Source organism: Streptomyces sp. NPDC058637 (assembly GCF_042717325.1).
GTDB lineage: Bacteria > Actinomycetota > Actinomycetes > Streptomycetales > Streptomycetaceae > Streptomyces.
Genome location: NZ_JBHXRD010000035.1, coordinates 32,794 through 76,868, shown reverse-complemented (window position 1 = coordinate 76,868; position 44,075 = coordinate 32,794). Strand labels below are relative to the sequence as shown.

Sequence of the window (44,075 nt, the reverse complement as noted above, 5' to 3'; positions counted from 1 at the left end):
GCCCCGCCGTGTGCCGGCCGGGGGTCCGTGCCCTCGCGATTTCTTGGGTGCAGCTGTTGGGGGGGGGGGGCCGCCCGTCCCCCCCCCCCCACACGCATGTCCGCCCCGAACCCCTCCGGAACCCGTCCCGAAGAGGGGCAGGGGCAGGCCCACCCGGATGGAGCAGGCCACCACGAGAGCCTGACCACCGGGAACGGTTACGGTGCCGGGGGGAGCGGCCGCGGTACCGGCGCCGATGCGCGCGCCGTGACGAACGGGCCACCGGGCCCGGCCCGTGTGTGGTCCCGCCCCCGGACCGGTCCCGGGGCACCCCGCGACGAACCGGCCGCCCCGGAACCGGCCCCTCGCGGGGCGGGCCACCAAGTGCGGGCCACCGACCGGGCCGCCGACCGGGCCGCCGACCGGGCCGCCACCGGGCACGGTCCCACGCACGCGGACGGCCTGCCCGAAATCGGCGCCGCGACGGGCGGCTGCCCGACCGGGCCCCTGTGCCACGGCGCCGGCCGCCCCGAAACCGGTCCCTGACGGCGGGCCGACGAAGCCGCCCCGCCCCGCGCGGCAGGCGCGGGACAGAGACGGGACGGGGCGGGGCGGGCGTGGTGTCAGCCCTCCTGGCGGGACGGGCGGCGCAGGCGGACGGGCAGGCGGTCGCGGATCGGACGGCCGGCCCACCGCGCGGTGAGCGCCGCGCGGCGCTCCGAGACCGCCCAGACCACCCGAACGGCCGAACGCGGCGCGATCGTCGCCCGCAGCCGTCCCGTGCGACCGGTGGCGGCGCGCAGCCCCGCCCGTACGGTCAGCACATCCTCGGACAGGCCCGTGGCAGCGCGGGGCTCGGGCGCGTACAGCACCTGCTCCACCGCCCCCGCCACCCGATGCGCCGCGGCCGCCGCCGCGCCGTCGAGCTTCCCCAGCCGGACGACCCGCGCCGCCGCCTTCCGCGGGGTCTGCGACTCGTCCGGCCCGATGCCGTGGTCCCAGGCCGTATCGGTGATCTCCCGCCACGCCGCCAGGACCCGGGCCGTGGCATCGGCGGGCGTCCGGCCCCCCGAGTGGCCCAGTCGCCGGGAACCCGCCCGCAGCCGCCAGAACATCGGCAGCAGCGGGAGCGACAGCACCGCCAGGGCACCGAGCCCGACCAGGAACACCGTTCTCACCGTGGTCCACGGACCGCCGGAGCCCACCGGCACGGGAGCCGCCGACGCACCGCACTCACCCTGGCGCCGCATCTGCTCCGGGCAGGACTCCGAGACGGAGGGCGCGGCCGTGGGCGCCGCGGAGATGCCCTCCGACGGCTGCGCCGGACTGCTCGGCCCCTCCGAGGGAGCCTCCGGCCGCGTGTACGACGGGGTCGTGCCCCGGGACGGGGTCGGCTCGAAACGGGTCCAGCCCACACCCTCGAAGTACAGCTCGGGCCAGGCGTGCGCATCCCGCAGCCCGACCGACAGCGAACCGTCCGCCTGGACCGTGCCCGGGGTGAAGCCCACAGCCACCCGGGCCGGTATGCCCAGCGTCCTGGCCATCGCGGCCATCGTGAACGAGAAGTGGACGCAGAAGCCCTCCTTGTCCCGGAGGAAGCGCTCGATCGCCGCGGTGCCGGTCCCCGACGTCACCGTCGTGTCGTAACGGAAACCGCCCTCGGAGGCGAACCAGTCCTGCAGCCTGACCGCTCGCTCGTAGTCGTCGGTGGCCCCCTCCGTCACGCTCTCGGCGGTCTCCGGGACCACGTCGGGCAGCGAATCCGGGACCCGTGTGTACTCACGTGCCAGTTCCGAGCGCGGTGCCATCGCGTTCGCGAGCTGCCCGGAGGTCGGCTCCACCACCAGGCTGCTGACCTCGTACCGGGCGCCACGCGTCGTCTGGCCGTCGTCGCCGACGAGCGTGCGCCCCTCGGGCTCGAACCGCCAGCGGCCCTCGACGTCCACCTCGCTCGCCGGGTACGGGAGCGGCAGATACGTCTGCTGGTACGAGGGCGACGCGGAGATGTTCGTCCTGATCTCGGTGACGGAGACATCCGTACTCAGGCCGGCCGGCTGCGGAAGCCTGTCCGGCACATCCCTCAGCCGGCGGGTCGACGGCCGCCACTCGCTCCCGTCGAACCGGTCCAGGGCCAGGATCCGCAGATACATGTCCTGCGGGTTCGTGGCGTTGGTGCGGAACGACATCACCTCCCGGTTCTCCGGCTGGTTCAGATTGTTCTGGAGCGACACCAGCGGGTTCACCGCGGAGATCGTGCCCCCGCCGCCACCCCTGCCGCCGCCGCCCGTGCCGCTCAGCAGCCCGCCGTCCAGGGCCGGCAGCGCGGCGGGAACCACCAGCGCTATGCCCAGCGCCACCGCACCGATACGCCGGCCGGTACGGACCGGGGCGAGAGCGTGCCCGGACGGTCCTTCGAAGCCGGACGCCAGACCACCCGAGGAACGCGAGACACCGCCGAAGACCCGCCCCCACCGCGACAGCCGGTCCCTGCCCTCGGCCAGCAGCAGGAGCAGATAGCCGCACGCCGCGAGGAGGAACCAGAGCCGGCCCGCCCCTCCGTCGGAGAGCCCGGCCGCGACCGAGTAGAGCGCGAGCAGCGGCAGACCCGCGGGCGCCGCCGTACGGAACGTCACCGCGAGGACGTCCACCGCGAGTCCTATCAGCAGCACCCCGCCGATCAGCATCAGCTGGATGCCGTCCGTCGCCGGCGCCGGAGTGTCGTACCTGCTGACGTCGTCGGCACCCGAGGTGAGCAGCTCCGCGAGCCGCTGGACCGCCTGCGGGCCGGGCAGCACGCCGAACAGCGCGTGTTCCCTGGCGAACGACACGGTCAGCAGCAGCAGGGTGACCAGCAGCTGGAGGGAGACCGTCAGGGTCCGGGCCAGCGGAACCCGGCGGGCGAGAGCCCCCACCCCGCCCTGGATCGCCAGCAGGAAAGCCGCCCGCAGGATCCACTTCGACGGCTCGACCAGGGGCAGCAGGGCCCCCGACGCCATCATCGTCGCCGCGAAGGCGCACAGCGCCAGCCGAGTACGCCCGCTCATGACCATCCCCCGGAGAAACCTGTCGTCGCACCGGCCGTGCCGGGCTGTCCCACGGAGCGCTCCTGGCCCGCCTGCTGCCACAGCTGGGAGAGGGCGGCCCCCGGCGGAACCGCCATGGCCGTCCAGCCGGCCTCGCGCAGCAGCCGCAACCGGTCGGCGGCCGGCGCCGGAGAAACGCCGTCCCCGCCGCGCGCCCAGTCGGCACCGTCCAGCACGAACGCGACCGCCGCGCCGCTGCGCTGCCGCATCCGGGCCGCCACCGCCGTCTGCTCCTCGTCGAGATCACCGAAGAACGCGACCAGCAGCCCCTCGCTGTTCCCGCGCAGCACCTCGTACGCGCGGGAGAGACCACCCCCGTCGGAATGGTCGACGACCGCCAGGGTGTCCATCATCAGGCCCGCAGCCTCCGCCGACTCCTGCGTCGACCCGGCGAAGCCGTCGGCGCTCTCGCCCGGCACGGAACCACCGTCGTCCGTCAGCAGCCGTACGGCGAAGCCCCGCTCCAGCATGTGCACCAGCGCGGAAGCCGCACCCGACACCGCCCACTCGAACGCCGAATCCGGCCCGGCCCCCTGGTACGCCACCCGCCGGGTGTCCAGCAGCACCGTGCACCTGGCCCGCTGCGGCTGCTCCTCACGGCGCACCATCAGCTCGCCGTGGCGCGCGGTGGAACGCCAGTGCACCCGGCGCAGGTCGTCCCCGTGCCGGTAGCCGCGCGGAATGATGTCGTCCTCGCCGGCCAGGGCGAGCGAACGCTGCCTGCCGTCGCCGTACCCGGACGCCTCGCCCGCCAGCCGCAGCGTCGGAAGCGTCTCGGTGCGGGGGATGACGACCAGGGTGTCGTAAGCGCTGAAGGAACGGGTCAGCTCACACATCCCGAACGGATCGCTCAGCCGCAGCTGCAACGGCCCCAGCGGGTAACGCCCACGCAGGTCCGACCGGACCCGGTAGGACACCTCACGCCGGCCGCCCGCCTCCACCCGGTCCAGCACGAACCGGGGCCGCGGGCCCAGCACGTACGGCACCCGGTCCTGCAGCATCAGCAGACCCGTGGGCAGCCGGGACACGTTGTCCATCCGCAGATGGACCCGCGCCTCCGACCCCGCGGGCACCCGCGACGGCGACAGCCGCCGGCTGCCCGCGACCCGGTAGCGGGTGCGGTAGAGCACCGTCACACAGACGAGGGGAAGCACCGCCAGGAGCAGCCCGACCCGCAGCAGGTCGCCCTGGCCCAGCGCATAGGCGCAGACCGCGGCGGCGACGCCGGCGGCGAGGAAGGACCGCCCCCGTGTCGTCAGACCGCTCAGCGCGGCCCGCAGGCCGCCCTTGTCGTCGCCGTTGTCCACGGGGCCGGGCGCTCCGGCCGCCATCACAGCCGCCGTGCGCCGGGCTGCCGGCCGTGGACCGGGCGGCCGGCCTGGTGCTGCGGCTGCGCGGGGGCGGCCCCGTCGCCCGTGGTGGGCACGGGCGTGCGCTGCAGGATCTCCAGCACGACCTGCTCGGCGGTACGGCGGTTGAGCTGTGCCTGCGCCGTGGGCAGCAGCCGGTGCGCGAGCACCGCCACCGCGAGTGCCTGGACGTCGTCCGGCAGCGCGTAGTCACGCCCGCCGAGGGCTGCCGACGCCTTGGCCGCACGCAGCAGATGCAGCGTCGCACGCGGCGAGGCACCGAGTCTGAGGTCCGGGTGATGACGGGTCGCCCCCACCAGGTCCACCGCGTACCGCCGTACGGATTCGGCCACATGGACCATGCGCACCGCGTCGATCAGCTTCACGATGTCGTGGGCGTGCGCCACCGGCTGCAGGTCGTCCAGCGGCGAGACCCCGCCGTGCACGTCGAGCATCTGGAGCTCGGCCTCCGCACTGGGATAGCCGATCGACACACGGGCCATGAACCGGTCCCGCTGAGCTTCGGGCAACGGATACGTGCCCTCCATCTCCACCGGGTTCTGCGTGGCGACGACCATGAACGGACTGGGCAGTCGGTAGGTCTCGCCGTCGATCGTGACCTGGCGCTCCTCCATCGACTCCAGCAGTGCCGACTGGGTCTTCGGCGACGCGCGGTTGATCTCGTCGCCGATCACGATCTGGGCGAAGATCGCCCCGGGCTTGAACTCGAAGTCCCGGCGCTGCTGATCGAAGATCGAAACCCCGGTGATGTCCGAGGGCAGCAGGTCGGGCGTGAACTGGATGCGCCGCACCGAACAGTCGATGGACCGCGCCAGCGCCTTGGCCAGCATCGTCTTGCCTACCCCGGGCACATCCTCGATCAGCAGATGCCCCTCGGCGAGCAGTACGGTCAGCGAAAGCCGTACGACCTCAGGCTTGCCCTCGATCACACCCTCCACCGACCTGCGCACCCGCTCCGCTGTGGTGGTCAGATCTGTGAGGCTCGCTCGATCGTCATAGGTCGTCACCCGGCCCTCCTCGGCCCTTTTGCGCACGGGCCGACGCACAGAAATGCCCGGTCCGCCCCGAAATACGGACGCTCTCCGGAGGACCCGGAGACCGTCACACCCACATTCTTGTTGCCGTTACCGCTTCGTGTCACTCGCCTGTGGACAACCAAGAGCGAAATGCCGGGTGTGGGCCGTATGTCGATCGAAAGCCGAGAGGGCGGAGCTACGGGAAGGTACTTCAGGACACGGGAAGGATCTCGCGCAGCCGTCCGGTCGTCACGTCGAAGACGAAGCCGCGGATGTCATCCGTGTGCAGGAGGAACGGCGAGGTGCGCACGCGCTGCATCGACTGGCGTACGTCCTGGTCGGCGTCCTTGTACGCCTCCACCGCCCAGACCGGACGCTGTCCGACCTCGTGCTCCAGCTCCTGCCGGAACTCCTCGGTGATGCTTTCGAGGCCGCAGTTCGTGTGGTGGATGAGAATGACGCTGCGGGTGCCGAGCGCCCGCTGGCTGATGGTCAGCGAACGGATGACGTCGTCGGTGACCACGCCGCCCGCGTTGCGGATGGTGTGGCAGTCGCCCAGCTCCAGGCCGAGCGCGTCGTGGAGGTCGAGACGGGCGTCCATGCAGGCGACCACGGCGACACGGAGCACCGGACGCGCGTCCATGCCGGGGTCGCGGAACTCGCCCGCGTAGGCGGCGTTCGCCTCGACGAGCCGGTCGGTGACCGTCCCGCCGGATCGGGCCGCACCTGCGACGGGAGTGGTTTCGGCGGAGGACTGCGCGGAAGTCGACATGGCTAAGACGTTAGCTCTCACCGCGGCTCCTGGCGCCCTGTGGAGGGGGACAAAGAACATCAACAAGACTTGTTGTGAGGTACTCCACAAGCCTCACGGTCCTGCGTCCGGCCGGGTGAGGGTCCCTGCCCGTGCGAGTGGTGCGACGCGCTGCCCGGTTCGTTGATCAGGAATCGATCGAATGGCAGGGTGGACTAAAGTGACGCGAAGTTACCGACACGCCTGCACATTGTGCACAGTTTGCATGTTTTCGAATTCCCCGTGATGTGCGGCGTACATGCGGCCCGGCCCTCTCCCGCTCGTCGGTCGGCCGACGCCCCTTCCCCGGCGTCGGCGGACCTCCCCTTCCGAGCGGGCGGGGACCAGACCGCACGTGCGGCCACGCGGGACAGAGCCTGAGAGGGCGCATTGAGCCAGACCCGACATGTCCCGGTGATGCTCCAGCGATGCCTGGACCTGCTGGCCCCGGCTCTGGAGGCGACAGGACCGCAGCCACCGGTGGTCGTGGACTGCACCCTCGGTCTCGGCGGCCACAGCGAGGCCCTGCTGACCTCCTTCCCCGACGTCCGGCTGATCGCGCTGGACCGCGACAAGGAGGCGCTGCGGCTGTCCGGCGAGCGCCTCGCCCCGTACGGCGACCGGGCCACCCTGGTGCACGCCGTCTACGACGAACTGCCCGAGGTACTCGACCGGCTGGGCGTCCCCAAGGTCCAGGGGATCCTGTTCGACCTGGGTGTCTCCTCCATGCAGCTGGACGAGGCCGACAGGGGGTTCGCGTACGCCCAGGACGCACCGCTCGACATGCGCATGGACCAGACGACCGGCATCGGCGCGGCCGAGGTGCTCAACACCTACCCGCCGGGCGAGCTCGTGCGGATCCTGCGCGCGTACGGCGAGGAGAAGCAGGCCAAGCGGATCGTCTCCGCCGTCGTACGCGAACGCGAGAAGGAACCCTTCAGCAACAGCGCCCGTCTGGTCGAGCTGATCCGCGACTCCCTGCCGCAGGCGGCCAAGCGCACCGGCGGCAATCCGGCCAAGCGGACCTTCCAGGCCCTGCGCATCGAGGTCAACGGCGAACTCGCCGTCCTGGAGCGGGCCGTCCCGGCCGCCGTGCGGACCCTCGCCGTCGGCGGCCGGATCGCCGTCCTCTCGTACCACTCGCTGGAGGACCGGCTGGTCAAGCAGGTCTTCGCGGCCGGTGCGGCCAACACGGCGCCGCCCGGACTGCCCGTCGTCCCCGAGCGCTACCAGCCCCGTCTGAAGCTGCTGACCCGCGGCGCCGAACTGCCCACCGAGGAGGAGGTCGCCGAGAACCGGCGGGCCGCCCCCGCCCGGCTGCGCGGCGCACAGCGGATCCGCGAGGAGGAGCGGTGAGCGCGCCCCGCCGGGCGGCCGGCCGGGGGCCGGGAAGGGCGGGGGAGCAGCGGTGACCGGGACGGCCGAGCAGATGAAGGGGCGGGCCGGCCGGCTCGCGCGGCTGATGCCCTCGGGGCCGAACACCGCCGCCCGCACCCCCTTCGTCCTGCTGGTCGTGCTGCTCCTCGCCGGTGGCCTGATCTCGCTGCTGCTGCTGAACTCGGCGCTCAACGAGGGGTCCTTCAGGCTGAGCAAGCTGAAGAGGGAGACCACCGAACTCACCGACGAGCAACAGGCCCTGCAGCGCGACGTCGACAGCTACTCCCAGCCGGACGCGCTGGAGCGACGCGCCCGCCGGCTCGGCATGGTGCCCGGCGGCAACCCCGCCTTCCTGAACCCGGACGGCAGCGTCCGCGGGGTGCCCGAGCGGGCCGCCGCCGAGCCGTCCCCGGTGCCCGCCCCCGAGCCTGCGGCGAGCACCACCCCCGACCCGGCCTCCTCCGCGCCGCCCACGACCTCCACCACCCCGCCCCCGACGAGCCCCGGCAGGTGACGCAGTGCCGTCCAAGGAACCGCCGCGCCGCCGTGCCCCCGGCCCCGCGCGCCCCCGGAACGGCGCGAGCGGTTCCGGGCGGCCACGGCCCTCCGCACGCCGGGAGTCCGGGAGACCCCGGTCCTCGCCGGGCCGGCCGCGCAAGGGGTCCTCGCGCGGCGGCCCCCCGCAGTCCATCCGGCTCGGCAACCCGCGCCCGCGACTCCGCCTGATCAGCCTCTGCCTGACGCTCGTCATGCTGGCCTTCGTCGTCCGCCTCCTCCAGGTCCAGGCGGTCGACGCCAGCGCGTACTCGGCGAAGGCCGAGAAGAACCGCTACCTCGAGTACACGATCGCCGCCGAACGCGGCGAGATCACCGACCGTGGCGGGATCGCCCTGGCCACCAGCGTCGACGCGCACGACATCACGGCCGACCCGAAGATGTTCACCCCCGAGGACAGCAAGGCCCCGGACGCGCCGCAGCAGGCGGCGGCGCTGCTGGCCCCGATCCTCGGCAAGGACGTGGCGGAGCTGACGAAGAAGCTCTCGACGCCCGACAGCCGCTACACCGTGCTGGCCCGGCGGCAGACCCCGCAGGTCTGGAAGCAGATCAAGGACCTCAAGTCCGTCTTCGCCGAGAAGGCCGCCGAGGACAGGGCGGCCGGCGGCCCGGGCGCCGACGTGCTGGCCGGTGTGCTCCAGGAGACCACCACCAAGCGGGTCTACCCCAACGGTGATCTCGCCGCCGGGATACTGGGCTTCGTCAACGCCGAGGGCAAGGGCGGCGGCGGCCTGGAAGCACAGCTGAACGGGCAGCTCCAGGGCGAGGACGGCAAGATCAGGTACGCCCAGGCCGGCGGCCGTCCGGTACCGACCGCCGGATCCAAGGAGATCCCGGCCGTCGAGGGCACCGACATCGAGCTGACCATCGACCGCGACATCCAGTGGGCGGCCCAGCGGGCCATCGCCGACCAGGTCGAGGAGTCGGAGGCGGACCGCGGTTACGTGATCGTCCAGAACACGAGGACCGGCGAGGTGCTGGCCATGGCCAACTCCCCCGGCTACGACCCGAACGACCTCTCGCAGGTCAATTCGGCCGCCCTGGGCAACGCGGCGCTCCAGGACGTGTACGAGCCGGGCTCCACCAGCAAGGTCATGTCCATGGCCGCGGTGCTGGAGGAGGGGGTCGCGACCCCCGGCACGCACGTCACCGTCCCCAACCGGCTGCACCGCGGGGACCGGGCGTTCAGGGACGACATCGACCACCCCACCTGGTACCTCACGCTCAACGGGGTCCTCGCCAAGTCGAGCAACATCGGCACCATCCTGGCCACCGGGCAGCTCGGGAAGACGCAGTCGGAGGCCAACGAGGTCCTGTACTCCTACCTCCGCAAGTTCGGCCTCGGCAGCACCACCGGGCTCGACTACCCCGGCGAGTCGCCGGGCATCCTCGCCAAGCCCCAGGACTGGTCGACCTCCCAGCAGTACACGATCCCGTTCGGCCAGGGACTCTCGCTCAACGCCATGCAGGCCGCGTCGGTCTACCAGACCATCGCCAACGGCGGCGTCCGGATCGAGCCGACCCTCGTCCGCGGCACCAAGGGCGCCGACGGCCGGTACACGGCGTCCGAAGCCCCCGAACGCACCCGTGTGGTCAGCGAGAAGACCGCCACGACGCTGGCGAAGATGCTGGAGTCCGTGGTCGACGACCGGGAGGGCACCGGGACCAAGGCCCACATCCAGGGCTACCGGGTCGCGGGCAAGACCGGGACGGCCAACCGCGTCGATCCCGTACGGGGCATCTACAAGGGCTACACGGCGTCCTTCGCGGGCTTCGCCCCGGCCGACGATCCGCAGGTCGCCGTCTACTGTGCGATCCAGAACCCCACCAAGGGCAGCTACTTCGGCGGACAGATCTGCGGCCCGATCTACAAGAAGGTCATGGAGTTCGCCCTGAAGACCCTCCAGACCGCGCCCTCCGGCAGCGACCCCGCCCGGCTGCCGGTGTCCTTCGACCCCGGCGAGTGACCCGGAAAGCGCGCAGTGACCACCATCACCCCTGATCCCGGGAACCGGAACGAGAAGTACCGCAACCCCAACCCCTCGCTTCGCGAGAGGCCGGGTCGGCCCGGTACGCTCACCGCCGTGCCCCACGCTGATCAGTTCCAAACCACTCAGAAGGACGCGCTTGTGACCTATCCGGGAGCGCCCCGACCGGACCGGCTGCGGCCGACCTCCCTCGGAGAGCTGGCAGCCAGGCTCGGTGCCGGACCGCAGGATTCCGGTGAGGTCACCGGAATCACCCACGACTCCCGGGCCGTGCGCCCCGGAGACGTGTACGCGGCCCTGCCCGGCGCCCGCTTCCACGGTGCCGACTTCGCCGCCCAGGCCGCCGGCCTGGGCGCCGCCGCGATCCTCACCGACCCGGCGGGCGCCGGACGCGCCGCCGCCACCGGCCTTCCGGTCCTGGTCACCGAGGACCCGCGCGGCCGGATGGGCGGCATCGCCGCCGAGATCTACGGGCGGCCCGGCATCGGCCTCCTGCAGATCGGCATCACCGGAACCTCGGGCAAGACCACCACGGCCTACCTGGTCGAGGGCGGCCTGCGCGGCGCCGGACGCAGCACCGGGCTGATCGGCACCGTCGAGACGCGGATCGGCGACGAGCGCATCAAGTCGGAGCGCACGACGCCGGAAGCTACCGACCTCCAGGCCCTGTTCGCCGTCATGCGTGAACGCGGCGTCGAGGCGGTCGCCATGGAGGTCTCCAGCCACGCCCTGGTGCTCGGCCGCGTCGACGGCTGCGTCTTCGACGTCGCCGTGTTCAACAACCTCAGCCCGGAACACATGGAGTTCCACTCCGGGATGGAGGACTACTTCCAGGCGAAGGCACAGCTGTTCACCCCGCAGCGCAGCAAGCTCGGGGTCGTCAACTTCGACGACGAGTACGGCCGCAGGCTGGTCGACGAGGCGTCCGTCCCGGTCGTCACCTTCTCCGCCGAGGGCCACCCGGACGCCGACTGGCGGGCCGAGGGCGTCGAAGTCGGCCCCCGGGACAGCGGTTTCACCGTGATCGGCCCCAAGGGTGAGCGGATCGCCGCCACGGCCCCGCTGCCCGGCCCGTTCAACGTCGCCAACACCCTCGCCGCGATCGTCACCCTGGCCGTCGCCGGGGTCGACCCGCAGACCGCCGCCGACGGCGTCGCGTCCGTCCCCGGTGTGCCGGGACGGCTGGAACGCGTCGACGCCGGACAGCCGTACCTCGCGGTCGTCGACTACGCGCACAAGACCGACGCCGTCGAATCCGTCCTGCGCTCCCTGCAGAAGGTCACCGAGGGCCGGGTGCACGTCGTGCTCGGCTGCGGCGGCGACCGTGACACGACCAAGCGCGGCCCGATGGGCGCCGCCGCGGCCCGGCTCGCCGACACCGCCGTACTGACCTCGGACAACCCCCGCTCCGAGGACCCCCTGGCGATCCTCGCCGCCATGCTCGCGGGCGCCGCCGAGGTGCCCGTCCACGAGCGCGGCGACGTGCTCGTCGACGCGGACCGGGCCGCGGCCGTCGCCGCTGCCGTCGCCCGCGCCCAGCCCGGCGACACCGTGCTGGTGGCCGGAAAGGGACACGAACAGGGACAGGACATCCACGGGGTGGTACGCCCCTTCGACGACCGCGAGGTCCTGCGCGGGGCCATCGAGCGCTCCCTGGGGCGCACGAGCGCCGTGCACGCCCCCGAGGACCGCGCACACACCCACGAGAACAACAGTCAGGGATGACCAAGTGATCGCCCTTTCCCTCGCCGAGATCGCCGAAATCGTCGGCGGGCAGCCGCACGACATACCGGACCGGTCCGTCACCGTCACCGGCCCCGTCGTCATCGACTCCCGAGAAGTGCGGCAGGGCTCGCTGTTCGCCGCGTTCGCCGGCGAGCGCGTCGACGGCCACGACTACGCGCGCCGCGCCGTCGAGGCGGGAGCGGCAGCCGTGCTCGCCGCCCGCCCCGTCGGTGTCCCGGCGATCGTCGTCGACGACGTCGTGGGGGCACTCGGCGCCCTCGCCCGCGCCGTCGTCGAACGCCTCGGCACCACCGTCGTCGCGCTCACCGGCTCGGCGGGCAAGACGTCCACCAAGGACCTCATCGCCCAACTGCTGGAGCGCAAGGCGCCCACCGTCTGGACACCGGGGTCCCTCAACAACGAGATCGGCCTGCCGCTCACCGCGCTGCGCGCCACCGCCGAGACCCGTCACCTCGTGCTGGAGATGGGCGCGCGGGGGGTCGGCCACATCCACTACCTCGCCGAGCTGACCCCGCCGAGGATCGGCCTGGTCCTCAACGTCGGCAGCGCCCACCTCGGTGAGTTCGGCAGCCGCGAGGCGATCGCCCAGGCCAAGGGCGAGCTCGTGGAGGTCCTTCCCGAGGACGGCCTCGCCGTGCTCAACGCCGACGATCCGCTCGTCCGGGCCATGGCGTCCCGCACAGAAGCCCGGGTGCTCCTCTTCGGAGAGGCCCCGGATGCGGACGTACGGGGAGAGAACGTCCGGCTCACCGACGACGGCCGCCCCGCTTTCGCGCTCCACACACCTACCGGGTGCAGCGACGTGACCTTGCGCCTGTACGGTGAGCACCACGTGTCGAACGCGCTCGCCGCGGCCGCCGTCGCCCATGAGTTGGGCATGTCCGTGACTGAGATCGCCGAGGCGCTCTCCGAGGCGGGCACCCTCTCCCGCTGGCGCATGGAGGTCACCGAGCGTCCGGACGGTGTGACGGTCGTCAATGACGCCTACAACGCGAACCCCGAATCCATGAGAGCCGCACTCCGTGCGCTGGCTGCCATGGGCAAGGCCTCACGGGCGGGAGGGGGACGTACGTGGGCGGTGCTCGGTCAGATGGCCGAGCTCGGCGACGCGTCGCTCGCCGAGCACGACGCTGTCGGACGGCTCGCCGTCCGGCTCAACGTCAGCAAGCTCGTCGCTGTCGGAGGAAGAGAAGCCTCCTGGCTGCAACTGGGCGCATATAACGAGGGTTCGTGGGGTGAGGAGTCGGTGCACGTGTCCGACGCACAGGCGGCCGTCGACCTGTTGCGCAGTGAACTGCGCCCGGGAGACGTCGTGCTGGTGAAGGCGTCCCGGTCGGTCGGCCTGGAGAGGGTCGCCCTGGCACTGCTGGGGAACGCGACCGAGGGCGAGGTCACCGTCCGATGAGGCAGATCCTCTTCGCGGGAGCCATAGGGCTCTTCCTGACCCTGGTCGGCACTCCGCTGCTGATCAAACTTCTGGCCCGCAAGGGCTACGGGCAGTTCATCCGGGACGACGGCCCGCGTACCCACGGCAGCAAGCAGGGCACGCCCACCATGGGTGGTATCGCCTTCATCCTGGCGACGATCATCGCGTACCTGCTCGCGCACCTGATCACCGGCGAGGACATCCGGTTCTCCGGCGTCCTCGTCCTGTTCCTCATGGCCGGGATGGGCCTCGTCGGCTTCCTCGACGACTACATCAAGATCGTCAAGCAGCGCTCGCTCGGTCTGCGCGCCAAGGCGAAGATGGCCGGGCAGCTGATCGTCGGCATCGCGTTCGCCGTGCTCTCGCTCCAGTTCGCCGACCTCCGGGGCAACACCCCGGCGTCCACCCGGCTCTCCTTCGTGGAGGACTTCGGCTGGTCCATCGGACCGGTGCTGTTCGTCGTCTGGGCGCTGTTCATGATCCTCGCCATGTCCAACGGCGTGAACCTGACGGACGGTCTGGACGGCCTGGCCACCGGCGCCTCGGTGATGGTCTTCGGCGCGTACACCTTCATCGGGCTGTGGCAGTTCCAGGAGTCCTGCGCCAACGCGACCACGCTGACCAACCCCCAGGCGTGTTTCGAGGTACGCGATCCACTCGACCTCGCGGTCGTCGCCTCCGCGCTGATGGGCTCCTGCTTCGGCTTCCTGTGGTGGAACACCTCGCCCGCGAAGATCTTCATGGGCGACACCGGTTCGCTGGCCCTCGGCGGCGCCCTCGCCGGCCTCGCGATCTGCTCCCGCACCGAGTTCCTGATGGCCATCCTCGGCGGCCTCTTCGTGATGATCACCATGTCCGTGGTCATCCAGGTCGGTTCGTTCAAGATGACCGGCAAACGGGTCTTCCGCATGGCGCCGCTCCAGCACCACTTCGAACTCAAGGGGTGGTCCGAAGTCCTTGTCGTGGTCCGCTTCTGGATCATCCAGGGCATGTGCGTGATCGTCGGACTCGGTCTCTTCTACGCGGGATGGGCAGCCAGGAAGTGAGCAACGTGGACTGGCGGGGCAAGCACGTCACGGTCGCCGGGCTCGGCGTCAGCGGTATCCCCGCGGCCCGCGCCCTGCACGAGCGGGGGGCCCTCGTCACCGTCGTCAACGACGGCGACGACGAGCGCTCCCGCGCCCAGGCCGCCGAACTGGAGGCGCACGGCATCACCGTGCGCCTCGGCGACGGGGCCACCCTGCCCGGGTCCACCGAGCTCGTCGTCACGGCTCCCGGCTGGAAGCCCGACAAGCCGCTCTTCCTGGCAGCCGCCGAGGCGGGCGTCCCCGTCTGGGGCGACGTCGAACTCGCATGGCGGCTGCGGGGGCAGGACGGCAGGGAACCAGCACCCTGGCTCGCGGTCACCGGAACCAACGGCAAGACCACGACCGTACGGATGCTCGCCTCGATCCTCTCGGCGGCCGGCCTGCGCACCGCGGCGGTCGGCAACATCGGGGTGTCCCTGCTGGACGCGGTGCTCGGCGACGAGACCTACGACGTACTCGCCGTCGAGCTGTCCAGCTACCAGCTGCACTGGGCGCCCTCGCTGCGCGCCCACTCCGCGGCCGTCCTCAACCTGGCCCCGGACCACCTCGACTGGCACGGCTCCATGGCCGGTTACGCGGCCGACAAGGGCCGGATCTACGAGGGCAACAGCGTCGCCTGCGTCTACAACGCGCAGGACGGTGCGACCGAGGACCTGGTGCGCGGGGCCGACGTCGAGGAGGGCTGCCGGGCGATCGGGTTCACCCTCGGTACGCCGGGTCCCTCTCAGCTCGGAGTGGTCGACGGCATCCTCGTCGACCGGGCCTTCGTGACCAACCGGCAGAAGCAGGCCCAGGAGCTCGCCGAGGTCGGCGACGTCGATCCGCCGGCCCCGCACAACATCGCCAACGCCCTGGCCGCGGCGGCGCTCGCCCGCGCCTACGGCGTACCGCCGACGGCCGTACGCGACGGGCTGCGGGCCTTCCGCCCCGACGCCCACCGCATCGAACACGTCGCGGACGTCGCCGGGGTCACGTACATCGACGACTCCAAGGCCACCAACACCCACGCCGCCGAGGCATCCCTCGCGTCCTACGACCCGATCGTCTGGATCGCCGGCGGCCTCGCCAAGGGCGCCACCTTCGACGAGCTGGTGACCGGGGCCGCGAAGCGGCTCAGGGGCGTCGTGCTGATCGGCGCCGACCGCGCGCTGATCCGCGAAGCCCTGGCGCGACACGCCCCCGAGGTACCGGTGGTCGACCTCGACCGGACCGACACTGGGGCGATGTCCGCGGCGGTCGGGGAGGCGGCACGGCTCGCCCGGCCGGGCGACACCGTACTGCTGGCACCGGCCTGCGCCTCGATGGACATGTTCGTCAACTACAACAAGCGGGGCGAGGCGTTCGCGGACGCGGTCCGCCAACTCGCCGACGACAGCGCCTGACGGGCCGGGCCTCCGCGCCGTACCGTCCCGGAGTACCGGGACACCGACGGCACCGCCGAGGTCCTGCGGGCCCCGGCGACAGTCCCGGGCACGAGCAGTGGAGGGGACAGCGACAATGCCGGCCGACGAGAGCCCAGCCGCGCGCGGAGCGGATCGCTCACGGGCGGGAGCGGCGATCAGCCGGGCGTTCACCCCGCCCCTGCTCGCAGGCCCGCTCCCGGCAGGCCCCGCGGGCAGCCCCGGGCCCCCGGGGCTCGTCCTGCGGAGCCGCCCGGCCACCGGCTCCCGAAGGCCCCCCTCGCCCCGCGGCGGTGGCGGCCGGAGCTCCGCACCCAGGCCGCCCCGCGGCGCCGGGGTGCGCAGGGTGTACGAGCGGGCACGAAGGGCCTGGGACCGGCCTCTGACCGCCTACTACCTGATCCTCGGGTCCAGCCTCCTGATCACCGTGCTCGGGCTCGTGATGGTCTACTCCGCCTCGATGATCAAGGCCCTGGAGCTCGCGAAGCCCGGCACCTACTTCTTCCGCAAGCAGTTCCTCGCCGCGGTGATCGGCGCAGGGCTGATGCTGCTCGCCTCCAGGATGCCGGTCAAGCTCCACCGGGCGCTCGCCTACCCGCTGCTCACGGGCACGGTCTTCCTGATGGTGCTGGTCCAGGTCCCCGGGATAGGGATGTCGGTCAACGGCAACCAGAACTGGATCTACCTGGGCGGCCCCTTCCAGCTCCAGCCGAGCGAATTCGGCAAGCTCGCCCTCGTCCTGTGGGGCGCCGACCTGATCGCCCGCAAACAGGACAAACGGCTGCTCGCGCAGTGGAAGCACATGCTGGTGCCTCTCGTGCCGGTCGCCTTCATGCTGCTCGGGCTGATCATGCTCGGCGGCGACATGGGAACGGCGATCATCCTCACCGCGATCCTGTTCGGCCTGCTCTGGCTGGCCGGCGCTCCCACCAGGCTCTTCGCCGGGGTTCTCGCCTTCGCGGGCCTCATCGGCTTCCTGCTCATCAAGACCAGCCCCAACCGGATGTCGCGGCTCGGCTGCATCGGCGCGTCCGAACCCGGCCCGGGCGACTCGTGCTGGCAGGCCGTGCACGGAATCTACGCCCTGGCGTCCGGTGGATGGTTCGGTTCCGGTCTGGGCGCGAGTGTGGAAAAATGGGGGCAACTGCCTGAACCCCACACCGACTTCATCTTCGCCATCACCGGGGAGGAGCTGGGTCTGGCGGGGACGCTGTCGGTGCTCGCCCTGTTCGCGGCTCTAGGCTATGCGGGTATCCGCGTGGCCGGACGCACGGAGGACCCCTTCGTCAGGTACGCAGCGGGAGGCGTGACCACCTGGATCACGGCGCAGGCCGTGATCAACATCGGTGCGGTGCTCGGCCTGTTGCCGATCGCCGGTGTCCCGCTCCCGCTGTTCTCCTACGGAGGATCGGCCCTGCTGCCGACCATGTTCGCGGTCGGGCTCATGATCGCCTTCGCGCGAGAGGATCCCGCCGCGAAAGCGGCCCTGGCCATGCGGAGGCCCGGGGTCAGATGGAAGACGATGAGACGGCGCGTCACGAAGCGTCCGTCCGGAGAGCGGTGAATTTCGGTGCATGTCGTACTCGCCGGCGGGGGGACCGCCGGCCACATCGAGCCCGCGCTTGCCCTCGCAGACGCCCTGCGCAGGCAGGACCCGACCGTGGGAATCACTGCCCTCGGCACGGAACGCGGACTCGAGACCAGGCTCGTACCCGAGCGGGGGTACGAACTGGCGCTGATCCCCGCCGTACCGCTGCCCCGTAAGCCCACACCCGAGCTGATCACCGTCCCGGGCCGGCTGCGCGGCACCATCAAGGCGGCCGAGCAGATCCTGGAGCGCACCAAGGCGGACTGCGTGGTCGGCTTCGGCGGCTACGTCGCCCTGCCCGGTTACCTCGCCGCCAAGCGCGCCGGGGTCCCGATCGTCGTCCACGAGGCCAACGCCCGGCCGGGCCTGGCCAACAAGATCGGTTCGCGGTACGCCCACGGGGTCGCCGTCTCCACCCCCGACAGCAAGCTGCGAGGTGCCCGCTACATCGGTATCCCGCTGCGCCGCACCATCGCCACCCTCGACCGGGCCCGGGTCCGCCCGGAGGCGCGTGCCGCCTTCGGCCTCGACCCCAACCTGCCGACGCTGCTGGTCTCCGGCGGCTCGCAGGGCGCCCGCCACCTCAACGAGGTGGTCCAGCGGGTCGCACCGCTGCTGCAGCGGTCCGGTATCCAGATCCTGCACGTGGTCGGACCGAAGAACGAATTGCCGCGCATCGACAACATGCCCGGGATGCCGCCCTACATCCCGGTACCGTACGTGGACCGGATGGATCTCGCGTACGCCGCGGCCGACATGATGCTCTGCCGCGCGGGCGCGATGACCGTCGCGGAGCTCACCGCCGTCGGGCTGCCGGCCGCCTTCGTCCCGCTGCCCATCGGCAACGGTGAACAGCGGCTCAACGCCCAGCCGGTGATCAACGCCGGCGGCGGCCTGCTGGTGGACGACGCGGCGCTCACCCCCGAGTGGGTGCAGGGCAACGTCCTTCCGGTGCTGGCGGATCCGCACCGGCTGTACGAGATGTCCCGGGCAGCCGCGGAGTTCGGGCGACGGGACGCCGACGACCTGCTCGTCGGCATGGTGTACGAGGCGATTGCCGCACGCCGCCAGGCGTGAGGCGGTGCGGACCCGGGGCGAGCGCCCCGGGTCCGGCGAAGGAGCGAGCGTGGCCGGACCGACGACCGCCCAGCGCGGCGCAGCCAAGCAGGCCGACACCCCGGCCCGCCCGCCGCACATCGGCCCCGAGGGGCGTCGGCTGACCGGCCGTGTGCGCATGGTCCTGGTCGCGGTCGCCGTGGCCCTGATCGCCGCGGCGACGGTCTGGGTGTTCTACGGATCCTCCTGGCTGCGGGTCGAGCAGGTGACGACCAGCGGCACCGACGTCCTGACCCGGGCGGAGGTGGAGGCCGCCGCGGCGGTTCCGGTCGGTTCTCCGCTGGTCTCCGTGGACATCGAGGCCATGGAGGACAGGTTGCGCCAGAAGCTGCCCCGTATCGACTCCGTGGATGTCGTACGGTCATGGCCACACGGTATCGGCCTTAAAGTGACCGAACGACGGCCGGTCCTGTTGGTGGAAAAGGGTGCGAAGTTCATCGAAGTGGACGCGAAGGGCGTGCGCTTCGCCACGGTGGACAAAGCGCCCCGGCACGTACCTCTTCTCGAGTTGGACTCCGACCGGTCGGCGAGTCTGCGACGCTTCGGCAGTGACCGTCTGTTGCGGGAGGCGGTCGACGTGGCGGGCGACCTCCCCGAGAAGCTGTCCCGGCAGACCGAGACCGTGCGGATCACCTCGTACGACTCCGTCGTCCTGGAACTGACCGGGGAGCGGACCGTTATGTGGGGCAGTGGTGAAGAAGGGCCCGTGAAGGCGCGGGTCCTGACCGCTCTCATGAAAGCCTCGCCCAAAGCGGGGCACTTCGACGTGAGCGCACCCACCGCCCCGGCGGCATCGAAGAGTTGACGCGTATTCGGCCTGGCCAGCACCCTGGTTGGTCAGCGCTACGGGTGATCACATAGGGTGAAAAGAAAAACGGGAGGTTCGGCGTGTTCGTTGAACGTGCGCCACTTGTCGACTTAGTGTCCTGTTCGGAAGAGTCCAAGAAGCGGACACACTGGTAACCCTGAACTTGAACGTTAGGGTTTGGGTCGGCGTTCGGACCGTCCCAATCGGCATCCGTCGTCGCGGCGGGACTACCGCGAAGCGACGACACGTAACTCGAGGCGAGAGGCCTTCGACGTGGCAGCACCGCAGAACTACCTCGCAGTCATCAAGGTCATCGGTGTCGGCGGCGGTGGTGTCAATGCCATCAACCGAATGATCGAGGTCGGCCTCAAGGGCGTCGAGTTCATCGCGATCAACACCGATGCGCAGGCACTGCTGATGAGCGACGCCGACGTCAAGCTCGACGTCGGCCGTGAACTCACCCGTGGCCTCGGCGCCGGGGCGAACCCCGCCGTCGGCCGCAAGGCCGCCGAGGACCACCGTGAGGAGATCGAGGAGGTCCTCAAGGGGGCCGACATGGTCTTCGTCACCGCCGGAGAGGGCGGCGGCACCGGCACCGGCGGCGCACCCGTCGTCGCCAACATCGCCCGCTCGCTCGGCGCCCTGACGATCGGTGTGGTCACCCGCCCGTTCACCTTCGAGGGCCGGCGACGCGCGAACCAGGCGGAGGACGGCATCGCCGAGCTCCGCGAAGAGGTCGACACCCTCATCGTCATTCCCAACGACCGGCTGCTGTCCATCTCGGACCGCCAGGTCAGCGTGCTCGACGCGTTCAAGTCGGCCGACCAGGTGCTGCTCTCGGGTGTCCAGGGCATCACCGACCTCATCACGACCCCGGGCCTGATCAACCTCGACTTCGCCGACGTCAAGTCGGTCATGTCCGAGGCCGGATCGGCGCTCATGGGCATCGGATCGGCCCGCGGCGACGACCGCGCGGTGGCCGCCGCGGAGATGGCGATCTCCTCGCCGCTCCTGGAGGCGTCCATCGACGGCGCCCGCGGGGTGCTGCTCTCCATCTCCGGCGGCAGCGACCTCGGTCTCTTCGAGATCAACGAGGCCGCGCAGCTGGTGAGCGAGGCCGCCCACCCGGAGGCCAACATCATCTTCGGCGCGGTCATCGACGACGCGCTGGGCGACGAGGTGCGGGTCACCGTGATCGCGGCGGGCTTCGACGGCGGACAGCCGCCGGCCCGTCGGGAGACCGTCCTCGGGGCGGGCGCCAAGCGCGAGGAGCCGGCTCCGTCGGCCCGGGCCGCCGAGCCGGCGCGCCAGACCAGCACGCTGGGCTCCGTGCCCCCGCGTGAGGAGACGCACGCGCCGGCCGAGCCGGTGCCGGCGGCGAACGAGAGCTCGCTGCCTCCGGTCTCCCCTCCGCACGTCCCGACGGCACGTCCCTACCAGGACTCCCAGGCCGAAGAGCTGGACGTACCGGACTTCTTGAAGTGATAGGTCCGCAGCACGCGGTGAAGACCGCGGGGTCTTCGGCGGGCGGCGCCCATTTCGCCTTCACCGACAGGTGGGGCGGAGTGAGCGCCGCTCCGTACGAGGAGCTCAACCTCGGCGGCGCGGTCGGCGACGACCCCGCCGCCGTCCGCGCGAACCGCGAACGCGCCGCGACCGGGCTCGGCCTGGACCCGGCGCGGGTCGTCTGGATGAACCAGGTCCACGGGCGCGAGGTGGCCGTCGTCGACGGCCCCTGGGGCGACGCGGGTGAAATCCCCGCCGTGGACGCGGTGGTGACCACCCGGCGCGGACTCCCGCTCGCGGTGCTCACCGCCGACTGCACCCCCGTACTGCTCGCCGACCCGGCGGCCGGAGTCGTCGCTGCCGCCCACGCGGGCCGGCCGGGACTCGTCGCGGGGGTCGTACCGGCCGCAGTCGAGGCCATGATCGCTCTGGGCGCCGAACCGTCCCGGATCGTCGCGCACACCGGGCCGGCCGTCTGCGGACGGTGCTACGAGGTGCCGGAGCGGATGCGCGCCGAGGTCTCCCGTACGGTCCCGGCCTCGTGGTCGGAGACCAGCTGGGGGACTCCGGCGGTGGACGTCACCGCCGGAGTGCACGCCCAGCTCGACGCCCTCGGGGTCGGCGACCGGCACAGCTCGTCGTTCTGCACCCTGGAATCGGGCGACCACTTCTCGTACCGCCGCGACCGCACCACGGGTCGGCTCGCCGGATATGTCTGGTTGGACTGATAGGGCATGACGGAACGTAGGGCGCAGCTCGCCGCGAACCTGGCACAGGTGGAGGAACGCATCGCGTCCGCCTGCGCGGCGGCGGGCCGCGAACGGGAGGAAGTGACCCTCATCGTGGTCACCAAGACGTATCCCGCGAGCGATGTGCGGATTCTGCACGGACTCGGTGTGCGCCATGTCGCGGAGAACCGGGACCAGGACGCGGCACCCAAGGTCGCGGCATGTGCGGATCTGTCGCTCACATGGCACTTTGTCGGACAGTTGCAGACGAACAAGGTCCGTTCCGTGGCGGGTTATGCCGATGTCGTGCAGTCCGTGGACCGGATCCGGCTCGTTTCCGCTCTCTCGGCGGCGGCGGTGAAGGGCGGACGTGAACTCGGCTGCCTCATCCAGGTCGCACTGGACGCGGAGAGCGGCGAGCGCGGTGACCGGGGCGGGGTCGCACCGGACGCGATCGAGGAGTTGGCCGCGGCGGTGGAGGCGGCACCCGGGCTCCGGCTCGGCGGCCTGATGACCGTCGCCCCGCTCGCGGGGCCGTACGCGGGCCGCCAACGGGCCGCGTTCGACCGCCTGGTGGAATTCTCATCCCGCCTGCGCGGGAACCATCCGGCTGCGAACATGGTCTCCGCGGGGATGAGTGCGGATCTCGAGGACGCGGTGGCGGCCGGAGCGACACATGTACGCGTCGGTACGGCGGTACTCGGAGTCCGACCCAGGCTCGGGTAACGTCGCGAAGCAAGTCGGACCACAGCAGAAAATATGGTCATTCCCGCTCCAGGCGGGCAGGCCGGAGTGGATCTCGGGCACTTGGTGACACGAATGCCGATCCACCACAGAGCGGAGGACTCGGAGCATGGCCGGCGCGATGCGCAAGATGGCGGTCTACCTCGGCCTCGTGGAGGACGATGGGTACGACGGTCCGGGGTTCGACCCCGATGACGAATTCGAACCCGAGCCGGAGCCCGAGCGGGACCGGCGGCGGCACCAGCCCGCGCATCAGGTGGAGCGGGAAAGGGACGAACCGGTACGAGTGGTGCAGCCGCCGGCGCAGCGTGAGCCGGTTCAGCTCCCGGCGGAAAGCGGACGACCCGCCCGAATCGCCCCCGTGGCATCCATCACACCTGACCGCCCGAACTTGGAGAAGAACGCACCGGTGATCATGCCCAAGGTCGTGTCCGAGCGGGAGCCCTACCGCATCACCACACTGCACCCCAGGACCTATAACGAGGCCCGTACCATCGGGGAACACTTCCGTGAGGGCACTCCGGTGATCATGAACCTCACGGAGATGGATGACACGGACGCGAAGCGACTTGTCGACTTCGCCGCAGGACTTGTCTTCGGTCTCCATGGCAGCATTGAGCGGGTGACGCAGAAGGTGTTCCTGTTGTCGCCTGCTAACGTCGATGTCACGGCGGAGGACAAGGCCCGCATCGCAGAGGGCGGGTTCTTCAACCAGAGCTGAGAACACGACACCAGGAACAACCCGGCCGCGAGGCCGGTGCCGGCCGGGAGGCCGGAGTAAACGAGAGCCAGGGGAGAGGGAAGCGCGAGACATGGGCGTCGCACTGGATGTGGTCTATATCGCGCTGATGTGTTTCCTCATCGTGCTGATCTTCCGGCTGGTCATGGACTACGTCTTCCAGTTCGCACGTTCATGGCAGCCAGGCAAGGCGATGGTGGTCGTTCTCGAGGGCACTTACACTGTCACCGATCCACCGTTGAAGCTTCTGCGGCGGTTCATACCGCCGTTGCGTCTCGGGGGCGTGGCACTTGACCTGTCCTTCTTCGTTCTGATGATCATCGTCTACGTGCTGCTCAGCATCGTGAACAAGCTTGCGAGCAGCGTGTGAGCGATACGGTCTTGCCGACTGCCGACGACTACGTAGAGGTGAAGAAGAGATGCCGCTGACCCCCGAGGACGTGCGGAACAAGCAGTTCACGACCGTCCGCCTCCGAGAAGGCTATGACGAGGACGAGGTCGATGCCTTCCTCGACGAGGTCGAATCGGAACTGACCCGCCTGCTCCGTGAGAACGAGGACCTGCGCGCCAAGCTGGCCGCTGCCACGCGCGCGGCCGCGCAGAACCAGCAACAGCAGGGTATGCGCAAACCGCCGGAGCAGCAGGACAGGCCGGGCGCCCCTGTGCCCGCCGCCATATCTGGTCCGCCGGTACAGCAGCAGCAGCCCCCGCAGATGGGCCCCCCCCAGCTGCCCGGTGGAGCTCCGCAGCTGCCTGCCGGTCCCAGCGGCCATGGCCCCCAGGGCGGCCACGGTCCCGGTTCGCAGGGCCAGCACGGCACCGGCCCGATGCAGGGCGGTCCCATGGGCGGCCCGATGCAGGGTGGCCCGATGCAGGGCGGTCCGATGCAGGGTGGCCCCATGGGTGGTCACGCCCAGCAGCAGCAGATGCAGCAGATGCAGCAGCCGCAGATGCAGCAGCAGGGTCAGGGCCCCGGTGGCGACAGTGCCGCCCGTGTCCTCTCCCTTGCCCAGCAGACCGCCGACCAGGCGATCGCGGAGGCCCGCTCCGAGGCCAACAAGATCGTCGGCGAGGCGCGCAGCCGTGCCGAGGGTCTTGAGCGTGACGCGCGTGCCAAGGCGGACGCGCTGGAGCGGGACGCGCAGGAGAAGCACCGCGTGGCGATGGGCTCGCTGGAGTCGGCCCGCGCGACGCTGGAGCGCAAGGTCGAGGACCTGCGTGGCTTCGAGCGCGAGTACCGGACCCGTCTGAAGTCCTACCTGGAGAGCCAGCTGCGTCAGCTGGAGACCCAGGCCGACGACTCGCTGGCTCCGCCGCGTGCCCCGGCCGCCGCTTCGCTGCCGCCGTCGCCCTCGCTGGCTCCGGCCGGTGCGGGTGCGATGGGACACACCATGGGTTCGAACCACGGTGGTCACGGCAACCAGCAGATGGGCGGCAACCCGTCCATGGGTGGCGGACCGTCGTACGGCGGCCAGCAGCAGATGTCGCCCGCGATGACGCAGCCGATGGCGCCGGTGCGGCCGCAGGCTCCGCAGCCGATGCAGCAGGCGCCCTCGCCGATGCGTGGGTTCCTGATCGACGAGGACGACAACTGAGCGGTTCGCGCTCGCTGAGCGCGTAGCCGTCGGCAGGCAGAGGGCCGGGCCCCGGGGATTTCCCTGGGGCCCGGCCCTTTTGCATGCGGTCCGGGCGGGTGGGGTGGGCGGTGGGGGCCGCTGCGCGGGGCTTGTCCCCTGCCCGCCCCTTCCCGTAACCGGGGGCTCCGCCACCGGGCCCCCGCTCCTCAAACGCCGGAGGGGCTGGGTGGGCCGCGCTGGGTGGGCCGTGCCGGAGGGGCCGGGTGGGGGCTGGATGAGCCCGCGCGAGAGGATGGGGGTGGCCGCCGGAAGGGGCTGGGCGGGGCCGCGCCTGGTGGGGGCAGGTGGGCGTATCGGGAAGGTCAGGGCCAGGGGATGGGCCCGCGCCGGGAGGGCGGGGGGGAAGGCGCCGGGAGGGCTGGGAGGGCCGGGAGGGCGCCGTACCAGGGCGCGGGTTGGGGACGGGCCGCCGGTGGGTGAGGGTGAGCGTTGGGCGGATACCGGTCACCGGGCCTGAGGGAAGAGGGCGCGGCCCCTCCCGCGAGGGAGGTGCCGGTGGGGAACGGGAGCGGCCCGCCCATCCGGCTGGACGGGCGGGCCGCTCGGGTGGTGCGGGTCAGTGCTGTGCCTTGCGGAGGCGGAACGTGAGGGCCAGGCCCTCGTCCTCGAACGGGGTGCCGTACGTGTCGTCGGCCTCGCCCCGGGCGTAGTCCACGGCCAGGACCTCTTCCGCGATCAGGGGCGCGTGTTCGGTCAGGGCCTCGGTCGTGGCGGGGGACGTCGAGGTCCAGCGGACCGCGATCCGGTCCGCCACGTCCAGGCCGCTGTTCTTGCGGGCCTCCTGGATCAGGCGGATCGCGTCACGGGCCAGCCCCGCCGCCCGGAGCCGCGGGGTGATCTCCAGGTCCAGGGCGACCGTCGCGCCCGAGTCGGACGCCACCGACCAGCCCTCGCGCGGGGTCTCCGTGACGATGACCTCGTCGGGGGAGAGCGTGACCTGCTCGCCGTCGACCTCGACCGACGCCGTGCCCTCGCGCAGGGCCAGGGAGAGCGCCGCCGCGTCCGCGTTCGCGACCGCCTTGGCCACCGCCTGCACCCCCTTGCCGAAGCGCTTGCCCAGCGCGCGGAAGTTCGCCTTCGCGGTGGTGTCGACCAGCGAACCGCCGACCTCCGAGAGCGAGGCCAGGGAGGAGACGTTCAGCTCCTCCGTGATCTGGGCGCGGAGGTCGGCCGGGAGGGACTCGAAGCCGGACGCGGCGACCAGGGCCCGGGACAGCGGCTGGCGGGTCTTCACGCCGGACTCGGCACGCGTGGCGCGGCCGAGCTCGACCAGGCGGCGCACGAGCGCCATCTGCGAGGAGAGCGCCGGGTCGATCGCCGCCGGGTCCGCCTTCGGCCAGGCCGAGAGGTGCACCGACTCGGGGGCGTCCGGGGTGACCGGGGCGACCAGGTCCTGCCAGACCCGCTCGGTGATGAACGGGGTCAGCGGGGCCATCAGCCGGGTGACCGTCTCGACGACCTCGTGCAGTGTGCGCAGCGCCGCCTTGTCGCCCTGCCAGAAGCGGCGGCGGGAGCGGCGCACGTACCAGTTGGACAGGTCGTCGACGAACGCCGAGAGCAGCTTGCCGGCGCGCTGGGTGTCGTAGCTGTCCAGGGCCTCGGTCATCTGGTCCACGAGGGCGTTCAGCTCGCTCAGCAGCCAGCGGTCCAGGACCGTGCGCTCCGACGGCGCGGGGTCGGCTCCGGAGGGCGCCCAGGCCGACGTACGGGCGTACAGGGCCTGGAAGGCGACCGTGTTCCAGTACGTGAGGAGTGTCTTGCGGACGACCTCCTGGATGGTGCCGTGGCCGACCCGGCGCGCCGCCCACGGGGAGCCGCCCGCCGCCATGAACCAGCGCACCGCGTCGGCGCCGTGCTGGTCCATGAGGGGGATGGGCTGGAGGACGTTCCCCAGGTGCTTGGACATCTTGCGGCCGTCCTCGGCGAGGATGTGGCCGAGGCAGACCACGTTCTCGTAACTCGACCTGTCGAAGACGAGCGTGCCGACCGCCATCAGCGTGTAGAACCAGCCGCGGGTCTGGTCGATGGCCTCCGAGATGAACTGCGCCGGGTAGCGGCTCTCGAAGATCTCCTTGTTCTTGTACGGGTAGCCCCACTGCGCGAACGGCATCGAACCCGAGTCGTACCAGGCGTCGATGACCTCCGGGACGCGGTACGCCTCCAGCTGGCAGTTCTCCCGCGTGCAGGTGAACGTGATCTCGTCGATGAACGGGCGGTGCGGGTCCAGCTCCGACTGGTCGGTGCCGGTGAGCTCGCCCAGCTCGGCCCGGGAGCCGACACACGTCAGGTGGTTGTCCTCGCAGCGCCAGATGGGCAGCGGAGTGCCCCAGTAACGGTTGCGGGACAGCGCCCAGTCGACGTTGTTGTTCAGCCAGTCGCCGAAGCGGCCGTGCTTGACCGAGTCCGGGAACCAGTTGGTCTTCTCGTTCTCCTGCAGCAGCCGGTCCTTGACCGCCGTCGTGCGGATGTACCAGGACGGCTGCGCGTAGTACAGCAGCGCGGTGTGGCAGCGCCAGCAGTGCGGGTAGCTGTGCTCGTAGGGCACGTGGCGGAAGAGCTTGCCGCGGGCGGCCAGGTCCGCGGTGAGTGCCTCGTCCGCCTTCTTGAAGAAGACGCCGCCGACCAGCGGAAGGTCCTCCTCGAAGGTTCCGTCGGGGCGGACCGGGTTGACGACGGGCAGGCCGTAGGAGCGGCAGACGACCAGGTCGTCGGCGCCGAAGGCGGGGGACTGGTGGACCAGACCCGTACCGTCCTCGGTCGTGACGTACTCGGCGTTGACGACGTAGTGCGCCTCGGCCGGGAAATCGACCAGGGTGAACGGGCGCTCGTACGTCCAGCGCTCCATCTCGGCGCCGGTGAACGACCGGCCGGCGGCCTCCCAGCCCTCGCCCAGCGCCTTCTCCAGGAGGGGCTCGGCGACGACCAGCTTCTCCTCGCCGTTCGTCGCGACGACGTACGTGACGTCGGGGTGCGCGGCGACCGCCGTGTTGGAGACCAGGGTCCAGGGGGTCGTCGTCCAGACCAGCAGCGCGGCCTCGCCGGCCAGCGGGCCCGAGGTGAGCGGGAAGCGGACGAAGACCGAGGGGTCGACGACCGTCTCGTAACCCTGGGCCAGCTCGTGGTCCGAGAGCCCGGTGCCGCAGCGGGGGCACCAGGGGGCGACGCGGTGGTCCTGGACCAGCAGGTCCTTGTCGAAGATCTCCTTCAGCGACCACCACACGGAGTCGACGTACTCCGGGTCCATCGTGCGGTACGCGTCGTCCAGGTCGACCCAGTAGCCCATGCGGGTCGTGAGCTCGGTGAACGCGTCGGTGTGGCGGGTGACGGACTCACGGCACCTCGCGTTGAACTCGGCGATGCCGTACGCCTCGATGTCCTTCTTGCCGTTGAAGCCCAGCTCCTTCTCCACCGCGAGCTCGACCGGCAGGCCGTGACAGTCCCAGCCGGCCTTACGGCCGACGTGGTAGCCCTGCATGGTGCGGAAGCGTGGGAAGACGTCCTTGAAGACGCGGGCCTCGATGTGGTGGGCGCCCGGCATGCCGTTGGCGGTGGGCGGGCCTTCGTAGAAGACCCACTCGGGGCGGCCCTCGGACTGTTCGAGGCTCTTGGCGAAGACCTTGTTGTCGCGCCAGAAGTCGAGCACGGCGTGCTCGAGGGCGGGCAGGTCGACCTGGGCGGGTACCTGGCGGTACTGCGGCGATGTCATGTGCGGGCTTCCTCCGGCGGACGTCTTCCACTTCCGTCGGAGGGACGAGAACCGGCAGGCTCCCGCGGTACCACCCTCCTTGGCCCCGGGCATACGCCCTTGGCCCCCTCATTGGGGTCGCGACACCGGTTCTACTGCCTTGTGCCCATGGGCTGAGCCCACTGTCCAAAGCTTTCTTCCGGCAGCTCCGGGGTGATCTTCACGACGCGCTCGCCCCCGGGCTCCCACCGTCCCCGGGTCGCTGCCGGCTGCGTACGACGCTACTCGTCCCATCCATGCCTCTCGCTGCGGCCAGTGTACGGGCCCGCACGGGCGACGGCCGACCGGTTCATCCGCGGGGCGCCGGGTGACCCGGATGGCCGGACGCGGCGGCCGGAGTCCCAGGTGTCCGGGCGGGCGGATTACCTGGCGGGGAGCTGGGCACAACGGTTGCAGGTACGCCACCACGCGATCACGGGGAGGGCCGAACGGCGGCGTGCCCCGTTGCCGCGGGGCTGGGGTCGATTTATCGTCCCAGCACGATTCGCGTGCAAGATCACAATATGTGAAGGGGCCGCGGCCATGGTGGCGAAGAAGACCGCCGTAACGAGAACGGCGTCCGAGAGGTCCACGGCCGCGGCTGCCGGGGAGACGGCCGGGAGCGATGAGGCCGTCACGGCCCGGGCCCCGGACGCGGCGGAGGAGCCGGCCGGGAACACGGCGAAGAGCACCGCCGCCGGGAAGGCGGCGGAGGAGAAGACGGCGGCACACCCGCCGGACGAGCAGGAACGGGCCGATCGGGATCCGGCGCACCACGGGCCGGCGAAGAAGAGCACGGCGAAGAAGAGCGCAGCCAAGAAGGCTTCGAAGAAGGCCACGGGGGCGGCCCAGGCCGCCGAGCAGACAGGAGCCCACACGGTGGTAGCCAAGAAGAGCGCCGGCCGGACCACGGCAGCAGGAAAGGGCGGTGCGACAGCCGTGCCGCAGGCCCGTGGGGCCGCCGCGACGGCCACGGGGGAGCTCGCGGTCAGGCCCGGGGAAGATCCCTGGACCCCGGAAGAGGTCACCGAGGCCCGGACGGTGCTGACCAGCGAGGTCATGCGGCTGCGCAGCGAGCTGGAGGCCTCGGGCGCGGCGCTGGCCGGGCTGATGCGGGACTCCGGGGACGGCGCCGGGGACGACGACGCGGACACCGGCACCAAGAACATCACCCGCGAGCACGAGCTGTCCCTGGCAGCCAACGCCCAGGAGATGCTGGAACAGACCGAGCGGGCCCTCGCCAGACTCGACGCGGGGACGTACGGGCTGTGCGAGGTCTGCGGCAACCCGATCGGCAAGGCACGGATGCAGGCGTTCCCCCGGGCCACCCTCTGCGTCGAGGACAAGCAGAAGCAGGAGCGGCGCGGTTGACCTCACCGGTGTGTCGTACCCTCGTCTTCAGTCAGGCACCTAGGTTGAGGGACTCACGTGGCAGAGGCGGAGCGCATCATCGGTACGCCGGATATCCCTGATGCCGAGGGGGCTGACGGGGCGGAGCCCCAGCAGCCCTCCGAGGGCGCGGGCCCGACGGGCGGCGGCCGGCGCGGGAAGAAGATCCTCGTCCTCCTCGGCGTGGCCGTCCTGGCCTACCTGCTGGACCTGATCAGCAAGATGATCGTGGTCGCGAAGCTGGAGCACCAGGAGCCCATCGAGATCTTCGGCGAGTGGCTGAAGTTCGACGCGATCCGCAACGCGGGCGCGGCCTTCGGGATCGGTGAGGCGTTCACCGTGATCTTCACGGCCATCGCGGCCGTCGTGATCATCGTGATCATCCGGCTGGCGCGCAAGCTCCACAGCCTGCCCTGGGCCATCGCCCTGGGCCTGCTGCTCGGCGGAGCGCTCGGCAACCTCACGGACCGCATCTTCCGTGCGCCCGGCGTGTTCAAGGGCGCGGTGGTGGACTTCATCGCCCCCGCGCACTTCGCCGTCTTCAACCTCGCGGACTCCGCGATCGTCTGCGGCGGCATCCTCATCGTGATCCTTTCCTTCAAGGGCCTGGACCCCGACGGCACCGTGCACAAGGACTAGCGGGCGCAAGGCATACTCGACAGGTGAGTACGCATCCCGAGGTCCGCACCCTGCCCGTACCCGAAGGCCTGGAAGGCGAGCGTGTCGACGCCGCCATCTCCCGGATGTTCGGGTTCTCCCGCACCAAGGCCGCCGAGCTGGCCGCTGCCGGGAAGGTCCAGGTGGACGGTGCGGTGGCCGGGAAGTCCGAGCGGGTGCACGGCGGCGCCTGGCTGGAAGTGGAGATGCCGCAGGCACCCGCTCCGGTCCAGATCGTCGCCGAGCCCGTCGAGGGCATGGAGATCGTGCACGACGACGACGACATCGTCGTCATCATGAAGCCCGTCGGCGTCGCCGCCCACCCCAGCCCCGGCTGGACCGGCACCACCGTGATCGGCGGTCTCGCGGCGGCCGGCTACCGGATCTCCACCTCCGGTGCCGCCGAGCGCCAGGGCGTCGTGCACCGGCTGGACGTCGGAACCTCCGGCCTGATGGTCGTGGCCAAGTCCGAGCGCGCCTACACACTGCTCAAGGCACAGTTCCGGGACCGGGTCGTCGAGAAGAAGTACCACGCGCTGGTGCAGGGCCACCCGGACCCGATGAGCGGCACCATCGACGCCCCCATCGGGCGTCACCCGCAGCACGACTACAAGTGGGCCGTCACCGCCGAGGGCAAGCCCTCCGTGACGCACTACGACCTCATCGAGGCCTACCGCGCGGCCAGCCTGCTCGACATCAAGCTGGAGACCGGGCGCACACACCAGATCCGCGTGCACATGGCCGCCCACCGCCACCCCTGCGTCGGCGACCTGACCTACGGAGCGGACCCGACGCTGGCCAAGCGCCTGGGCCTCACCAGGCAGTGGCTGCACGCGGTCCGGCTCGGCTTCGAGCACCCCTCGGACGGCAGCTGGGTCGAATTCTCCAGCACCTACCCGGACGACCTCCGCCACGCCCTCGAAACGATCGCGGCAGAGAGCGAATGAGTTCCGCACCCGCCGCGTACAGCACCCGCCGGGCGCTGGTCGAGAGTGACCTCGCGGACTGCTTCCAGGTCCGCAAGGACGTCTTCGTCGGTGAGCAGCAGGTGCCCGAGGAGATCGAGTACGACGCCCACGACGCCGACGCGGTGCACGTCCTGGCCGTCGCCGCGGACGGCTCCGCACTCGGTACGGGACGGCTGCTGCACGGTGCGGCGGCGGCCGGCCGGACCGGGGGCGACCTCACCGTCGGCTCACTGGGCCGGCTCGCCGTGACCCGCGAGGCCCGCGGCCTCGGCGTCGGTGCCGCGCTGGTGCGCGCCATCGAGGAGGAGGCGCGCACGCTGGGCCTGGCCGCGGTCGACCTGCACGCCCAGACGCATGCCCTCGGCTTCTACGAGCGGCTCGGCTACGTCGCGTACGGCCCGGAGTTCCCGGACGCCGGAATGCCGCACCGGGCCATGCGGCGGGCGCTCTGACCTGATCACCTGACCGGTTCGCCGTCGCGGCGACGCCGGGACAGCGGCCCCGCGTGGTAAGCCGTGGTATGCGGGGATCCGGTCGGCCGAGCAACCGGGCCCGGGAACGCCGCGGAAGGCACGACGTGGACCAGATGGCACTCCTGCTCCTGCTGCTGCTCGGAGCGGTGGTCACGGTGCCGCTCGGGGAACGCCTGGGGCTGCCGGCACCGGTGCTGATGACGCTCGCCGGAATCGGCATGGCCTTCCTCAGCTTCGTACCCGACGTGGACATCCCGCCGGAGATCATCCTGCCGGCCCTGCTGCCGCCCCTGCTCTACGCCTCCGTGCAGCGCACCTCCTGGCGGCAGTTCACCGCCAACAAGCGCCCCATCTTCCTGCTGGCGGTCGCCCTCGTCTTCGTCACCACGGCGGCGGTCGCGACGGTCGCGGACGCCGTCGTCCCCGGCCTGCCCATCGCCGCCGCCGTGGCCCTGGGCGCGCTCGTCGCCCCGCCCGATCCGGTCGCCGCGACGGCCGTCGCGGGCTCGGTCGGACTGCCGCGCAGGCTCGTCTCCATCCTGGAGGGCGAGGGGCTGTTCAACGACGTCACGGCCATCGTCCTGTACCACGTGGCGATCGCCGCCGCCGTGAGCGGGACGTTCTCGCTGCCCGAGGCGTTCGGCCTGCTCGTCCTCTCCGCGGTCGTCGCCGTCGTGGTCGGCCTGGTGCTCGGCTGGCTCACCATCAAGCTGATGGACGTCCTCGGCGACGCCACCCTCCAGGTCGGCCTGACCCTGTTGGTGCCGTTCGTGAGCTACGTGCTCGCCGAGGAGCTGATGGGCTCGGGCGTGCTCGCCGTCCTCACCACGGCGCTCTTCCTCGCCGAGCACACCGCGGACGCCGACGACGTCCTCGGACGCCTCACCGGCCGGTCCTTCTGGGAGATCGTCGACACACTCGTCACCGGGGTCGCCTTCGGCCTGATCGGCCTCGAACTCCACAGCGTCTTCGGCACCGCGGCCGGCCGTCTGCCGGAGCTGCTGGGCTGGGGCCTGGTCGTCGTCGCGGTCGTCGTCGGCGTACGGCTGATGTGGCTGCTGCCCGCCACCTGGCTCGCCGGGCGGCTGCACACCCGCCGCGACTACAGCGAGGAGATCCCCACCAGCTGGCGCGAGACCGTCGTCATGTGGTGGGCCGGGATGCGCGGGGTGGCCTCCGTCGCGCTGGCCCTCGCGATCCCGCTGGAGACGGACGACGGCAAGCCGTTCCCCGGCCGCGACGAGATCGTCTTCATCGCGTTCGCCGTCATCATGGCCACCCTCGTCCTCCAGGGCCTGACCCTGCCGTGGTTGGTGCGGAAGCTCGGCGTCCGGGCGGACTCGGACGCCGCAGGGGCCCTGGAACGCGACCTCGCGATCCGTGCGGCCAAGGCGGCCAAGCACCGGCTTCGGGAGATCCAGGACGCCGAGGACTTCCCCGAGGAGGTGCTGGAGCGGCTGCGGCGCGCGGCGTACGACATCGGGGCGCGGATCAGCCCCGACATGGTCGACGAGGAACGCCGCGAGGCGTACGCCCGGCGCGCCGAGCGGCTCAAGGCGGTCGGCCGGGTCCAGCGCGAGATGCTGTCGGCGGCCCGCCACGAGGTGCTCGCCGCTCGCAGCGAGCCCGGATCGGACCCCGAGATCGTCGACCGGGTGCTGCGCTACCTGGACGTGCGCAGCCTGCGCTGACCGTCCCGCCCCCGCGCCCGTCCCGCGCCGGCTCAGCCGCGCCCGGTGCGGGGAGCCTTGTCCAGGTCCGGCCTCCGGCCGTCGGACGGGGCGCGGCCGTTCTCCGCGCCCGTCAGTTCCCGCCAGTGGTCGCCCGGCGGCAGGGAGGCGGGCGCCGTCACGATGCGCGGCAGGGCGTACGGGTGGTGGTCCCGCAGCCAGGCGACCATCTGCTCCCGCACGGCGCAGCGCGCCGTCCAGATGTCGTCCGCGTCCTTCGCCGTGACCACGGCCCGAACCTCGATCGTCGTGGGAGTGGTGTCCGTAACGGCCAGCGACCAGTCGCGGCCGTCCCACGCGGCGCACTCGCCGAGGATGTCGCGCAGCCGGTCCCGCATCGCGGGCACCGGGGCCGAGTGGTCGAGGTGGAAGAAGACGGTGCCGGTCATCTGCACCCCGCCGCGCGACCAGTTCTCGAACGGCTTGCTGGTGAAGTAGGACACCGGCATCGTGATCCGCCGCTCGTCCCAGGTCCGCACCGCGAGGAAGGTGAGGGTGATCTCCTCCACCGTGCCCCACTCGCCGTCCACGACGACGGTGTCGCCGATCCGGACCATGTCACCGAAGGCGATCTGGAAGCCGGCGAAGAGATTGCCGAGGGTCGACTGGGCCGCGACACCGGCGACGATGCCGAGCACACCGGCGGAGGCCAGCATCGAGGTGCCGACGGTGCGCATCGCCGGGAACGTCAGGAGCATCGCGGCGACCGCGACCGTCGCCACCACGGCGGTGACCACCCGCTGGATGAGCGTGACCTGGGTCCGGACCCGGCGGACCCGGGCCGGGTCGCGGGTGGACGTCGCGTAGCGGGCGTACGAGGACTGGACGACGGTGGCGGCGACGCGGATCACGAGCCAGGCCGACGCCGCGATCAGCACCAGCGTCAGGACCTGGCCGATCGCGCCCCGGTTGTCCCGCACCACGTCGAGCCGCAGCTGGCCGAAACTCGCCCTCAGCAGCGCCGTGCAGAACACCACCTGCAGGGGCGGACGGCAGCGCCGTAGCAGGCCCCAGACCGGCGTCTCGTGGTGCCGGTCGTCGGCACGCCGTAGCAGCAGGTCGACCAGCCAGCCCACCAGCATGGTGATCCCCAGCGATCCGCCCACGACGAGCAGCGGTCGCACTATGTTCTCCATTCCGTCGTCCTCCGAGTGATCAGGGCACAGCTGGCACCATGGGACGCATGAACATCATGCTTTTCCATTCGACCTACGGTCTGAGGCCCGCTGTGCACGCGGCTGCCGACCGGCTGCGCGCGGCCGGGCACGAGGTGCGCGTGCCCGATCTCTTCGAGGGGCACACCTTCGACACGGTCGAGGAGGCGATGGCCTTCCAGGAAGAGGTCGGCAAGGACGAGCTGCTCAAGCGAGCCGTGCTCGCCGCCGCGCCCTACTCCGACCAGGGCCTGGTCTACGCGGGCTTCTCGCTCGGCGCGTCCGTGGCACAGACCCTCGCGCTCGGGGACGCGAAGGCGCGCGGGCTGCTGCTGCTCCACGGCACGTCGGACATCGCGGAGAGCGCCTCGGTGGAGGAGCTGCCGGTGCAGCTGCACGTCGCCGACCCCGATCCGTTCGAGTCGCACGACTGGCTGAACAGCTGGTACCTCCAGATGCAGCGGACCGGCGCGGACGTCGAGGTCTACCGCTACCCCGGGGCCGGGCACCTGTTCACCGACCCGGAACTGCCCGACTTCGACCAGGCCGCCGCCGAGCTGACCTGGAAGGTCGCGATCGGCTTCCTCGCCACGCTGTGAGCACCGGCGGGCCCCGCGCCGCCCCCGCGGGCGGACGCGGGCCCCTCGGGCGGATCAGCGCACCGGGGCGTCGGCCCTCTCGACCCTCTGGGTGCCGCTGAGCGTGCGGTACGAGCGGACCCAGGACGCCGTGGCGTCCTTCCTCGTCTTGTCGGAGACCGCGTAGTAGTCCATCTGCGAGCGCTCGGCGGTCACGTCGAGGACCCCGTAGCCGTGCGAGTCCATGTCGATCCACTTCACATGGCGGTTGGCGGCCTTGACCGCGGCCGTGGCCACGACCGAGACGGTCGCGGGCGCGACCCGCAGGATGTCGTCCAGATTGTCCGAGGTCACCGACGTCACCACGAACTCGGTGGCCGCCGAGGCCGACAGCGGATACGTCGCCGCCTTCACGGGCACGTCGTTGGCCCACGCCATGTGGATGTCCCCGGTCAGGAAGACCGTGTTCCTCACCGACCGCTCCCGCAGGTGGGTGATCAGCTCCTTGCGGTCGTCCGTGTAGCCGTCCCACTGGTCGACGTTGACGGCGAGCCCCTCCCCGGGGAGCCCCAGCAGCTCCGCGAGCGGCGCCAGCAGATGGGCGGGCAGCGCGCCGAAGGCGACCGGCGAGATCATCACCGAGGTGCCTACCAGCTTCCAGGTGGCGTCCGATCCCGCCAGCCCGGCCTTCAGCCAGTCCAGCTGCGCCCGCCCGGTGACCGAACGCTCAGGGTCGTCGACCGCGCCGTTGCCTGTGGACGCCTGCTCGGAGCGGAAGCTGCGCAGGTCGAGCAGGTGCAGATCGGCAAGGCTGCCGAAACGGAGCCTGCGGTAGACGGTGCCCTCGGTGGAGGCGCGGACCGGCATCCACTCGAAGTACGCCTGCTTCGCCGCGGCCACCCGCGCCGCCCAGGCGCCCTCGGCGCCCGGAGTGTGGTTCTCGGCCCCGCCCGACCAGGCGTCGTTGGCGAACTCGTGGTCGTCCCAGATCGCGATCACCGGGTGGGCGGCGTGCAGCGACTGGAGGTCCGCGTCCGTCTTGTACGTGCCGTGCCGCGTGCGGTAGTCGGCGAGGGTGAGGATCTCGTGGGCCGGGGCGTGCGGGCGTACGACGGTGTCCTGGGTGGGATAGCTGCCCGACGCGTACTCGTAGATGTAGTCGCCCAGGTGCAGGACGGCGTCCAGGTCGGCGCGGGCGGCGAGATGCCGGTACGGGGAGAACCAGCCGGCCTCCCAGTTGGCGCAGGAGACCACGCCGAAGCGGATCCCGGGCGCGGCCGAGGCGGCCGCGGGCGCCGTTCGCGTACGGCCGACGGGGGAGAGGACCGCCCCTTCGGCCACGCCGGCGGAGAAACGGAACCAGTACGTCGTCGCCGGGCGCAGCCCGCGCACGTCGGCCTTCACCGTGTGGTCGGAGGCGGCCCGGGCGACGGAGCCGCCCCGGGCGGCGATCCGGGAGAAGGCCTTGTCCTCGGCCATCTCCCACACCACCGCCGTGTCCCCGCCGAGACCCGATCCGGGCACGGCCTCCGGGCCGGGCGTGACGCGGGTCCACAGGAGTACGCCGTCGGGCAGGGGGTCGCCGGAGGCGACGCCGTGCAGGAAGGCCGGGCCGGTGGCGGCGCGGGCGCCGGTGGCCGTGGCGGTGGCGAGCGCGGGGGCGGCGACCGCGGTTGCGGCGGCCGCTCGGACAACCGTGCGGCGGCTGGGATGCGGGAACTGTCGACTGGTCACGGACCAGCACCCTACTGGCGCGTAGGGCGAACAGGCGGGCGAATCAAGGAAGTTCGCCCGCCTGTCGGTGATCCGACACCCGAAGTTGTGGCTCCGGTGCCCCGGAGGCCGCAACCCGTCCGGTCAGCCCGCCGGTCAGCCCTTCAGGGCCTTGGTGATCGCCGCGGTGTACTCGGCCTCCGTCATGGGGGCGTTCTCGCTGCCCTCGGCGGTGACCTTCTTGCCGTCCATCTTCAGGGTGGGGGTGCCCTGGACACCGCTCTCGTCGAACGTCTTGGACATCTTGACCGCCCAGGCGTCGAACGTGCCGTCCTCGACGTCCTTCACGAACGCGGTGTTGCCCTTGAGCGCGTCCACCGAGTCGGCCACCTCGATGAGGAAGTCGTCCTTGGCGAACTTGTCGTCGCTCTCCTGCGGGTGGTACTTCGCGGAGTACAGCGCGGCCTTGTAGTCCAGGAAGGCTTCGGGGCTCACGTCGAGCGCGGCGCCCAGCGCGCTCAGGGCGTTCTTGGAGCCCTCGCCGTTGTCCGTGTTGTCGATGAAGGTCGCACCGACGTACTTGACCTTGTACTTGCCGGCGTCGACGTCCTTGGCGATCGTCTCGCCGACCGTCTGCTCGAACGTGGCGCAGATCGGGCAGCGGGAGTCCTCGTAGAGCTCCAGGGTCTTCTTCGCGGAGGACTCTCCGATCACGACGGTCGTGCCGTCGTCGCCCGAGGTGTTCTTCGGCGCCGTCACGTTCTTCGCGTCGGCGGCGGCCTCCCAGGCGGAGGGCTTGTTCAGCTCCGACACGCCGTAGGCGATCCCGCCCACGACCGCCAGCGTGGCGACCACCGAGAGGGCGACGACGATCTGCTTGCGTGCCTTGTCCTTCTTGACCTGGCGCTCGCGCTCGGCGCGCAGCCGCTCGCGGGCGGCCTGCTTGTTGGCCTGGCTGTTGCGGTTGCTCATGAGTGTTCTCCGGGGGTGCGTGGGGTGGTCTCGTGGGGTGTCGCCATGTGCTCAGGCTGTGACGGGAGCCGAGCTCGGCGGACCCCTCCTTCCCACGGAGTGCACCAGGAGCCGGACCGGGAGGAGGGGGCCGGGACGCCCGGCGGAGCGGCCGTCGCGGCGCACGAGGAGCCGGGCGGTCCCCGCCACGGCGGCCGCGGTGAGCAGCGGCCGGAACGCGACGGCGGCAGCCGCGCGCAGCAGCCCCGCCAGCGCCACCTCGCCGTGCCGCAGCCAGGCCGCGGCCAGCAGGCCCACCGCCACGTGCGCGGCCAGCAGCAGCCACGGCACGGCGGGGCCCGGGGAGGCCAGCAGGGCAGCCGCACGGTCGCCCGTGCCGGTCACCCCGGCCAGCGGCGTCCCCACCGTGGCGACACCGGTGAGCGGCACGGGCGCCTCACCGCCGCAGAGCAGATCGACACCCACGGACCGCAGCGGGCCCGCGATCGGGCCGCCGGCCGCCCCGTAGCAGAGGTGCTGTCCGGTGGTGAACACCGTGTCGGCGGCCAGCTCCAGCGGGACCAGCAGCCCGGCGATCGCGCCGAACCGGCGCTCCCGGCCCGCCAGCGCGAACGCCACGGCGAAGACGGCACCGGCCAGCAGCGCGACCGCCGTGAGCGGCAGCGGGACCCGGGAGAGCAGCACATGGGAGGCGGAGGAGAGCGTGACGACGAGCGCGGTGAACAGCGCCGCGCGTACCGCTCTGATCTGCTTCCCTGATACGTCCATCGCCGCAGAGTGTGCCATGTGTCCCTGTAAACGAGCCCTAAGGCCGTAGGTCGCGGCCTACAGCCCCGGAATGCGGCCGTTGCGGAAGAGGTCCACGAAGATCTGATGATCGGCACGGGCGCGGGCGCCGTAGCTGTGCGCGAAGTCGATCAGCAGCTCCGGGAAGCCCTCCTCGTCCGCGGCGATGGCCGCGTCGATCGCGCGCTCCGTGGAGAACGGCACCAGTGAGTGTCCGCTCTCGTCGTCCGCCGCCGAGTGCATCGTCGCCGTCGCCCGGCCGAGGTCGGCGACGACCGCCGCGATCTCCTCCGGCTCGTCGATGTCGGACCAGTCCAGATCGACCGCGTACGGCGAGACCTCGGCGACCAGCTGGCCCGCCCCGTCCAGCTCGGTCCAGCCCAGCCACGGGTCGGCGTGCGCCTGCAGGGCGCGCTGCGAGATCACCGTGCGGTGCCCCTCGTGCTGGAAGTAGTCCCGCACGGCCGCGTCGGTGACGTGCCGGGAGACCGCCGGGGTCTGCGCCTGCTTGAGATAGATCACCACATCGTTCTCGAGGGCGTCGCTGTTGCCCTCCAGGAGGATGTTGTACGAGGGCAGGCCGGCCGACCCGATACCGATGCCACGACGGCCGACGACGTCCTTCACCCGGTACGAGTCGGGCCGGGTCAGGCTCGACTCCGGCAGCGTCTCCAGATAGCCGTCGAAGGCGGCGAGCACCTTGTAGCGCGTCGCGGCGTCCAGGTCGATCGCACCGCCGCCGGCGGCGAAGCGGCGCTCGAAGTCCCGGATCTCCGTCATCGAGTCCAGCAGCCCGAAACGGGTCAGGGAACGGGCGACCCGGAGCGCGCCCAGCAGCGGGCCGTCGGCGGTGTCCAGGGTGAAGGGCGGCACCTCGTCGTTCTTCGCACCCGTCGCCAGGGCGTGGACGCGCTCCCGGTACGCGGCGGCGTAGACCCGGACGAGCTCGGTGATCTGGTCGTCGCCCAGCGCCTTCGCGTAACCGATCAGGGCGACGGAGGCCGCGAAGCGCTTGAGGTCCCAGGTGAACGGGCCGACGTAGGCCTCGTCGAAGTCGTTGACGTTGAAGACCAGCCGGCCGTTGGCGTCCATGTACGTGCCGAAGTTCTCCGCGTGCAGATCGCCGTGGATCCACACCCGGCTCGTCCGCTCGTCGAGATACGGCCCGTGGTTCTGCTCGCGGTCCAGATCGGCGTAGAACAGCCCGGCCGAGCCACGGTAGAAGGCGAAGGCCGAACCGGCCATCTTGCGGAACTTCACCCGGAAAGCCGCGGGATCGGCGGCCAGGAGCTCACCGAAAGCGGTGTCGAAAACGGCGAGAATCTGCTCCCCGCGCTGCTCCGCGCGGGTCTGCGTGTCCGACATCGCTGGGTGCCTCCTGCTACATGGCGTTCATGACAAATCGGGCGGGTGTCCCCGCCCTTCCAACGCGCGACCGTACCCCGGAGTGCCCGCCACCCGTCACCTCGGAGACGTAGACTTCCACGCTGTCCCCCCGAGCCGTCATCTGCCGGCCGTCGCCCGATCACCACCCCCTAGCCGAGGCGTCTTCCCGCCGCCCTCGGCAACGACCCGGAGGCACAGAGCCGTGGCCAAGCCGCCCTTCACGCACCTGCACGTCCACACCCAGTACTCGCTGCTGGACGGTGCCGCGCGGCTCAAGGACATGTTCGAGGCGTGCAACACGATGGGCATGTCGCACATCGCGATGACCGACCACGGCAACCTCCACGGGGCGTACGACTTCTTCCACTCGGCGACCAAGGCCGGGGTGACGCCCATCATCGGGATCGAGGCCTACGTCGCCCCCGAGTCACGCAAGCACAAGCGCAAGATCCAGTGGGGCCAGCCGCACCAGAAGCGCGACGACGTGTCCGGCTCCGGTGGCTACACCCACAAGACGATCTGGGCGTCGAACAGCACCGGGCTGCACAACCTCTTCAAGCTCTCCTCGGACGCCTACGCCGAGGGCTGGCTGCAGAAGTGGCCGCGGATGGACAGGGAGACCATCTCCAAGTGGTCCGAGGGCCTGATCGCCTCCACCGGGTGCCCCTCCGGCGAGGTGCAGACCCGGCTGCGGCTCGGACAGTTCGACGAGGCGGTCCAGGCGGCGTCCGACTACAAGGACATCTTCGGCGAGGGCCGGTACTTCCTGGAGCTGATGGACCACGGCATCGAGATCGAGCGCCGGGTCCGTGACGGGCTCCTCGAAATCGGCAAGAAGCTGAACATCCCGCCGCTCGTGACGAACGACTCGCACTACACCTACGCCAGCGAGGCGACGGCGCACGACGCCCTGCTCTGCATCCAGACCGGCAAGAACCTCTCCGACCCGGACCGCTTCCGCTTCGACGGCACCGGCTACTACCTGAAGACGACGGACGAGATGTACGCCGTCGACTCCTCGGACGCCTGGCAGCAGGGCTGCGCCAACACCCTGCTGGTCGCGCAGCAGATCGACACCACGGGCATGTTCGAGAAGCGCGACCTGATGCCGAAGTTCGACATCCCGGACGGCTTCACCGAGATCACCTGGTTCCAGGAGGAGGTCCGCGTCGGCATGGGCCGCCGCTACCCTGCCGGCGTCCCGGAGGACCGGCAGAAGCAGGCCGAGTACGAGATGGACATCATCATCCAGATGGGGTTCCCGGGGTACTTCCTCGTCGTCGCCGACTTCATCATGTGGGCCAAGAACAACGGCATCGCGGTCGGCCCCGGCCGAGGTTCCGCCGCCGGCTCGATCGTCGCGTACGCCATGGGCATCACCGACCTCGACCCGATCACGCACGGGCTGATCTTCGAGCGGTTCCTCAACCCCGAGCGCGTCTCCATGCCCGACGTCGACATCGACTTCGACGAGCGCAGGCGCGTCGAGGTGATCAGGTACGTGACCGAGAAGTACGGCGCCGACAAGGTCGCCATGATCGGCACCTACGGCAAGATCAAGGCCAAGAACGCCATCAAGGACTCCGCCCGTGTCCTCGGCTACCCGTACGCGATGGGCGACCGCCTGACCAAGGCCATGCCCGCCGACGTCCTCGGCAAGGGCATCGACCTCAACGGCATCACCGACCCGAAGCACCCGCGCTACAGCGAGGCGGGCGAGATCCGGGGGATGTACGAGAACGAGCCGGACGTCCAGAAGGTCATCGACACCGCGAAGGGTGTGGAGGGCCTGGTCCGGCAGATGGGTGTGCACGCGGCCGGCGTGATCATGTCCAGCGAGCCGATCGTCGACCACGCGCCGATCTGGGTGCGGCACTCCGACGGCGTCACGATCACGCAGTGGGACTACCCCCAGTGCGAGTCGCTCGGCCTGCTCAAGATGGACTTCCTGGGTCTGCGCAACCTGACGATCATGGACGACGCCATCAAGATGGTGAAGGCCAACAAGGGCGTCGACCTGGAGATGCTGGCGCTCCCGCTGGACGACCCCAAGACGTACGAGCTGCTGTGCCGCGGCGACACGCTCGGGGTGTTCCAGTTCGACGGCGGGCCGATGCGCTCGCTGCTGCGCCAGATGCAGCCCGACAACTTCGAGGACATCTCCGCCGTCTCGGCCCTGTACCGGCCGGGCCCGATGGGAATGAACTCGCACACGAACTACGCCGAGCGCAAGAACGCCCGGCAGGAGATCACCCCGATCCACCCGGAGCTGGAGGAGCCCCTCAAGGAGGTCCTCGGCCTCACCTACGGCCTGATCGTCTACCAGGAGCAGGTGCAGAAGGCCGCCCAGATCGTCGCCGGGTACTCGCTCGGCGAGGCCGACATCCTGCGCCGCGTGATGGGCAAGAAGAAGGCCGACGAGCTCGCGAAGAACTTCGTCCTCTTCGAGGCCGGCGCGAAGAAGAACGGCTTCTCCGACGCGGCGATCAAGGCCCTGTGGGACGTCCTGGTCCCGTTCGCCGGATACGCGTTCAACAAGGCGCACTCCTCCGCGTACGGCCTGGTCACCTACTGGACCGCCTACCTCAAGGCCAACTACCCGGCCGAGTACATGGCGGCCCTGCTGACCTCCGTCAAGGACGACAAGGACAAGTCGGCGGTCTACCTCAACGAGTGCCGGCGCATGGGCATCAAGGTGCTCCCGCCCAACGTCAACGAGTCGGAGTCGAACTTCGCCGCCCAGGGCGACGACGTGATCCTCTTCGGCCTGACCGCCATCCGCAACGTCGGCCAGAACGTCGTCGACTCGATCATCCGGTGCCGCAAGGCGAAGGGGAAGTACTCCACCTTCCCGGACTTCCTGGACAAGGTCGAAGCGGTCGTCTGCAACAAGCGCACCGTCGAGTCGCTCATCAAGGCCGGCGCCTTCGACGAGATGGGCCACACCCGCAAGGGCCTCGTCGCCCACCACGAGCCGATGATCGACAACGTGGTGCAGGTCAAGCGCAAGGAGGCCGAGGGACAGTTCGACCTCTTCGGCGGCGGCGAGGAGGACAGCGACGAGCCGGGCTTCGGGCTCGACGTCGAGTTCTCCGACATCGAGTGGGAGAAGTCCTACCTGCTCGCGCAGGAGCGCGAGATGCTCGGCCTGTACGTCTCCGACCACCCGCTCTTCGGGCTGGAGCACGTCCTGTCCGACAAGTCGGACGCCTCGATCTCGCAGCTCACCGGCGGCGAGCACTCCGACGGCGCGATCGTCACGGTCGGCGGCATCATCTCCGGCCTCCAGCGCAAGATGACCAAGCAGGGCAACGCCTGGGCCATCGCCACCGTCGAGGACCTCGCCGGCTCCATCGAGTGCATGTTCTTCCCCGCGACCTACCAGCTGGTCTCCACCCAGCTCGTCGAGGACACGGTCGTCTTCGTCAAGGGCCGCCTCGACAAGCGCGAGGACGTGCCGCGTCTGGTCGCCATGGAGATGCAGGTCCCCGACGTCTCGTCGGCCGGGACCAACGCGCCGGTCGTGCTGACCATCCCCACGGTCAAGATCACCCCGCCCATGGTCAGCCGGCTCGGCGAGGTGCTCAGCAACCACCGGGGCGACACCGAGGTCCGCATCAGGCTCCAGGGCCCCCGCAAGACCACGGTGCTCCGGCTCGACCGGCACCGGGTCAAGCCCGACCCGGCGCTCTTCGGCGACCTGAAGGTGCTGCTCGGCCCGTCCTGCCTGGCCGGCTGAGAAGCTCCGGAAACAGCGAGAGGGGCGGCCCCCCACCCGCGGGGGGGCCCACGACGCCGGTTAGCGCAAATTAAACGACAGAGTGGGCCGCAGCCCCCAGAATGATTAGAGGGGACACCGGA

General features: G+C 71.0%; 33 protein-coding genes. 23 read left to right on the top strand and 10 right to left on the bottom strand.

All coding sequences use genetic code 11. The features are described from left to right. Positions 1-602 precede the first annotated feature (602 nt). The 4 genes from ACFWVP_RS28805 to ACFWVP_RS28790 form a co-directional block, all read right to left on the bottom strand. A complete protein-coding gene (locus ACFWVP_RS28805; RefSeq protein WP_384500893.1) occupies positions 603-3,023 on the bottom strand; it encodes a transglutaminaseTgpA domain-containing protein in 2,421 nt (806 codons plus the stop codon). Beyond that, complete coding sequence (locus ACFWVP_RS28800) at positions 3,020-4,393, bottom strand: DUF58 domain-containing protein (RefSeq protein ID WP_384500892.1); 1,374 nt, start codon at positions 4,391-4,393, stop codon at positions 3,020-3,022. The genes ACFWVP_RS28805 and ACFWVP_RS28800 overlap by 4 nt, the downstream gene beginning before the upstream one ends. Then, positions 4,393-5,439, bottom strand: a complete 1,047-nt coding sequence (locus ACFWVP_RS28795) for an AAA family ATPase (RefSeq protein WP_384500891.1) — start codon at positions 5,437-5,439, stop codon at positions 4,393-4,395. The genes ACFWVP_RS28800 and ACFWVP_RS28795 overlap by 1 nt, the downstream gene beginning before the upstream one ends. 220 nt (positions 5,440-5,659) lie before the next feature. Further along, entirely contained in the window at positions 5,660-6,220 is a 561-nt protein-coding gene (locus ACFWVP_RS28790; RefSeq protein ID WP_384500890.1) for a beta-class carbonic anhydrase, read from the bottom strand. A 408-nt stretch (positions 6,221-6,628) separates the two neighbouring features. Between ACFWVP_RS28790 and rsmH the strand changes: the two genes are divergently transcribed. From rsmH to ACFWVP_RS28710, 16 genes are all read left to right on the top strand, one after another. Further along, entirely contained in the window at positions 6,629-7,594 is a 966-nt protein-coding gene (gene rsmH, locus ACFWVP_RS28785; protein ID WP_384500889.1) for a 16S rRNA (cytosine(1402)-N(4))-methyltransferase RsmH, read from the top strand. Positions 7,595-7,646: 52 nt separating this feature from the next. Next, positions 7,647-8,129 (top strand): septum formation initiator family protein, encoded by a 483-nt coding sequence (locus ACFWVP_RS28780; protein WP_384500888.1) that lies wholly within the window; start codon positions 7,647-7,649, stop codon positions 8,127-8,129. Between the two features lie 4 nt (positions 8,130-8,133). Further along, positions 8,134-10,137 carry a penicillin-binding transpeptidase domain-containing protein gene (locus ACFWVP_RS28775; protein ID WP_384500887.1) on the top strand — a complete coding sequence of 668 codons (2,004 nt, stop codon included), beginning with the start codon at positions 8,134-8,136 and terminating at the stop codon, positions 10,135-10,137. Positions 10,138-10,152: 15 nt separating this feature from the next. After that, positions 10,153-11,883 carry a UDP-N-acetylmuramoyl-L-alanyl-D-glutamate--2,6-diaminopimelate ligase gene (locus ACFWVP_RS28770; RefSeq protein ID WP_384500886.1) on the top strand — a complete coding sequence of 577 codons (1,731 nt, stop codon included), beginning with the start codon at positions 10,153-10,155 and terminating at the stop codon, positions 11,881-11,883. A 4-nt stretch (positions 11,884-11,887) separates the two neighbouring features. Next, positions 11,888-13,309 (top strand): UDP-N-acetylmuramoyl-tripeptide--D-alanyl-D-alanine ligase, encoded by a 1,422-nt coding sequence (gene murF, locus ACFWVP_RS28765; protein WP_384500885.1) that lies wholly within the window; start codon positions 11,888-11,890, stop codon positions 13,307-13,309. Continuing rightward, complete coding sequence (gene mraY / locus ACFWVP_RS28760; RefSeq protein ID WP_384500884.1) at positions 13,306-14,376, top strand: phospho-N-acetylmuramoyl-pentapeptide-transferase; 1,071 nt, start codon at positions 13,306-13,308, stop codon at positions 14,374-14,376. The genes murF and mraY overlap by 4 nt, the downstream gene beginning before the upstream one ends. After that, complete coding sequence (gene murD, locus ACFWVP_RS28755; protein WP_384500883.1) at positions 14,358-15,800, top strand: UDP-N-acetylmuramoyl-L-alanine--D-glutamate ligase; 1,443 nt, start codon at positions 14,358-14,360, stop codon at positions 15,798-15,800. Before mraY ends, murD begins: the two co-directional genes overlap by 19 nt. 115 nt (positions 15,801-15,915) lie before the next feature. Beyond that, positions 15,916-17,382: a putative lipid II flippase FtsW gene (gene ftsW / locus ACFWVP_RS28750; protein ID WP_384500882.1), complete on the top strand. Its 1,467-nt coding sequence runs from the start codon at positions 15,916-15,918 to the stop codon at positions 17,380-17,382. A 6-nt stretch (positions 17,383-17,388) separates the two neighbouring features. Then, on the top strand, positions 17,389-18,483 hold the full coding sequence (gene murG / locus ACFWVP_RS28745; RefSeq protein WP_384500881.1) for an undecaprenyldiphospho-muramoylpentapeptide beta-N-acetylglucosaminyltransferase: 1,095 nt from the start codon (positions 17,389-17,391) through the stop codon (positions 18,481-18,483). 49 nt (positions 18,484-18,532) lie between these two features. Further along, complete coding sequence (locus ACFWVP_RS28740; protein ID WP_384500880.1) at positions 18,533-19,327, top strand: cell division protein FtsQ/DivIB; 795 nt, start codon at positions 18,533-18,535, stop codon at positions 19,325-19,327. Between the two features lie 276 nt (positions 19,328-19,603). Further along, the gene (ftsZ, locus tag ACFWVP_RS28735) at positions 19,604-20,815 is read left to right on the top strand and encodes a cell division protein FtsZ (RefSeq protein WP_384500879.1); all 1,212 of its coding nucleotides are present in this window, start codon (positions 19,604-19,606) and stop codon (positions 20,813-20,815) included. Between the two features lie 17 nt (positions 20,816-20,832). Beyond that, on the top strand, positions 20,833-21,564 hold the full coding sequence (gene pgeF / locus ACFWVP_RS28730; RefSeq protein WP_384500878.1) for a peptidoglycan editing factor PgeF: 732 nt from the start codon (positions 20,833-20,835) through the stop codon (positions 21,562-21,564). A gap of 6 nt (positions 21,565-21,570) precedes the next feature. Next, entirely contained in the window at positions 21,571-22,290 is a 720-nt protein-coding gene (locus tag ACFWVP_RS28725; RefSeq protein WP_384500877.1) for a YggS family pyridoxal phosphate-dependent enzyme, read from the top strand. Positions 22,291-22,417: 127 nt separating this feature from the next. Then, complete coding sequence (locus tag ACFWVP_RS28720; RefSeq protein ID WP_384500876.1) at positions 22,418-23,029, top strand: cell division protein SepF; 612 nt, start codon at positions 22,418-22,420, stop codon at positions 23,027-23,029. 91 nt (positions 23,030-23,120) lie between these two features. Beyond that, positions 23,121-23,417, top strand: a complete 297-nt coding sequence (locus ACFWVP_RS28715; protein ID WP_384500875.1) for a YggT family protein — start codon at positions 23,121-23,123, stop codon at positions 23,415-23,417. A 49-nt stretch (positions 23,418-23,466) separates the two neighbouring features. After that, a complete protein-coding gene (locus ACFWVP_RS28710) occupies positions 23,467-24,642 on the top strand; it encodes a DivIVA domain-containing protein (RefSeq protein WP_384500874.1) in 1,176 nt (391 codons plus the stop codon). A gap of 598 nt (positions 24,643-25,240) precedes the next feature. On the opposite strand, the gene ileS is transcribed toward ACFWVP_RS28710, so the two are convergent. Continuing rightward, positions 25,241-28,390 (bottom strand): isoleucine--tRNA ligase, encoded by a 3,150-nt coding sequence (gene ileS, locus ACFWVP_RS28705; RefSeq protein ID WP_384500873.1) that lies wholly within the window; start codon positions 28,388-28,390, stop codon positions 25,241-25,243. Positions 28,391-28,951: 561 nt separating this feature from the next. Here ileS and ACFWVP_RS28700 point away from each other — a divergent pair. From ACFWVP_RS28700 to ACFWVP_RS28680, 5 genes are all read left to right on the top strand, one after another. Then, positions 28,952-29,779 (top strand): TraR/DksA family transcriptional regulator, encoded by an 828-nt coding sequence (locus tag ACFWVP_RS28700; protein ID WP_384500872.1) that lies wholly within the window; start codon positions 28,952-28,954, stop codon positions 29,777-29,779. Between the two features lie 57 nt (positions 29,780-29,836). Then, positions 29,837-30,436 (top strand): signal peptidase II, encoded by a 600-nt coding sequence (gene lspA, locus ACFWVP_RS28695; protein WP_384500871.1) that lies wholly within the window; start codon positions 29,837-29,839, stop codon positions 30,434-30,436. Between the two features lie 23 nt (positions 30,437-30,459). Beyond that, a complete protein-coding gene (locus ACFWVP_RS28690) occupies positions 30,460-31,401 on the top strand; it encodes an RluA family pseudouridine synthase (protein WP_384500870.1) in 942 nt (313 codons plus the stop codon). Beyond that, positions 31,398-31,874: a GNAT family N-acetyltransferase gene (locus ACFWVP_RS28685; protein ID WP_384500869.1), complete on the top strand. Its 477-nt coding sequence runs from the start codon at positions 31,398-31,400 to the stop codon at positions 31,872-31,874. The genes ACFWVP_RS28690 and ACFWVP_RS28685 overlap by 4 nt, the downstream gene beginning before the upstream one ends. 125 nt (positions 31,875-31,999) lie before the next feature. Further along, a complete protein-coding gene (locus ACFWVP_RS28680) occupies positions 32,000-33,586 on the top strand; it encodes a Na+/H+ antiporter (protein ID WP_384500868.1) in 1,587 nt (528 codons plus the stop codon). A gap of 32 nt (positions 33,587-33,618) precedes the next feature. Here ACFWVP_RS28680 and ACFWVP_RS28675 read toward each other — a convergent pair whose 3' ends face one another. Then, positions 33,619-34,761, bottom strand: a complete 1,143-nt coding sequence (locus ACFWVP_RS28675) for a mechanosensitive ion channel family protein (protein WP_384500867.1) — start codon at positions 34,759-34,761, stop codon at positions 33,619-33,621. A 38-nt stretch (positions 34,762-34,799) separates the two neighbouring features. Between ACFWVP_RS28675 and ACFWVP_RS28670 the strand changes: the two genes are divergently transcribed. After that, positions 34,800-35,378 (top strand): dienelactone hydrolase family protein, encoded by a 579-nt coding sequence (locus ACFWVP_RS28670; RefSeq protein ID WP_384500866.1) that lies wholly within the window; start codon positions 34,800-34,802, stop codon positions 35,376-35,378. A gap of 54 nt (positions 35,379-35,432) precedes the next feature. Here the strand turns inward: ACFWVP_RS28670 and ACFWVP_RS28665 are convergent, their stop codons facing one another. The 4 genes from ACFWVP_RS28665 to ACFWVP_RS28650 all read right to left on the bottom strand — a co-directional run bounded on the left by ACFWVP_RS28665 (position 35,433) and on the right by ACFWVP_RS28650 (position 40,193). Next, the gene (locus tag ACFWVP_RS28665; RefSeq protein ID WP_384500865.1) at positions 35,433-37,091 is read right to left on the bottom strand and encodes an alkaline phosphatase D family protein; all 1,659 of its coding nucleotides are present in this window, start codon (positions 37,089-37,091) and stop codon (positions 35,433-35,435) included. A gap of 135 nt (positions 37,092-37,226) precedes the next feature. Next, complete coding sequence (locus ACFWVP_RS28660) at positions 37,227-38,042, bottom strand: DsbA family protein (RefSeq protein ID WP_384500864.1); 816 nt, start codon at positions 38,040-38,042, stop codon at positions 37,227-37,229. A 51-nt stretch (positions 38,043-38,093) separates the two neighbouring features. Next, a complete protein-coding gene (locus tag ACFWVP_RS28655) occupies positions 38,094-38,810 on the bottom strand; it encodes a hypothetical protein (protein WP_384500863.1) in 717 nt (238 codons plus the stop codon). A 57-nt stretch (positions 38,811-38,867) separates the two neighbouring features. Beyond that, positions 38,868-40,193, bottom strand: a complete 1,326-nt coding sequence (locus ACFWVP_RS28650; protein ID WP_384500862.1) for a DUF2252 domain-containing protein — start codon at positions 40,191-40,193, stop codon at positions 38,868-38,870. 223 nt (positions 40,194-40,416) lie between these two features. On the opposite strand from ACFWVP_RS28650, the gene dnaE reads away from it, so the two are divergent. Continuing rightward, entirely contained in the window at positions 40,417-43,953 is a 3,537-nt protein-coding gene (gene dnaE / locus ACFWVP_RS28645; protein WP_384500861.1) for a DNA polymerase III subunit alpha, read from the top strand. The last annotated feature ends 122 nt before the right edge of the window (positions 43,954-44,075 follow it).

What these genes read in the sequence shown, in the direction of transcription:
- ACFWVP_RS28805 (WP_384500893.1), bottom strand. Translation starts at nt 3,023, where the DNA reads ATGAGCGGGCGTACTCGGCTGGCGCTGTGCGCCTTCGCGGCGACGATG.
- ACFWVP_RS28800 (WP_384500892.1), bottom strand. Translation starts at nt 4,393, where the DNA reads ATGGCGGCCGGAGCGCCCGGCCCCGTGGACAACGGCGACGACAAGGGC.
- ACFWVP_RS28790 (WP_384500890.1), bottom strand. Translation starts at nt 6,220, where the DNA reads ATGTCGACTTCCGCGCAGTCCTCCGCCGAAACCACTCCCGTCGCAGGT.
- mraY (WP_384500884.1), top strand. Translation starts at nt 13,306, where the DNA reads ATGAGGCAGATCCTCTTCGCGGGAGCCATAGGGCTCTTCCTGACCCTG.
- murD (WP_384500883.1), top strand. Translation starts at nt 14,358, where the DNA reads ATGGGCAGCCAGGAAGTGAGCAACGTGGACTGGCGGGGCAAGCACGTC.
- ftsW (WP_384500882.1), top strand. Translation starts at nt 15,916, where the DNA reads ATGCCGGCCGACGAGAGCCCAGCCGCGCGCGGAGCGGATCGCTCACGG.
- ACFWVP_RS28725 (WP_384500877.1), top strand. Translation starts at nt 21,571, where the DNA reads ATGACGGAACGTAGGGCGCAGCTCGCCGCGAACCTGGCACAGGTGGAG.
- ACFWVP_RS28720 (WP_384500876.1), top strand. Translation starts at nt 22,418, where the DNA reads ATGGCCGGCGCGATGCGCAAGATGGCGGTCTACCTCGGCCTCGTGGAG.
- ACFWVP_RS28715 (WP_384500875.1), top strand. Translation starts at nt 23,121, where the DNA reads ATGGGCGTCGCACTGGATGTGGTCTATATCGCGCTGATGTGTTTCCTC.
- ACFWVP_RS28710 (WP_384500874.1), top strand. Translation starts at nt 23,467, where the DNA reads ATGCCGCTGACCCCCGAGGACGTGCGGAACAAGCAGTTCACGACCGTC.
- ileS (WP_384500873.1), bottom strand. Translation starts at nt 28,390, where the DNA reads ATGACATCGCCGCAGTACCGCCAGGTACCCGCCCAGGTCGACCTGCCC.
- ACFWVP_RS28700 (WP_384500872.1), top strand. Translation starts at nt 28,952, where the DNA reads ATGGTGGCGAAGAAGACCGCCGTAACGAGAACGGCGTCCGAGAGGTCC.
- ACFWVP_RS28685 (WP_384500869.1), top strand. Translation starts at nt 31,398, where the DNA reads ATGAGTTCCGCACCCGCCGCGTACAGCACCCGCCGGGCGCTGGTCGAG.
- ACFWVP_RS28675 (WP_384500867.1), bottom strand. Translation starts at nt 34,761, where the DNA reads ATGGAGAACATAGTGCGACCGCTGCTCGTCGTGGGCGGATCGCTGGGG.
- ACFWVP_RS28670 (WP_384500866.1), top strand. Translation starts at nt 34,800, where the DNA reads ATGGGACGCATGAACATCATGCTTTTCCATTCGACCTACGGTCTGAGG.
- ACFWVP_RS28660 (WP_384500864.1), bottom strand. Translation starts at nt 38,042, where the DNA reads ATGAGCAACCGCAACAGCCAGGCCAACAAGCAGGCCGCCCGCGAGCGG.
- ACFWVP_RS28655 (WP_384500863.1), bottom strand. Translation starts at nt 38,810, where the DNA reads ATGGACGTATCAGGGAAGCAGATCAGAGCGGTACGCGCGGCGCTGTTC.
- ACFWVP_RS28650 (WP_384500862.1), bottom strand. Translation starts at nt 40,193, where the DNA reads ATGTCGGACACGCAGACCCGCGCGGAGCAGCGCGGGGAGCAGATTCTC.